The sequence below is a fragment of the Paenibacillus sp. FSL R7-277 genome, from assembly GCF_000517965.1.
Lineage (GTDB): Bacteria > Bacillota > Bacilli > Paenibacillales > Paenibacillaceae > Paenibacillus_AQ > Paenibacillus_AQ silagei.
Genome location: NZ_ASPX01000009.1, coordinates 173015 through 229697 on the forward strand (window position 1 = coordinate 173015; position 56683 = coordinate 229697).

A 56683-nucleotide genomic window follows, 5' to 3' on the forward strand; every position below is an offset into this window, starting at 1 on the left:
ATCGCGCTGTTCACCGCGGCCACGGTCATCTCCAGTGCCCCGGCGGTCTCGGCTGCCGACCACCGGAACACCTCCTGCAGAATCAGCACGGCACGCTGCCGGGGCGGCAGCAGCTGCAGCAGCGCAATGAAGGACAGCCGGAGGGTCTCTCTGCTAACCAGAATATTACCAGGATCATCCACATAGCCCGGAGCGGGCCAGATCCAGGAATGCTGAGGCAGGCTCTCCCGAGGCTCCGTAACGGCAGCGGCCGGTTCCGAGAGATCCATCGGCAGCGCCCGCCGCTTGGCGCTTCTCAGCCGGTCAAGACAGACATTGGTGGCAATCCGGTACATCCAGGCTCGGAGAGAGTCCTGCTGCCTCATCTGCTCCTGATGCTTCCAGGCCCGGATCATAGTATCCTGGACGGCATCCTCCGCCTCGAAGATAGAACCCATCATCCGGTAACAGTACCCGGTCAGCTCGGAGCGCATGTCCTCCAGCCCGTCCAGGGTCTCAGGGGTCTCAGGGGTCTCGTAGGTCTCATGGTTATGATTCACTTTAGACAGTCTCTCCTTCATGACCCGTCCAGCTCTCCCTCCATGAACTGTATGAGGTAGCGTTCAGGCTGGGCAACAAATTCCGGGAAGCTGCACAGATCCGCATACGTCTGATGCTCCAGATCATAGCAGCCGAGCTGCCCCTTCTTCTGCGGATTCCAGACCAGCACCAGACCGGAGTAATTATCGATATCGGCAGACAGCCGCAACAGCTTGCGCCGGCCGGCCTTCATCTGAAGGGTGTCGGTGAAGCTGAAGAAGTCGATGTACCCGATCTTATATTCATTAGGGGCCAGCGTCAGGCGCAGCTCGTCCCCTGTAAGGAAGCGGATAAGTTCATCCGGCAGTTTGTATTTGGCCAGCTCGTATTTCTTGTTCTCCACATCATGAACATCCGGCGGATCCAACGCTTTCAGGTATTCCGCCATAGCGGTATGCTTGCTGCTGACCGCAATCGTATACGGCCGCTCGCCGTCCTTCTCCGTCATCATAAGGTCCGCACCGCGTTCCACCAGGAAGCGGACCATGTTCAGATTGCCCAGCCGGGCAGCGACTGTCAGCGGCGTCGCCCCGTAAGGATAGACCATATCCGGCTTGTTGTAGTTGATATCCACTCCCTGATCCAGCAGATAGGTAAGCGTCTTCAGATCATGGTCCGAGGCGGCTTGCCGCAGCACGGCACCGGCATGTTGCCGGATGTCCAGACCCAGCTCATGGATCAGCGGGATATTCTTCTTGTTGCCGTAGTAGGCCTGTGAATAAGCGCCCGATCCCGTCCGGTTAAGCAGGTCCAGCTTCGCGCCCTGTGCAGCAAGGTAGCAGATGATGTCCTCCTTGCCATAACGGACCGCCCGCAGGAAGGCCGGATTCTGAGGTACATTCAGCTTCGCGCCATGCTCCACCAGCAGCTTCACCACCTCGGTCTGCTGCGTGATAATCGCCAGGTCGAGCGGGCTGACTGTGGTATGCTTGCTAAGCTCTAATCCCGCTTCAATATCCCAGCCCGCAGCAATGGCAGCCTGCAAGGCAGGAACATCCCCCTGATAGATCTGCATCGCCCGCTCCGGCAGCACCTCGAATTTCCCTATGTCCTTCAGGACAATCATCCGCACTCCTCCTTATTCTTCACTCCCATGAATACTGCTCGCATCCCTTCGACAGAAGCCACTCTTTCATCTTGGCCGATGCCTGCCCGGCAGCCTGTTCATAGAAGACGGCTACCTCCTGCCCACCCGCCAGATTCAGGCGGATATAGCCGCCCAGATTCCGGTAGAACAGGTAGCAGACGTAAGGATTCTCAATGAAGAGATCCGGTGGAGCCTCCGCCCGGCACAGGTCAGCCAGCTCCGTGAGCGCCAGCGGGCCCTCTCCCGGCGGCATCCGCAGGAAAAGATGCTCGCGGGTTCCCGTCCATGGCTCATAATAGACGCTCTCCTCTTGGCTCCGCCCATACATCCGGCGGTAGATGCCGTCCAGGATCATGGCATAGCTCTCATCCTTCTCCTGTCCCCCGGCTGGCAGAGGGATCGCTTGAATCTGTTCCGCATGACGAGGCAGCCATAGCAGCCCGTCCACCTTGGGATGAACCGCCAGGAAATCACCGTCCACAGTGGTCCCAATAGCGGTACACTCGCCGATCTGCTGCTCCGTTATAGGGCTATCCTGATCATGCTCCCATAATCCGTATTCGGCAAACGGCCGCAGCACCTCTGTGTCAGGGGTCTGCACATTCATCCAGCCCCGATACGTTCCTTCGCCGTACTGCTGCAAGAACCGGATATAGGCTGGAGGATACAGACCTGCGTTCTCCGCTTCAAGCATGTGCCTGTGATGCTCTGACAGCCCCTTGGGCTCAGATACGATATACATTCATCATTCCCCCGGTTTCCTGCGTGAGTTATTCACAATAACCTTATTCTGCCGCTTCCTCAAGCCAGGCCCGCATCGCCGGAGCTTCCGCCCGGTTCAGCCGCAGGGCAATGTCCGTATTCCCCTCATCCGGCGGCATCACTTCGGCAAGCACACATACGTCCTCCCTGGGCTGATTGAGCGCGAACAGCCCCTCAGCATCCATCATCCGCATCGCCAGCTCCATGGCCCCCAGTCTCATAATGAACTCATCGTTCCATGCCTCATCCTCAAGCTCCGTAATAGACGGACGTGCCTGGAATAACCGCTTGACCTCATCGAAATACTCATCTCCGAAGCAGCAATACGGCGAATCGGCATAAGACCATTTAATCAGCTCGGCGATCTCTGCTGCCGGTGTGCTGCCGCCCTCTGCCTGTCTGGCCGCCTCCTGCTCCAGGGCCTCCCGTGACCAGGCGGAGAGGCTTGGTGCATGTCCCTCACCCGTTGTATATAACGTACAGTAATAATAATGCTCGCCATTCGCAAAAAGCGCGCGGAACGACCTCCGGGCCGCCTCCGCAATCTCCGCCGCCAGCCGCTCCACTTCCTTCTGTGCCGCATTCATGGCTACTTCCTCTCGTCGATCAGCTGTTCCAGGAATCCGGCGAACGTTGGGGCATACTCCTCAATCAGATCATTCATGAGGTCATAACGTATGACCGGGAATTCCCCCCGTTCATCGGGGGCAGAGGTGTCAAAGTTCAGACGCTCATACATAGTTGTACTCCCCTTTCCCTACTAAGGGTAGATTATAGATTGTCAGGATGAACAGCAGCTGGCGCATCATTATTCATGCGCAGCAGGATATACTCAATCTCCTCCAGCGGCAGCTTCAAGGTCCGGCTAACCTCATGGAGTCCCATCTCCCGGGAGAGGAGGAGGCGTGCCTGATGGATTTTCCCTTCCAGCCAGTTATTGGCCAGCATCCAGCATTTCACCCGTTTCAGCAGCTCTGCCTGGGCAGTCTTACCGGCATGCTTGGTATACTTGGCAATAGATTCTGCCAGATAGCTGTACAGGTGAATGCCCAGAGCCTCGCGCTGTTCATTCTTGGACATACGTTGGTACTGCTCATAGCTGAGGCTGATATCCAAATAGAGGGTATGATCCCCGCTGTCAAAGCGTCTGAACGTTCTCCGCCCGTAGCTATCAGGTAACACCCGGAACACAACGAAGATATCGTAGGGGAACTCCAATGTATTCGCCAGCTCCTCTAACGGCAGCAATTCATCTCTGAGTACACCCACACATGTTCCATGGGTATCCAGCGTAAAACCCAGTTGCATATTAGCACCCCTCCCCGCTTAAGACACGCTTGAACTATTTCCCCCTTCTATAGGCATCTGCCAGCTGCACCAGATACCAGACGGCCGCACCGGTCAGGGCTGCGAACAGCAGATTAATACAGCCGAATACAAGAAATAACTTGGCTTTGCCCGGCCCGATCCGTACAGCAGCAACGAGCTGGAGAATCGCAGGGAGCAGGAATATCAGCCAGGAGACGGTGATCAGCTTTTCGGTCTTGAAGCTCCACCATACCGCACAGCATGATAGAGCTAGCACTCCCCAGGTACAGATCAACTTCAGCGCCATCTGCTCCCCTCCCTTTCATGGATAACCCAATACATCAGTCAGGCCCTGATTGCCCATGGATTACGAGTCCATATTGTCTGACCATCCAGGAGTTGCTTAAATCTTCAGCCGCAGCACGGCTTATGCGTACAGAGGGCTTCTGTTCCTCCATCGCCTCCGGGTCTTGCGCTGAGAAGCGGAGAGGCTTGGTCATTTTTTGAATAGAGCCGGTAATTTCCTTGTACAGGGCATAGCTCAGCGGCTTGTGCTCCCGGACATCCTCATACAGATAATACTCCCCTTGCTCATCCTGAGCATTGACGCGGTGCCCCTTAGGGCAGGAGATCAGAATACAGGGCAGCTCATTCTCTGCCCATTGCCCGTGATAGGGAATAGAAACCCCCTCATTTCTCGCAAAAAAACCAAAGCTCTCCGTATCCGGCAGAACCGACATCGAATAGATGAAGAAGGGGCGCACCCCGCTCTCTTTTTCCGTAGCTGTATAATATTGATAGAAGGCGCGATACGCCTCCACCACCTGATTCTGATCATGCTCTGTATGGGTATAATTGGTTAAATAGTACCGCACTTGCGTAGGCTCCAGAAGCTCTACGACTCTTTTGAGCTCCTCGGGTGTGATGAAGAAGCGCTGCTTGTAGAATCCGCTGTTTTTTAGCATCTTCTTCTACCACTCATAGGTAACAAAACGTGCTCTGAGCGTCTCTTCATACGGCAGCCATTCCGCATCGCTCCATAGAGACATTCCAGTAATTTCGGACAGCCGCTCCACCGCTTGCCCGGGGCTGGTAAGGCTGATGAATGCGCCGAAGTTCTCCTCCTCAGCTTGCATCCCGAGCACCCGCTGCATATATTCGTCAGCTGTACGCTCTTCCCGCAGGTGTTCGTATTCCTCCCGGGTCCACGGCTCACAGAAGATTCGTTCGGCCTGGATCTCCCCCTGCTCAAAGAAAGACAGCTCGAAGATCTCCTCATTCATGTATCCCACCGTCATCACCGGCTCCTCCAGCAGCCCGGACAACGTCCTGCCAACCTTTTTCACCGTACCCCATACGAAATAATCGTGAAGCACGCTGATCCAACCCTCATTGCTTTGGCTTACATAGATAACGGCCTTACGCTCCGGTGTCTCAGGATAACCCAGTACTTTGCCATGCTTGCTGGTCAGCTCCTGTAAGGCTTGCAGGGTCTTGTCCAGGTCACCTGACTTAATATGCAGATTTGCAAACGATCTTCCCACGGGTGGATGGCCTCCTTTAATGGCTTGTCTATAGTTACTTGGCATACTAACATATAAACTAGATTCCATTCATTTTACCAAATTAATGTAAGGAGGGGCTACCTTGAATAAGAAATTCCTCTTGGCCAGATGGCAGGACGACCAGCTCTCTGAAGTGAACCGGCGTCTGGCCGCTATTTCAGGCAAACATAATCTCCATCAAAAGGACCGCTCCTTTCCCATCTCCCCTTATGGACAGACGGAGGCAGGACTGAAGGATTACCGGGGAGTTACCCTGACTGAGAGCATACAGTACCTCACTCTGCAGGATATTGATTTCTCTTATTCACGCTTCGAGGATTCGGCAAGCTTGAACACCTCTACATTTACCAATTGTTTCCTGGACGGGGTCAGACTGGACAAGAGATTCGTGACCCATACCTTTAATCACTGTTCCTTCCGGGGAGCGAAGCTGAATGGTGCCAGAATGAGCAAGGCGTTCCATGATTGTGATTTCACCGGCTGCAACTTAAGCAAAGTGATTGCAAATGATGTGTCTTTCACCCGCTGCCGCTTTGATGGGGCCAACTTTCGGGGCGCCTTACTCTTGTATTGCCGGTTCGAGGAATGCAGCTTTGAGGGTGCGCTGTTTCAAGATGGCTCCATAGCTGGAAGCCGCTTTGCGGGAGAGGCCCGCTTGCTCCCTGAGTGGGGGAATACGATATTGGATCATGTCAAGTTTCAGGAGTGATGTGAGCGCCCTCAACAATAACCCGGATCATGGCCGGACTGCTGAAGGCATTGTGAAACAGTTCCCGGAGAAATTCCAGAGGAAATAGGATACGTGATCCGTAACAACACAACAAAACAGGCTTTTCACCTTCCCCAAGGGATCGTGAAAAGCCTGTTCCTGCATTTAATCTCTGCGCGCTTTAGTAGATCTTCCCCAGCAGTGCGATCACTTCATCAAGCGTAAGGCCGAAGGACTTGTAATACGCAATGTCGCCCTCCATCTGCTTCAAGACCATCTCGTTACGAATCCGCAGCATCTCATCCGGTGAGAATTCGGCGACAAAGCAGCCTTTGCCGGTTACCGTGTGGATCAAGCCGCTCCGCTCCAGCTCCTCCCAGGCCTTCTTCACCGTGATGACACTGACATGCAGCTCCAGGGCAGCCTGCCGGATGGGGGGCAGACAATAGCCGCTTTCCAGCTCGCCACCAAGAATCTGTGCGCTGATCTGTTCGTGCAGCTGCTGGTAGATCGGCTTGTCGGAGGTGCTGGAGATCGTTACGTTCATAAGATCTCCACTTTCAGGAATCTCCGTACCGCAATCCGGTAGGCAAGTAGGGTGAAGGCTGCGAAAATGAGGATGCCCCCGATCAGAATCGAGAACTGAAGCGCCGTATTGCCGGTCCCGGAGCCGTAGAAAATGCCGTGCATCCAGCTATTCTGAATTCCGGCCCATTGGACCAGGCCCGCGAACAGGATCGCCGCAGCCGTCGATGCAGTCGTAGCAGCGCCATACTTATATGCCGTCTTGTAGTACATAGTGATAAATATAAGATTGAACACCGCCAGCATAATGAAGCACAAGCCCCAGAAGCCCATATAAGGCGGAAAGAAAATGTAAGTCATCTGCGGATACAGGCGGAACGTAAAGATACTGAAGATCATGGCAATGAGCAGATGCATAAGCTCAAGAATAACAATCACAGCTATTCTGGACTTCACGATGTCCGGTTTGGTCACAGGCATCATCGTGCTGAATATGAGATCATTCTGGCTCTTAAATCCGCCGAACATGTTCGGTACGGTGATGAAGCAGAAATACAGCGGAACCAGGAAGTAGACCCAGCCCGGAATGAGCATCAGACCGCCTAAAATTAAAGGTAATACGAAGAACCAGGGATTAACGCCTAGCTTCAAATCCTTCAGCACCAGATTATACATATACACCCTCCTTTTTCGCAAAGTAGATCATGATGTCGTCGAGAGTCGGGATGGCCGTGTTAAGCGCCCAAGCGGGATCGATATCTCGGGCATGAATCAATCCGGTGAAGCCGAAGGAGTTGATTTTGCAGGAGATCAGCTTCCCCTTCACTTCGTTAAGCTGCGACTCGCTGCCGCTAAGTAACCGGTATGACTCCTTGAACTCGTTCTTCTCGCTACTTGCCACAATCTGCCCTTGCTCAATGAAGGTGATATAATCCGCACAGCGCTCGAGGTCAGAGGTAATATGTGTGGAGAACAGAATGCTGATCTCGCCGCCCATGATAAGCTCCTGGAAAATATCCAGCAGATCGTCTCTGGAGACCGGATCGAGTCCGCTGGTCGGCTCATCCAGAATCAGCAGCCTGGCGCCATGCGATAAGGCCAGAGTCAGGCTGTACTTCACCTTCATCCCGGTGGACAGCTCCGCTATTTTTTTATTCTCATCCAGCTTGAACCGGTTCAGATAGCTGTAATACGTCTCGTCACTCCAGTTCTTATAGAACTTCTTCGTAATACCCGTCAGCGTCTTAAGCCTGCTGCGTGTATAGAAATCGATATCGCCGAAGGCGCAGCCGATGTCCTGCTTCAATTCTGTTTCATGTTCAGCGATGTTCTTGCCCAGAATGCTGATCTCGCCGCTGTCGGCCTGAACCATATTCAGGATCGATTTGATCGTGGTGGTCTTGCCCGCACCATTGACCCCGATGAAGCCCATGATATAACCCTGCTCCAATTGAAAAGAGACGTCTTTGATCTGAAAATTAGGATATTTTTTATTTAAATTCCGGATATCTAAAGCCAGCATAACTAACCCCCTCAACAAATTGTGTATTCCGTGTATACACAATGTATCACGGGAGTTATGAAAAAGTCAATTCTATGCGGCTGTAGAGGGTGAGGACTCCTTCGGCTTGCGCCAGAAGAACGGCTTGCCTTTGGACCAGTTGATGAACGGCTGTTCTATGGCGTAATACGAAATAGTGGCCGCTGCGTAAGAGATGACCACAACAGACATACTGATGCCCAGCCAGCGCCACACATCCCTAACCCCGGAGTAATGGAAATCCTGAATGCCGTACTTCTCGATTAAGGTAATGAACAGATAGTGCCATATGTAGAGGCCGAAGGACACTTTGGCCGTATACCGGAACAAGCGGTTATCCAGCGCACGCCCGGCGAACCGGCTGAACGGTGCCGAGAACAGCACGATTCCGAACAATAGGGCATAGACCGGGAATAGATACTGCTGCTGCTGGAGACTGAAGTCGAATTCGCCCGCGTGGCGCATCCGCCAGATCAGGAGACCGGCAAGACCCAGAGCAAGTACTGCGGCGGCATCGAACACGCCGAGCCTGCTGAGCCGTTCCACTCTGGAGCGGCGCTGCAGCAAGGCATTCGTGATCCCCGCCGCCAGAATCCCGATGGTGAAGTGGCCGAAGAAGCCGACCGGATTGTATCTCGGCATCCAGAATTTCGCGCCGCCGACCTGGCCATAGTCCCAGCCCCGGCCCTGCTCGCTTGGAGTAAACCAATGATGAATGAGGGCATTGGCGGCAAGCACCAACCCAAATACGGCGACCCAGAACAGGATCGCCTTACTGAAGGAATGCCGCTTGCCGAGCAGGAATAACACCGCCATGAAGAGTGGCATCAGCAGGTAGCAGAATACCTCGAAGCTGATCGACCAGAGCGGCCCGTTCAAGTCGGAGGGGAAGAACGTGGTGTAGTGGAAGCCCGATGTGAAGGTGAAGGCTGTGACAATACGCCGCCCTAAGTACTCCATCGGAATATCCAGCCTCCAGGTCAGGAACAGACACACCAGCAGGGACACATAGAAGCCGGGCATGATTCTCGCGGCACGGCGCAGCGTGTACGTCCGCAGGCTTGGATATGGATCGTTATTCAGATACGCACTCCAGAAGGGGAACGACAGCAGGAAGCCGCTTAGCAGAAAAAACAAGCTGACCCCGCTGTTCCCCAGAAGCAGCACGGATTGCAGCTCCTGGAGCCAGGGTTTTTGTGCGGGCATGATCAGCTTTTGCGACAAGTGATGCAGGATGACTGACAGGCAGGCGATCGCACGAACGCCATCCGCTCCAGATAACCGGGTATTGCTCAGACGAAGGTTTGACATCAGCTCAACTTCCTCTTTTCATGAGTGATTCCTGAACGGATGGCCGCCAGCAACACAACCACCACAGCTGTAAAATCACTACGCTTATTCGCTTAGGCGATATACACCGGTATCAGGTACTCCTATCTTTCAATGCATGATGGATAAATCCTTCCACTCTTCCGCATTCTGCCAAAATATTTCAGAGCTTGCCCCGGCTGGCCAGCACATTATCAAGGAATTGCACGGCATCACTGTTGAACTTCCACCCAATGCCGAACTTATCCACGATCATCCCGAAGCATGAAGACCATGGTGTGCTGGAGAGCGGCATGATAACTGTTCCTCCCTGGGACAGCTGATTATAGTACTCTTCGAGCTTCTGCTTGTCCTCAATGACGAGACTGATCATGAGGTTGTTCCCCTTCACCAGTTCGCCTGTAACCTGCTGCATAGAAGGTAACAGGTCGGACATCATAATTGTCCCGCCCTCGAATGCTAGAGAAGACTCCATAATCATCGCTAACTCATTGGCCGGCAGGGGATAGTTCGGGTCCTGCGGAATATCTCCGAATGTAACCTTCTTCACTGTAGTGGCCTGCAAAGCCTCCGCATAGAATTCAATCGCTTCTCCGGCAACACCATCGAAATTAATATAGGCAATAGCTGACATAAAGCATAACCTCCTCCTTAAGATAAATGTAGTATAATACACGATAGGTGACGGCTGTATGTCACCGTTTCACACTTCACTTAAGAAAGAGGGAACCGGATGGACAAGGTGGAGCGGCTGATTACCATCATCATGATTCTGCTCAAAAAAGATATTGTGCCCAGCTCAGAGTTCGCACAATTATTCGGCGTGTCCAAACGGACGATTCTCCGCGATATGGAAGCGCTCAGCCTGGCGCACATTCCTATATACGCCACACCCGGCGTGCAGGGCGGCTACGGCATTATGGAAGAATACAAGATGGACAAGCGGCTGCTGAGCAGCTCCGATCTGGAGAATATACTGGCTGCGCTCGGCGGGCTGGAGCAAATTCTGATCAGCGAAGACGTTGCCATGACGCTACGAAAAATAGAAGCGATGGTTAGCCCGCTCGCTTCTAAGGGATCGGTTCAGCTGTCCTTCTATGGCTGGGAGGGACGCGCGGAGCTTGCCGGAGCCATGAAGCTCTGTCAGGAGGCCATCGCCGGGAGCCGGCTGCTCTCTTTTGACTATACCGATAGAACAGGTACTCCCACGACACGGACAGTGGAGCCGTATCAGCTTCATTTCAGTGAATCGAGCTGGTATCTGAAGGGCTTCTGCCTGGAGCGGATGGGCGCGCGGATGTTCAAGCTCTCCCGGATGGAGCAGCTGGAGCGGATGAAACAGACCTTCAGCCCCAGAGCGGATATGCTGAATCAGGCACGGGAGGCTGAAGTTCCGCCGCAGTTAACCGAAGTGAAGGCGCTGATCTCGCCGGGGATTAAGGATCAATTCATTGAACGTTATGGCCGCAAGAGCATCGAAGCCTATAACGCGGAACAACTGCTGGCTACGTTCTATATTCCGCAGCACCCGATCGGATATCAATTCCTGGCCGGCTTCGGCACCCATCTGGAGATTATGGAGCCGAAGGCCTACCGTGAAGAATTCCGTAAGTATCTGCTTGAAATGATGAGCCGGTATACGTAGTAATTACGGTGCTAAGGGAGCGGGCTGCTACTCCAGCTCCTTAAGAAATTCCCCAATCCGATCCATATAGCCCGGAACTGTAATGTGGCGTGGGGCGAAGAGGCTGATCATGAGCGCTCTGAAGCTGGAATCCGCCGTCTTCTTGCTCAGCATCGAATGCTCAGCCTCCGGGAAGACCGCCACGCTCAGCAGCTCCGGCCGGACGAGCTTGCGGTACACCTGCTCTGTCTCCTGCCAGTCTACATGAATATCCTGCTGGCCCAGCAGCAACAGCACCGGGGAATGGAATTGCTTAAGATCCTCCCCTGCATCCGACAGGTAATTCTTACTGACAAAGGTCCACCGCTCCCGCGTCATCGGGTCATCTTCCTTCACTACAGCCAGATAGTCTTCATAGCTCGCCTTCTGCGCCAAAAGCTCCAAAACCTCGTTGTTAGATGCCACTTCCGCTTGAATCTCCGCTTCCGATTTCCCTTCCTGCAGCATTTGCTGCCGGGTATGATAGGCACCCTGGCGCAGCCAGTTAATAGCCGGGGAGACCAGGATGCTGAAGGCGAGCGGCTCCTTGCCCGCCAGCTTGGGAATCACCCAGCCTGCCTGACTGGCGCCCCACACCCCGATCCGGTCCGGATCGATATCCGGCTGCTTCCGGGCCCATGCAATAGCCTCGCGGGCTTCTTCCACCCGGTCATCTATACTCTGATCCAGCCAATCGCCTGCGGAACCGCCGATCCCTCTTTTATCAAGAGACAAGGAGGCATACCCCAGACTGGCTAACCGCTCCCATAGCGGCTTATATCCATCATCATGCGAGGCATTAATCGGCCCGTCCCCATGAATGAAGAGGACCAGTCCCAGCTTGCCGGAAGCTGCTGAAGACCCCTTGGGCAGCACCAGCGTACCCGTCAGCTCGCCCTCAGGCGACGCAATCCGGATGGCCTGCTCCGTCATCTCAAAGCGGTTCTGCTGCACAATATACAGCCCCGCACCGCTAAGGAGCAGCACTATAGTTAGCAGAGATATCCATAGCTTCTTCGTTGTCTTCATTTCTGTATCCGCCTCTCTTCTGAACCATGTATTCCCAGCGCAGTTCATTGAACAATAAATACAGGGTATAACGTGTCTCCCGGGCTTCCGTATGGAAGGACCACTTCCCGTATAGCTGACGGGCATGCGGATTACCGGCTGATACATGCAGGCTGAGACGATTCAGTCCCGGGTCTTGATCCACAAGCTTCTGCGCCCACTCTATAAGCAACCTTCCTACCCCTTTGTTCTGATGCTCCGGGTGGACCGCAAGGTCGGTAATATAACACTCGCCTGCTGCCGGGGTATGGTCTAGTACATAGAGGCCGATCAGCATTCTGATCATGCCCCGTTTGCCTAATAGCTGTGAGGTTCCCGGTAACGGAGGCGTCTGCCTTTTCCCCAAAAGGCGGGCTTCAGGTGTACACTTAATCGCGATGCTGCCAATCACCTCACCCTGCTGCACAGCTACCATCCTGTGTGTATAGGGATCAGCAGGAGCATACTGAAGCAGCATTTCGAAGCACCCTGCCAGCTCTCCCTCCTTCAGCCTGATCCGGTTCTGGAATTTCCCCTGAAAAGCTTGAGCCAGCAGCCCCCCCACCGCACGATTATACCTCGCCTCCATAGGTTCGATAGTTACTGGCGCTGTGCTTATTGACGTTGTACCTGTTGACATCGTTCTCATACGGAACCTCTCCCTTCCACGGGTGCAGCCGGGCCGATGCAGGCCCTCAGCTCATAATGCAGCTTGTCTTGAACGAAAAGGGAGAGATAAGAACGTTCAATGACCACCAGCGGTCCCGCGAGAGGAATCGCTTGTGCAGCAGCATGCTCCAGCAGCCGGCCGGTCCACTGCTCCAGCTCCTCCTCCCGGGCCACACATTGCAGAGTCAGATACTCCCCTTCCGGTAAAATAACTCCGCCCGCCTCCGGCTGCTCCAGACACAAGGTCACAGCGCCCGGCTCCTCCAGCACATAATACATATCCGATTCGAACAGATCCGGTATCCCTGCCGCCTGCTCCGCAAGCAGCGCTGCACTCAGCTTCCTGTGTGAATCCAGCTTCATCACCTGCATAAGTCTTGTAGCCTTACACTTCTTAATCTGAAAGGTCTCAGGGGAGGTGCTGTAGCTCTGCTGTTCCTCCAGCATTTTACGGATAAACTGCCGAAGCTCCCGGAGGCGGCGCAGCTCTTGCTCAATCCCCTCCAGAGAATGCTCCAGCAGCCCGCGATGCTGCTCCGGACTATAGCCCATACATTCATTAATCGACTGAACAGGCACTTCAAGCTTGCGGAGCAGCAGGATATGCGCGAGCTGATACACTTGATCCATACTGTACATTCTGTACTGATTCTCACCGGTATAAGCAGGCTGCAGAACACCCTTCTCTTCAAAATACCGGATCTGGTGAACCGATACATTCATCAGCTTGGCCAGTTCACTAATTGTTATTTCATTTCTCATCTAATCACTCCCCGGACTGCGGCTTGGAATATCCCTACGATACACCCTGGGTCAGACCTAAGGTCAAGGGGAGGATTCGAGATCCCGGGCCAGACGGAGAAAAGCCTCAATTGCCGGGGAGAGCCACTTCTCCTCATGCCAGAACATCTGGGTGGCAAAAGATACTGCGGTCAAATCCCACGGCAGGGAGATCAGCTCCCCCCGCTTCAATTCTTCGCTTACAGCCATTTCAGGCAGGATGGCGATGCCCATGCCCAGCTTCGCACATTGTTTGATGGCTTCTGCGCTGTGAAACTCAAGTTCCGTAATGCCTGCCATCCCCTTCTGCGACAGGCTGCGCTCGAAGAAGCTGCGGTAGGAGCACCCTTGCTCCGTCAGTAAGAACGTTTCACCGTGGAAATCCTCGATAGCAAGCGCCGGACGCGACGCCAGCGGATGATCGGGAGCAGCCAGGAGACAGAAGCGTTCCTCCCTTATTTTTTCTCCGCAAAATCCGCTCTCTCCCTTCACTTCATCCAGCATGAAGATAACATCAACATCCCCGTCCCGCAGACTCTGTCTGAGGCTTGGACTCACGAGCGGCAGGAAGATCAAGCGGACTCCGGGATGAAGCTGCCGGAACTTCTGCAACACAGCGGGGAGCCGGTAGGTGCATAATGTCTCATCTGCGCTAATCACGATGGTGCCTGTCAGCTCGCCGGGCTGCTTAAGGGCATGCTGCGCCTCCTCCACCATACACAGGATGTTATCCGCATAACGCAGGAACGTTTTTCCGGTATCGGTTAACGTCACATTTTTACCGAGCCGGTCCACCAGCTTCACTCCTAATTCCTCCTCCAGGGCCTTCATTTGCATCGTAACCGTTGAGGGAACATAGTTCTGCGCTTCGGCGGCGCGGGCGAAATTGAGCGTGGAAGCCAGCGTATAAAAGGTTTTAAGTTGGCGCAATTCCATCTGATGTCACTCCTTCATTCAAAAAAAATGAACGTTCCATTCAGAAACGTTTCTTTGACTTAACCTTAGCAGCATCGTAGAGTGATGACAAGAACGGCGGCCGATTCCGTTATGAATGTACAAGGATATGAAACCACAAGGAGCGAATGAATTTGAATAACCGATTGACGATATATATTCTGGCACTTGCCGTTTTTCTGATCGGGACGATTGAATATATTATTACCGGCGTCATTGAGATGATGGCGGCAGATCTTAGCGTATCCACCTCCGAAGTGGGTCTGATGGTGACTGTCTTCGCGCTGTCCGCAGCGATTATTGCACCGGTTCTCATTGCACTCACCCTCAATATGGACCGAAAAAAGCTGTTGATGACCGCCCTCGGCGTGTTCATTGCCAGCAACGGGCTGATGCTTCTGAACCTGCCTTATGAAGCTATGCTGGGGGTACGGGTTATCCAAGGGGCAAGCGGGGGCATAGCTACCGTAGTCGCTATGGCTGTAGCTACACGGCTCGTGGAGAAGGAGCGCAGAGGCAATGCGATTGGCATTATTCTGATGGGACTGAGCAGCTCGCTGGTTCTGGGCGTTCCGGCCGGCACTTTTTTCAGTGAACACTTTGGGTGGAGGGCTCTGTTCATCATCGTCGGGGGGCTGAGCCTTGTTCCGCTGTTCATCATCTCTGCCAAGGTCCCTGCCATCAAAGAAAAAGAAGCCGTCACCCTCAGGATGCAGCTGTCTGTGCTGAAGGATTCCAGAATTGTTACTGCTCTGGCGATCACCTTACTATATGTAGGGGGTTACGCTACACTCTTCACTTATATTACCCCTTACCTGCAGGCCGCATCCTCACTGTCTGTGACCGAAATCAGCGGGGTGCTCTTCCTGGCGGGGGTCTGCAGCTTCATGGGCTCCAAGTTAGGCGGGCAATTGGCTGATTCCAAAGGATCGAAGTTCACCATAATTACGGGACTTCTGTTACAGGCAGCCACGCTCCTCCTGTTCGCAATGGCAGGCGTTCATGTGATCGTCCTCCTCCTGATCCTGATGATCTTCATGCTGGGGACCTGGAGCATCTCCCCCGCGCAACAGCTCCTGCTGGTCACCCTGGTTCCCCGGAACCCGGATATGGCCCTGAGCGTCAATACCTCCTTCATCCAGTTCGGCTTCGCGCTGGGATCGGGCCTAGGCGGCTATGTGATCAGCCGTACCTCTGTGCTCCACCTGAACTGGGCGGGTCTCGCGGCTGTAGCGGTGGCTCTGATTCTGGCCATCCGGCTGTTCAAGACTCATAAGGCTTGATCGCCCTTGAAGTACTCAGAGATGGACACAGGAAGACAAAGAGGCTATCCCAAGGGATGGCCTCTTTGCATGTATATAAGAGCTGACAGGCTGGTGGTCAGCCGTACGCTCTCTATTGCCTACAGATGGTTGACCGCGGCTGGCGGCTCATGCCCATCTGTTCCATTCGTCAGGCCCAGCGTGTGCGCTGCGGAAGCATGAATGTCGTTCAATAGCTTCGGGTTAGCCGACAGGGACATGCCGTAGGCAGGAATCATCTGCTTGATCTTCGGCTCCCAGGCCTTGATCTGCTGCGGGAAGCACTTGGTGATTACCTCCAGCATGACAGAGACGGCCGTTGACGCCCCTGGAGAGGCTCCCAGCAATGCGGCGATGGAGCCGTCCGCGCTGCTGATCACTTCCGTTCCGAATTGAAGCATGCCTTTACCGGCTGCTGTATCCTTAATAATCTGCACCCGCTGGCCCGCCACCACCAGCTCCCAATCCTCGCTGCTGGCATCCGGGATGAACTCCCGCAGCGCTTCCATGCGCTGTTCTTTGGACAGCATGACCTGCCCGATCAGATACTTGGTCAATGACAGGTTCTTCGCTCCTGCTGCAAGCATCGTAACCAGATTATCCGGCTTGACCGAGGTAATCAGATCGAACATGGAGCCGTATTTCAGGAACTTGGGCGAGAAGCCGGCAAACGGCCCGAAGAACAGGGATTCCTGCTTATCGATCACCCGGGTATCCAGATGCGGAACAGACATCGGAGGCGCACCTACAGCAGCCTTACCGTACACCTTGGCATGATGCTGGGCTACAATCTCCGGCTTCTTGCAGACCATGAACAGTCCGCTTACCGGGAATCCGCCAATCTTCTTACCTTCCGGGATGCCGGATTTCTGCAGCAGATGCAGGCTTCCTCCCCCGCCGCCGATGAAGACGAACTTGGCGTTATGACGCTCTGTTACGCCGCTGGCGAGATTCTTCACCTTCAGCTCCCAGGAGCCGTCCTTCGCGCGCTTCAGGTCATCCACCTGATGATTATACCTAATATCGGTGTTATTGCTCTGCAAGTGGTTGAACAGCATACGGGTCAGAGCGCCGAAGTTCACATCCGTTCCCGAATCGATTTTGGTAGCCGCTATCGGCTGGTCCAGCTTCCGGTTCTTCATCATCAGCGGAATCCATTCCATCAGCTGCCTTGGGTCATCGGAGAATTCCATGCCTTGAAATAGCGGACTATTTGAAAGCGCTTCATATCGTTTTTGTAAAAATGCAACGTCCTTCTGTCCTTCCACAAAGCTCATATGTGGCACAGGTACAATGAAATCCTGCGGATTGTGTATTCGTTTCTGGCTCACCAGATAGGACCAAAATTGCTTGGAGAACTGAAATTCCTCGTTCACCTTAATCGCCTTGCTGATGTCGATCGATCCGTCCGGCTGCTCTGTAGTATAGTTAAGCTCGCAGAGTGAAGAATGCCCCGTTCCCGCATTGTTCCATTCCCCCGAACTTTCCTCCCCGGCACCCGCACGCCGCTCAAACACGGTTATTTGCCAATCCGGTACTAATTCCTTTAACAGTGAACCAAGTGTTGCACTCATGATTCCAGCACCAATTAAAATAACGTCTGTTTTTGTTTGTTGGTTGCTCATATTATACCGTCCTTCTACCCTACGATTTGCAGGAAGGATGCAGGCACTCCTGCTTAGGCGCCATAGCAAGCCAGCGCGGACCAAGTCACACACCGTTTGGATCAATCCTGATCCTAGTTTATCACTAATGAAACTAAATTTTAAGATTTATCTTAATTTTTATAAACTTTTTAATTAATAATCACGGGCCGCATCGAACCAGCCCTGCGCCGCTTCCTCTGTTATAGGCTGCCCGATCTGGTGCTCTGACTGGCTGAGCTGCCATACGGCTTCGCCAAGGTCTTCCCTCTCGGTAGTCTCGATACCCTTCAGTGAATTGAAGCGCAGGGTGAAGGCGGTAATGGCTGCTTCCGCCTCTTCAAGATTGCGGGCCTCCGCCATAGCTGCTTGTGCAGCATCGTAGGCTTCGTTCGCCAGCTTGGCCAGACGCTTCGGCCAGGCGGAGAACGGGCGGCCGTATTCGCTCTGCCACCACTCCGGCTTCCTGAGCTGGCTTATGGAGGCATAATCATCCCAGGGGCGGACCTTGGCGCGCGCCTTCATCTGCTGCCGCAGACGTTTGCCTACGGCCTCCTCGACATTGTAGGCGATGAACCGGTCCAGCAGCGGCCACGTATCCAGCGAAGGCAGACCGTCAAGCTCCGGCATGAAGCGCAGCTCCAGGCTGGTCAGCCCGGTAAGGCGGGCAAGCGCTTCCAGATCGCAGAAGCTTCCCCACAGGCTGAGGGATTCAAGGTTCGGGAACCGCTCCAGGCCATCCAGCGAGATCGGCTGGCCCAGCGGCGGGCTATTCAGCGCCAGGTGAGTCACACCCTGCAGCTCCCCCAGATCCGGCAGCCGGTACGGCGCATCACTGCTGCGCCGGCTCATATCCGGTACTAAGGCCAGAGTAGTGGGCAGATGGCCGGAAGCCGAGAAGCGGGTCAGATCACCAGACAAGCTCAGGTTGTACAGCTTGTCCGGCAGGACCAGGCTAAGTTGTCCTGCTGCCTTAGGCCCCAGCTTAATACCCAGGTTATAGATATCCGCCCGGCTACCGTCCAACGATACAGCCTCCGGCAGCACCGGGGTCCAGCTTATACTCTCAATCGGCCGCCGTTCCGCCCACTCCAGGAAGCCCGTGTCACCGCCGGTATAGCTTATATATCGCGGCCATGGCGAGCCGGCCGGGGTGGCGAAGGGCTCGAAGACAGACCAGGTGATGCGCTCATCCGCAGCGACCAGCAACTCCGCTGGTTGCTTCGATTCCCTGGGGCCGATCGATAAGCTGCCCATACCGGGCTTGCGGTCAAGCGTGTGGCTGCCGGGCCCCGTCAGATCAAGGACATACCGTCCGGGTTCTGTAATCGGAGCCGGGGGAAGAGCTTGGTTATCTGTGGACATTTGCTTCATCCTTTCTGCTTGATCCTACCTGTATTCTCGATCCTACTAATATTCTCTATACTACCTTTGTTTGCTATATTAACTCAACCATACGATATCCTGGCGGTCACAGCAACTTTGCCCTATAACGCGAACAAGCCCGGGCCGTTACCGGCCCGAGCGCTCATCTCTATTTAGTTTGGAGTGCAGCTATTCCACGCTCTGCCCTTCATTCGTCCCTGCCTTGTACATACTCTCTGCTTCAACCGGATTCTCTTTGGCTGTCAGATGCTGCGGAGTGATCCGGTACACTTGTACGGGCCCGCCGTACACAGCCGACCGGTATTTCTCGACATGCTGCTTGGACAGAGGCCGGTTATAGTATCCGGGCACATACTTGTTCATCATCTCCTGCAGGACCTGCGTAGCCTCATCCAGATCCGTCACCGGCTCTGCCTGCCCGAAGACCATCACGCTCATATAGGCGGTATCCGTCTTGGCGGGCACGGGATTCGTGATTGTCCCATACTCCTCACAGACTGTGAAGCATACCTCTGAGTTCTCACTCATCACCTGATTGCGTCTTCCATCCCCGGCCCCGTGGATATACAGCTTCCCGTCCATCCATACATAGTTAAGCGGCACAACATACGGGAGATTACCATCCGCTAATCCCAGAAACCCAATTCTCGCCTGCTTCAAAAACTGTTCAATCCTCGCCTCATCCTTACATTCCCTGACCTTGTAACGAACCGGATTCATATCGAACCCTCTCCTTCCCGCGTCCTCCGCGTATACGTTATTCGGTAGTATATCAGCTATTGGATTGTGCTAAAATATCCAAAGAACATAGTTTCGACCAATCCATAATTTAGGCACTGCACCGAAACAACAAACGGGAGGGGACTTCTCACAATGTTCGTCAACCGCAACGACCCAAGTCCGATCTGGCAGCAACTGCTGAATCAGGCCATTCACAATATTACACAAGGCATCTGGACCCCGGGTGAGCTGCTGCTCCCTTCCCGTGAACTCGCCGAGCAGCTTGGAGTCTCCCGCTCCACGGTGCAGCTCGTCTATGAGGAACTGCTGAGCAGAGGGTATACCATAACCTCCCGGCGGGGCGGAACACGGGTAAGCCAATGGAACCCTGTCACCCAGACAACCCGGGAGACCATACCGGAAGGCCCCGTTCCTCCCTCGCTTCCCCTGCTGAACTCAGCGGTAGATCAGTTACAAGACTGGTTCGGAGGCCATCTGCCTCGGGAGGTGGAGATCGATTTCACCCCCCACGAGCCTTATGTGGACAGGACCTTCCAGAACCACTGGCGGCAATCGCTGCTTCACGCCTCTGCCGCAATGGACGTATCCGATTGGTCCTACGGCAATCCCTATGGTCTCCTGCCGCTCAGGGAACAGATTCAGCGTTACTTGCTGCTTGAGCGGGGCATACGGATTGAGCCCGATCAGATTCTGTTGACCTCAGGAGCGCAGCACAGCCTTGACCTGATTGCCCAATCCCTGCTCACGGAGGGAGATACCGTCTCTGTGGAAGATCCCGGCTTCCCTGCGGCCTGGATGGCGATGAATTACCGGCGGATGCACGTAGCCCCTGTCCCGGTAGACGGACATGGCCTTGTGGTTGACCAGCTTCACCCGGAATCGCGTCTGGTCTTCGTAACTCCATCGCACCAGTGCGCCATAGGCTCCGTGATGTCAGAGCCGCGCAGGCAGCAGTTGCTGCATCAGGCCGTGCAGGAGCAGCTATGGATTATAGAAGACGGCTATGACAGTGAATTCCGCTACCGTGGCGACCCGCTGCCCACGCTCTATAGCCAGGCGCCGAATAATACCCTGTATATGATGAGCTTCTCTAAAATGATCGCCCCGGCCATCCGTATCTCGGCGATTGTCGGCCCGGCGCGGGCCATTGCCCAGCTGGCCCGCGTACAGGAGCTGACCTACCGCCACCTTCCGGTGATGGACCAGCTCACCTTGACCCATTTTATTCAAAAAGGGCACTTCATGCGCCATATGCGCAGAGTCCGCAATGTGTACCGCCGCAGACATGAGGCCATCACCAAGGCGATAACCGCAAGCGGTCTAGCCGAGCGGTTCACCCTGAGCGGAGCAGAGACGGGACTGCATGTCTTCCTTGAGGCAGAATCAGACTACGATGAGGAAGCCGTGACCCGGTTAGCCCTGGAGCAGGGAATCCGGGTATATCCGCTTGCACACTACTGTCTGGAGAGCCGCAGGAAGGGTTGGGTGCTGGGGTTCGCCAAGGTGGATGAGACCTTGATTGAGCAGGGGATTCACCGGCTGGCCGGGCTAGTATTATAAGCCCCTGCTTATGGTCCCGGATGATCTGCTCTCCTTGCGCCCAAACTGCACATAATAAACCATGCTCACCGCAATAACCAGAACAGCAAGCACCGCAAAAATATTACTAAACACAAAGGAAGCCTCATTTCCAGGTATAGGATTGAACGCCGCTTCCGGGGCACCGGAGTCGAGCACCTTGCCCAGGACCGCCGTCGATGTAGCGGCTGAGATGAAGGTGAGCATGGAGAACAGCCCCATCCCCACTCCTGTCTGCTCTGGGGTCAACGTCCGCGAAACCGTATTTGACATAGCAATCTGCATGAACGACTGGCCCAGCACACAGAACACCAGCGAGATCGAGACCAGGACCGCTGAGCCTCCAGCTACGGAAGACAGGCACAGGAAGCCTATGCCCAGAAGCGAGGCTGCCGTATACACGAGCCGAGGATTCCCGTGCTCATCTGCCAGCTTGCCGCCCTTACGGCCCAGAACCGTGGTAACGATAGCTGCCGGCAGCATGATGATCCCGACATAGGCGGGAGACAGACCGTTTACAAGTGTCAGCAGCTGCGGGATGAGATATGGAGAGCTGAAGCTGATTCCTGTAATGCAGAAGGTAATCATCAGGATGATCGAATACTGCCTGTTGCGGAAAATATCGGGATGGATAAACGGAGCCGCAGCGGAGCGGATACGCAGAATAAACAGGAGGAGCATCAGAACCGCTGCCAGCGCAAACGGGAAGCTCCCGCTCGTTAATGCCAATAAAGTTGCCGTTACCGCCCCAGCCAGCAATATGCCGCCAAGCCAGTCCATCGGACCCGCCTTTCCTGATTCATCACCCTGCAGATATTTGCGGTAGACCGGCAGTGTCAGCAGCGACAGCAACGGAATGAGGAACAGAATCCGCCAGCTCCAGGCGCTGATGACCATACCGGCAATAATCGGCCCCAGCGCGGTACCCAAGGCTATCCCAATGGCAGACGTACCCAGCGCACGGCCTCTTTTCTCGGGAGAAAAGTAACGGATCGGGATGATCATAGCCATAGCAGGGATCACGGAAGCCCCGGCTGCCTGAATTATACGACCCGCAATAATCATCCAGTATTCGGTGGCGGCAACGCCAGCCATAGACCCCAGGACAAAGAGCAGTAATCCATAGGTCAGCAGGTTCTTCAGCCGGTACTTCTCCGTCAATTTGCCAAAAGTAACCGCACCGACAGCATATACAATCATATAACTGGTAATGACCCAGCTTACCTGGGATGGAGATAATTCAAATTGCTTACTGATCGTAGGCAGCACAATATTGAACATATTCGCATTCATTGATGAAATCACCAGGATAAAAACGAGCGCGCGCATTAACACATTCCCTTTGATGTCAGGGGTTACAGCATGGTTCTTCATAGGTGGTGCTCCTCTCTCCATATATCAATTCGATTAAGGTCAGTCAGTACTCACTGTCATTTCATTCAAAAAAACAACTAGGGCGTGAAAGCCCTAGTAAAGGTCTGGACACTTGCCGTAATGAATTCCTCCAGCGACACCGAAGTGAAATTCCCCTCATCGTCCAGATTGTTCAGGAATGCGCCATAATTCATCACCATAAATTGCACAGCCTGCACTCTGGGATTCCCGGGAATCAGCTTCCCCCGCTCGGTCATGGCCTTGAAATAATCCGTCAGATTCCGCATCAGCTGCTCGGGGGCGGTTCTGCTATACTCCTTAAGACCGGGGAGTTGATCCCCTTCCTTGATAAATATCATATTCATCTTCCGGTTGCGGTTCATAATCTCATGATACGTCCGGCTGACCAGCAGCAGATCGGTATGAAGATCCCATATAATGCTCTCCTTGAACAGCCTGGCCATATCTTCGGTATAATGAAACCGGTCGAAGGCCCGCTCCAGCAGGTTCAGCTTGGTTCCGAACTGGCGGAACAGCGTCTTCTCGCTTAAGCCTGCCGCCGCCGCAATCTCCTGGGTGGTCACACTCTTGTAGCCCTTCTCTGCGAACAGATCAATGGCAGCGGTCAGGAGTTTATCACTGGTACTTAGCGATTTGCTCTCCATCATCATATTCCTCATTTCAAAAAGTTGACTGTCAGTACTAACTGACATATTAGACTAAGAATACACCCTGCTCCCGAATTTAGCAAGGTGTATCGTACTGCCCGCTATCGCTTAAGTCGTTTCCAGCTCAATACGCTTGTCCTATTCTAACAGCGAGGTAACGCCCAATGCAGCAAATAGGAGCAAGCCCAGCCCCAGCAGAATGCCTCCCATCAGCGAATACCGTACCTCCCGCTGAAACGATGCGGTGCCTGGGCCTCCAGGTGCCGGCGGGCCGGGCTGGGCTACCGCGCCTTCCAGACGGGTACGCCTGCCCGTGCGCCGCCGTTGATAGCCAATAATGAGTAATACAATCCCCAGCAGACTCAAGAAGCTGCCGGGGTAGACGAATGCCATCCACAGGTTGTCCATAGTACACCTCCCTGTCCGTGATCTTGATCTATACTTAACCAAGTCACGGTACGCCAAACAGGGAGATGCCGCCAGGCTAGAAGCAGGTGAACGAGCTAACCCGGTTCAAATCAACGCCGTAGTATCCCCAGAAGAAGCCATTCCATCTGAAGCCTGCGACCGAACTTCTGCCCACGAATACCGGGTAGAACCAGAACTGCTCACCATTATTCAGCCAGATATAAGTGTTGCGGAACAGGCATCCTCTGATGCCTCCGGGGTCAACCGCATAAGCAGTAACCGCCGGTGCTTGCGGTACGAATTGCGGCGGTGGCGCCGTCGGTGCGGCTACTCCTCCCGGTGCACCCCCGGGCGTCCCCGGAAATCCCCCAGGCCCTCCGCCTGGTATCCCTGGAATCCCCGGCCCTCCCGGCAAGCCTGGTCCACCCGGAAATCCCGGTATCCCCGGAAATCCTCCGCCGCCTCCCGGCACTGGTATAAATCCCATATCTATCGCTCCTCTTTCGTTTCATTAGGCATAATCATCATATGCATTCGCGGAGAAGATGCCTGGGCGGATGCCCAGGTGCAATGGGCTTTTAACAGCATCCCCCGCCTAGCGGAGGGTAATCGGTGTTACAGCTCCTTTTGTACGCGGCCCTAATAATCCCGGACAATGCTTATAGATGGTGTACATCCCTGTCCTCCTCCTCCTCATGGATCATCAGACTATATCGTAAGAGCGGAACTCATCAATGAACTCCTCGAGCCAGTCTTCCGTATAATCCAGCGCCCCGCTATCACTGATGAACTCGACATCAAGTCCCATCACCCACAACCGGCGGGCAATCATAAACAGATCAATTACTGATTCATCTTGTTCGGAGAAGTCTCTGACCGAGCGGTAGCCCGACATTAACGCCTGCCACAGCGGTTCCTTCTTCTCCTGAGGCAAGCGTTTTCTATGCCGGACCTGGGCCAAGTCGTAGGCGCGCCAACCTTGTGCCGCCCATTCAAAATCATAATGCGTGAACGCATCGCCCTCCTGGAAGGCATTGTTATTCCCGTGCAAATCTCCGTGGCAGATGCCCCAGTCCAGGCCCGGACTAGCAGCGTTGATCCGTTCCGTTAATGCACCGGCGAACTCGCGCAGGTACACAGCAGAGCGGTGTCCCTCACCGAGATAATCCACAATACGGTCCAGCGGCTGGGAGATCAGAGCGCGGGTATCCAGATCCGGTCTAGGCAAATCTAAGGAGACCCTGTCCATGGCAGCATGCAATTCAGCAGCCGATTTTCCGAAGGAAGCACATGATTCCTCATCATGCAGCACGTTCTCAGTGCCTGTCAGATAGCTGTAAATCACGGCAACTCTCGGGCCCTCCGGCGCATCGATGACCGTATATAAGCTGCTGTTCTTTTGAGGGAGGGGAACGGAAACCTTTGTATTTACTGCGCTTAATTGGTGTTCCAGCTGTGTCAGGAGGGACAATTCATAGACAACATCACTTTCAGCTATCGATTGGCGGTAGATCCGAAGAATATAAGTGCCTCTGCCGGTACGGATTCTGTAAGTATCGTTCAAGCCGCGTAACCAGAACAAGCTATCTCGCCAATCTCCAATGTCGTACAGAGGACTAAGGCAATATTCCAAATACTTTGGATCTAGAACGGAACGCATGGCCGTCGGTTTTTTATACATTTTGCTCTCCCCTAGCTTGTTGCTCCAGCCGGACAACGGTCTCCTCGAACGTTTTGACCGGGCTGTAGCCGAGCTCGTTTTTTATTTTGTCGCAGCTATACGCCGTTCTTATAGGGTCTCCGCCCGGTATAACGAACTTCTTGTTCAGGGCAAGACCGATACGCATCGTAAAATCTTTTTCCGGATAATTTCCGTCAATTGCGTTATAGCACTGGTTCCCAGCCGCAGGCTGCGCCGCTGCCAGTACACACATCTCAGCCAGGTTGTCCGCATGCACCCAGGGCGTTAAGTCCTCCGGATGAATCCAGTCCACTTCCCCGGAATCAGCAAGCTTAGTGATCAGTCGGTCGCCCCAGTGCGAGTTGGATTCGGAGCAGATCACTCCAGGACGCAGGATCACACTTGTCAAACCGTTAGCCCTTGCAGCTTGTACAATCCGTTCCGATTCACATTTGGTTGAAATGTATACCTCCCCGTGGCCGAAGGCAAGGCTGCTAGCTTCATCCAGCTCCACCTCTCCATCAAAATGACCATAGACCGATACCGTAGAAATATGCACGAAGCGCTCCACTCCCGCAGATACAGCACCGTCAACCAGACTCTGGACCCCCTGAACATTGGACGCCTCGGCAGTTGCCCGATCCTCCCCCAGATACGCCGCAGCGTGAATAATAATATTCACATTCCGAAGCGCTTCCGCGATAACAGCTCTATCTGTCAAGTCTCCGATGACGGGTGTAATGCCGAGCTCTTGACATAGCGCAATCTGGTCCGCATTTCGGATAAGTCCTTTGACCTCTGCTCCCTCACTAACGCATCTTTTTGCAATTTTATCTCCTGCCGTGCCCGTAACGCCTGTTACGAGAACGACTTTATCTCGAAGTCTCATGGAGAACCTCCTTTAGTAAATACTATCTTTTATCGCCTTCTTATCTATTTTACCTACGGATGTTCTGGCAAGTGACTGAGTAATCACTAAGCGGGTAGGCAACTTATATTCGGCTATCGATTGACCGCAGAATTGTTGCAAATCCTCTAGAGCGAGTGTCTGCTTATCCTTAAGTATAACTACCGCTGTGACTTCTTCACCTTCATCCGGCAAGGGCATTCCTACCACAGCAGCCTCAAGGATGGAGGGATGTGCGCTGATTGCCACAGATTTTAGCGGGGAACATCCGCTCAGCCCAAATAATCATCCGGCAGGTGCAGCTCCCGCAGGCAAGCGGCGAACTTTTCCCTGAAATTAGGATTCCTTTTGTATTCCGGCCAGACCGCCTTATAGTAAGGCAGCAGCTTCTCGTGCGGAATAACGTCCCAATGTAAAATGGTGCTGCGCAACACCTCTGTTCCTCCAGTGCGGAACATTTGTTCAATGATCTCCCAGTTCTCCTGCTTGTTCCGGCAATCTCTCACGGCATAGACCGCAGTCGTCTTTATATCCAGGCTGGCATGGCACAGGAAGGGTGCAAAGTCGCGGAAGTCCATAGCATCGCAGTCTTTTAGAATATAACCGGCATAACGCAGAGTTTCCGCATCATTAATCCCTTCAAGCCTCTGCCGGATCAGCGGAATGAATTCGGTCCGGTCCTCATTCTTGCCGTAAGTATGCAGAATGGTTAAGGCGTGGAGCGCTCCCTCAGCGTCATCCGACTGCAGCAGCTTCAGCAGATAGGGGCTGCCCGCCGCAAAGGACGTTTTGCAGAGCAGCGAGATGGCTGTATTGGAATCCCGTGAACCCTGCCCGGCCACATTGCTTAGGAATTCCAAGGTGGACGGGGCGATTCGCTTGAACTTGAACATGGCCTCCAGCGCCTTGACCTGCAGCTTCCCGTCAGGGGTGTTCCGATACAACTGAATGAGCGTATTCTCGTCACCCGGAAGCCGGCTGCCAAACCATGCGTTGTCATAATCCAGAATAATCTCATCCAGCCAGCGCTCGTACCAGTCCAGGAAGTTATCTTCATAGACGAAGAAGAACGGGCGGTCAGGGAAAAATTCCGAGGTATACACAATCCTCCCCCGGTGCTCCCCTTCCAGCACGAGATACATCTCATATTCGCAGCCCTGGGTGCCGATACACAGCATTCCGCCAAGCGCCTTGTTTCTCGCTTCCTCGTACTCTTCATCCGAGATGTCCCGCTCCCCCGTCAGAGGCTCCGTCAATAGATTCCATTCCTCTGCGGTCATTCCGGGATGAAGCGCCGCCCGGCCCTGGAGTGCCGGAAGCTCGGTATAGGAGGTAGCCTGTGCAAGCGGATAAATCCCGTAATACGGTCCGGCCCCGCCGTTCCCGATCTCTGTCAGGAACCGGGCAAAAGGCTCTGGAAGCTTGACCCCGTAACGGGCCTCCCAGTCCGCCAGCTTGCCTGCCGTAAGCTTCTCATCCAGCTTGTATTGATGCGATGAGGCACCGAATTCCGCGAACTCCGCATCCTTGCGCAGGGCCTGCCCCAGCTTCGTCCTGATCCGCGCAAGCTGCGCAGCCTGCTTTTCTAATTCCATGATGATCCCTCCTGCATATTCAAAGAATGTCACATAATGGCCTGGGCGATTGTCTTCCATCATATCACACCCTGCATATGTTCCAGGCTCCTCGTTATTAGACAAGAATAAGCCCGCCGCCACGGTGAAGTGGCAGGCGGGCTTATGGCCATGAAAGGTCTATTGGACAGCGTTAGACAGCTCTGTGAAAATAACCCCCAGGGCAAATGCGCCCGCATCCGGGTGGCCGATGCTGCGCTCACCTACTGTCCCGGCCCGGCCCATCCGCGCAACGATGGATTTCGTACGCTCCGCCCCCGTGACAGCGGCTTCAGCCCCCCTGGCGAAGGCCTCCTTCAAGGACAGCTGCTGCTGCGCGCTGCTCTTCCAGGCTTCGGCACAAGGAATCAGCGCATCGATCAGCGTCTTATCACCCACGACTGCTCCCCGTCCGAAGGAGCGTTCACCGGTAGCCTGGATGCCCTGAGCCGCCGCGTCCAGCATCCCGGCCATCTCCAGCGTATTCAGCGAGGTCCGGCCTGTAGCATATTTGCCTGCTGAGCGGAAGGCTGAGCCCCAGATTGGACCGGAAGCTCCGCCGCAATGCTCCATAATGATCAGGGAGCAGGCCTGAAGGAAGCTTCCGATATCCGTAGCGTGATCCTGCACAAGCTCCTTCCATTCCCGCTTCAATTGCTTGAAGCCCTTGGCGACACTCATCCCGAAGTCTCCATCACCCGCATGAGCATCCAGCTCACAGAAGGGAGCCTCATTCGCGATAATAATCTCGCTCATCTTATCCACCAGATAGATGATATTATCCAGCTGCAGCCGTTCGTCACGGAGGACAGCGAAGCCCGGATCGGTCTCGGCCGTCAGGCTCACCTCAGCCTGAGCCTCATGCTGTGGAAGTGGGCTGACGTATTGCACCGGCGCAAGCTCACCCGTTAACCGGAGCGCCGGAGTATCGCAAGGCTCAGCAAGCCATCTGCGCAGCTCATCATCCAGCTTCATCAGGCTGATGGAAGCGCCGGCCATATCAATGCTGGTCATATAGTTGCCCACCAGAGATTGGCGGATGATGATCCCCCGTTCTCCCAGACTACGGATCACGGAGTGATTGAGCAGGTACAGCTCCTGCAGAGGCGTTGCGCCGAAGCCGTTGACGAGCACCACCACCTCTCCGCCGTCCGGCTGATCCAGGTTCAGACTGGCCAGCAGGGCAGAGATCATACGTTCCGCCAGCTCATCGGCGGTCAGCAGCTTTTCTCTGCGGATGCCCGGTTCACCATGAATGCCGACCCCATACTCCATCTCATCCTCCTGAAGCTGGAAGGTAGGCGTACCCTTGGCCGGAACGGTACAGGAGGTAAAAGCAAAACCAAGACTGCGCACATGCTCTGCCGCATGCTGCGCGGCCTGCTTCACCTCGGCCAGCGGCAGTCCGGCCTCGGCAGCCGCCCCGGCAACCTTATGCACCAGAATCGTGCCAGCAACCCCTCGGCGTCCCACCGTATACAGGCTGTCTTCTACTGCAATATCATCATCAACCTTCACATAGTCCACAGAGAGGCCGTCCTCAGCCGCCAGACAAGCCGCATTCTGGAAGTTCATCATATCGCCGCTGTAATTCTTGATGATCAGCAGAGCGCCCTTATGGCCGGTATGGTTGCGGATCGCCTGGTAGACCTGAATCTGTGACGGGGAGGCGAAGACATCCCCGCAGACTGCGGCATCCAGCATTCCCGGTCCGACCAGCCCGGCATGCGCCGGCTCATGGCCGCTGCCCCCGCCGCTGATCAACGTTACCTTGTCAGGATTCGGCGCAGACCTGGAGACAATTTTGTATTTGCTGTCGAATGTCAGCTGCGGATGAGCCATCACCAGTCCACTGCACATCTCACGGACGAGATTGGCCGGATCGTTGATTATCTTTTTCATACGCGCTGCTCCTTACTCTTCTTGAAGGCTTCGCCCAGCTTGTCAGCGACAGCAATGGCAGCGGCAACCGCTTCAGCGGTAACCGGGAACGGCATCGAATGAATCGACTCTTCCGGGATACACGCCTTGCGGGCCACTTCCAGCAGCTCCCCATGGGAGATGGAAGCGACACCAATATCGGCCAGGCATACGGGAAGGCCCACGGAGTGGCAGAAGGACAACACCTGATCGATCTCTGACTGCTGCGCATTCTCCAGAACGAGCTGTGCAATCGTGCTGAAGGCCACCTTCTCGCCATGGTAATAATGATGGGTGCCTTCAAGCGCCGTCAGGCCGTTATGGATGGCATGTGCGGCAGCCAGACCGCTGCTCTCGAAGCCAAGTCCCGACAGCAGGATGTTCGTTTCGATAATATTCTCCAGCGCCGGTGTCACCACGTTCTGATCACAAGCCAGCTTGGCTAAGACACCATCCTCCAGCAGTGTATCGTAGCATAAGCGGGCAAGGGCCAGCGCGGCTTTGGTGCCTTTGGCCTCCGTAATCACGCCTGCATGCACTCCGCAAGGAAGCCCCGCATTGACATTGGAATAGGATGCCGCAGTAGCTCTGGCCTCGAAGTAGGTGGAGAGGGCATCGCCCATCCCGGATACCAGGAAGCGGGTAGGAGCCTGCGCAATAACAGTCGTATCAATCAGCACAACCGAAGGACTGGCTTTGAAGTAAGCATAATCCTCGAAAGCGCCTTCAGAAGTGTAAATCACAGCGGAATGGCTGGTGGGTGCATCGGTGGCCGCAATGGTAGGAACGATAATCAGCGCATCGCCTTCTGCCACACATTTGGCCGTGTCGATCGCCTTGCCGCCGCCAAGACCGATTGTGCAAGCACACTTGTGCTCACGGGCCAGCTCCTGTAGTCTGGAAATCTCCTGCCGGGAGCATTCGCCCTGGAAATCCCCCTTCACGAGAGTAATGCCGAATTGACTGCTGGTGGCATCGAGCTTGGCCTGCACACGCTTCACATCATCCGGATGCGCAATCAGCAGAGCCGATGTGCCGAAAGTACTGACGAAGTATCCCAATTGAAGCAGCTCATCCTCACCTTGTGTGTACTTAGCCGGGCTGATAAAGGTTCTTCTCATTCTTTCATTCCTCCTCGAGTCGTATGTCCCCATTATAGACAAGTGGATGGAGGGGCGCATGGGACAAAGCAAACGAATTAATATGCTGCAAAATAGTATTATTATGTTGTCAGCATCTGAATTATAATTATCTTGTTCCCACTTGTGACTGTAGATGGAAAGGGTGAGCCGGATGCAATCCAAATTCGATTTGAAATATATCATTGATATGGATGAATGGGGCAAGCTTCAGGAATCATTGTCCCTGGTGACGCGCATGGCCATCATTATGGTCGATTATAAAGGCGTGCCGGTTACAGCACATAGCCGCTGCCAAGCCTTCTGCCAGACCGTGCGCAGCGACAAGGAATTCTCAGCCTATTGTCAAAAATGTGACGCGCGCGGAGGTCTGGAGGCTGTGCGGCTGAGCCGGCCCTATATCTACCGCTGCCACTTCGATATTCTCGACATTGCTATCCCTATCATTGTCGATAATCAGTACATCGGTGCGCTGATGGCCGGACAGATCCGGCTGGCGGAGGGAAGCGGCCTGAATCTGGAGCAGATTGTATCCCGTCCGCAGCAGGACGCCATGACGGAGGATCGGGCCCGTAAGTACGAACTGCTGCCCGTCATGACGTATGAGGAGGTTGTGGCCACCGCCGATATGCTCTATCATTTGTGCAACTATGTGGTCAAGGAATCGATCCTGAAGCATGAGCTGCTGGAGCGAAGCCGGCAGCATGAGGCCTTGAACCCGCAGGAGTCCAAGCTCCAGCTTGAGCTGCCGCATCAGCCCGTAGAGCCGCCCTCGGCTCCTAAGACTCCGGTCTCTTTGGGAAGCGCATACAAGACGGAATGTACCAATTCTACGCTGCAGCCCGCTTTGGACTACATGCTAAGCCACCGGGAGGAGAATTTCTCGCTGAAAATGCTGGCACAGCTATGCCATATCAGCCCTAGCTACTTCAGCCGCTTGTTCACCAGGGAGATGGGAGAGCATTTCTCCCTATATGTTGCTCGCATGAAGATCGGGTGGGCGAAGGAGCTGTTGGCAACAACGGATTGGTCAGTCAACGAGATCAGCAATCACTTGAATTTTTGCGATGCCGGCTATTTCATTAAGATCTTCAAGAAATACGAGTCGGCAACTCCCCTGTCCTACCGTGCTGCACTTAAGGACAGACATTGAGGGGAAGATGAATGGGATAGCTGGCTTGAATCATTCTCAGCCTCCGCCCGATCCGGTATAATAGATACAACACTATTCGAGCAGGGGGTTAGCCGCATGAAGCTGAACGAACAAGGTGTGCTCATCATTGAAGAGGATGATATACACGACCTGTACTTTTTTCTGGCCCATGACGGGTTGACATTCAAGGATTCTTTCGAGATTGGGATAGAAAAGCATAAGATTGAGCTGTACCCCGGCAGCGTATCTGCTATTGTTCACCCGCAGGCCATGCCCGAGGACTATGGCTACCCGGAAGAAGACCTTCCCCGTATAGTGGAGGCGATTTATTCGGCCGTCCGGGAGTATGATCCGGGCTTCGGAGTGTGGTAACATCCCTGCTGCCTGTCTACAGCATCAAGGGATAACCAGGCCGTTCTTGAACGCCAGCTTCACATCATTCTCACGGACATAGGCGGAATAGTCCCATGATTCTCCCTCCTGCAGCCGCTTGTAGGTCTGATGAATATTCCGGCGCCAAGGCGACGGCCGGCTGTTGAAATAATTCGTAAAGAAGCGCTGCGCCTGCTCTTGTGTGCCGAAACACAGCAGATAGGCCAGCGGACTGGATTCAGCATCGCAGATGCCGGGGAATCCTGCGCCGCAGGCGGCAAGCTGCTCCAGTGCGCGGGGACGGTCTGCGAACAGCTCGAACAGCGGCAGGACACGTTCCCCAATCAGCTGACCGATCTCCTGCCGGGAGGAATCCAGTTGTGAGCCGGCGACCTGCCAGACGATAGCGCTTGACGATTTCTGCGGCCTGCGCAGCGAGCCGAACAGAACGGTATCGTCCCCTCTGCCGGTTTGTCCGGCAAGCCATTTTTTGACGGACTTGCTGGCAATCCGCAGGTTCACGGTCATCCGTACATCGGTGCGGGTGTTGTAAGACTGCGGTTGGAAAGAGAGCTCGAATACGGTATCTTTGTCGGCCGCTGTTTTTTTCCATACCGTACCCGCCTTATTGGATTTGAAGCCCTCTTCCTGGAGGAACTGCTGCCCGGTCTGCTGGCAGGCCTGAAGGAATTGAGCTTTGGGATCAAGCTTACGGTTAGAAGGGCCTTCAGACCAGACCTCCCACTGGGCAAAACGGTCATCCAGCATGGGCTTCAGGCGGTCGTAATTCTCCCAGCTGTTCTCTACATGATAGATGCTTGGATATTCACGGCCTTGTTCAGCCGCCAGGCGGTTGAACACCTCACAGTAATCATTGAGATACCTTCCATACTGTGCGGCGAACGCCGATTGACCGTCATAATAATCGGCGGCGAAGGCATTGCCGCGCTCGTCCAGATCCTCATCCCAGAACTTCCCGTCACAGTACTCCAGCAGGTATTCCAGCCCTGTGAGCTCACGGCGTTTCAGCCGCTTCAGCGCCTCCGCCGACTCCTCAAGGTGAATTTCCCCCGCCATACCGCGGCCCAAGGCCCAGGCCAGGAACATCCCGATATGAATCCCGCCATTCTCTTCCGGCAGATCTGCAGGATAATCTCCCCCGGAATGCCAATCGATCCGGTCATATGCCATATAGGTCTCCTTTCGGCCAGCAGGCTCTAGCTCCCGGCTTCCCTTTTTAATAAAAATTGATACACTTCATCACCCGCTAAATCCCACTCTACTTTGCTTTCTGGAATCTGAGCAAGCGGGGTGGTTAGCAGTGGATGGTCTACTGAAACGTTATTGAGTCCCTCGGCCTGTCTCATATTTTGGATGAGCCGGATTTCATAAGGGATGTAATTCAAGCATAGAATTTCTGCGAATTTATGGGGAAGATCCAGTGAGCTGTGGATATGGTAATCGCTGATTTCACTCATCAGGCTGCTCAGCAGCTCTTCATCGGTGGTGTAGCAATGGTCGAGAACTCTCCGGTACACATGCTGCTCCGGCAGCACCGAATACAGCTTCTGATTGATCTGCTCCGTGACGAATAAGTCATGTAACAACGCCATGAACAAATGATGTGTCTCGTTGCGGGTATAGCGCTGCGCATCCTCTTCAAAAATCATCTGGAAATAATCCCTGGCCAATTGTGCCAGCTCCTTCATATCCCATAGCAAGGCCAGCCCTATAATACTGCCTATCGTTCTTGAAGAGACCTCTTTATATTTGAACAGCCTCCGCAGAATATGCTTCTCCCAATACAGAAACCGGGTAACATACTTCCATCCTTCCTGTTCCCCGTTCAGAATCAGGCTTTTCGGATAATCTCCGCCATGTACACCAATTCCAAGCGTCAGGTTTCTGGCGATGGTCTCTTTGTATCCGTCTTTGATATCGTCCTGGATACTTTCCTTAATTAACGTATACCATTCTCTGAGTTCATCTTCGGATACGGTTCTCTTCTGGAGGGTACGAATCTCTTTGTTGAACGCATTTATTAATTTGCTGTGCTCCATCTGCTCACTCCCTGTAAAAGATCGTTAATCCAGGCGGCCCTTACGGGTGCCGGATTTGTCATCAAGGATGGAATTCAGTACAATGATCAGCATCGGAAGGTACTACCATAGATTATGATATACAGAAGGTGACACCGCAATGGAAAGTGGAGATTTGAGGATTTTTCAGGCTGTGGCCCGGGAGGGTACGATTACGAAGGCTGCGCAAGCCTTGAACTATGTTCAGTCCAATGTGACCAGCCGGATTCAGTTCCTGGAGGCCGAGCTGAAGGTCCCGCTGTTCCACCGGTCCAACCGGGGAATGAAGCTAACGCCTGCGGGTGAGAACCTGCTGGAATACGCGAATGCCATACTGATGCTAATGGACGAGGCTGTCCAATCAACACAATACTCTGAGCACCCGGCCGGCCCGCTGCGGATTGGCTCCATTGAGACGACAGCGGTTATTCATCTGACGACGATGATCGCCGATTACCATTCCCGCTACCCCGATGTCCATCTGTCGCTCATCACGGGTGAAACGCATGACCTGCTGCACAAGGTGCTTGATCATAAATTAGATGGTGCTTTCGTCTATGGACCCATAGACCAGCCGGATATCGGGCATGTTGCGGCTTACGAGGAGGAGCTGGTGCTCATTGCTGAACCGGGGACAACTGAGTTGCATGAGTTGCTGCACAAGCCCATGCTGTTCTTCGACGTTGGCTGCACGCACCGGGTCAAAGCGGAGCGCTTCCTGCGCGAGAGCGGGATGCACTCGGTTCAGATCCGGGAATTCGGCACGCTTGAAATGATTCTGAACGGAGTATCTGCCGGACTCGGCGTATCGCTGCTGCCGAAGTCCTCGATCCGCAAGGCAGAAGAGCCCGGACGAATTATCTCCCACCACCTCCCCGAAGAATACCGGAAGCTAGAGGTATGGTTGATATACCGCTGCAACTCGGTGCTTTCCAGTGCAATGTCCAGGTTTGTGGAGATGGTGGGGCAGAGATAGATAATGATAAAAACCATATCCGGCCCACACGCCTCCGCCGCACCGAATGGGGTCGGTTTTTCGACCATATCCAATCAACACGCCTCTGCCGCACCGAATGTGATCGGTTTTTCGACCATATCCCCACACGCCTCTGCCGCACCGAATGTGGTCGGTTTTTCGACCATATCCGGCCCACACGCCTCTGCCGCACCTAATGTGGTCGGTTTTTCGACCATATCCGGCCCACACGCCTCCGCCGCACCGAATGGGGTCGGTTTTTCGACCATATCCGGCCCACGCGCCTCTGACGCACCGAATGTGGTCGGTTTTTCGACCATATCCAACCAACACGCCTCTGACGCACCTAATGTGATCGGTTTTTCGACCATATCCAACCAACACGCCTCTGCCGCACCGAATGTGGTCGGTTTTTCGACCATATCCGGCCCACATGCCTCTGCCGCACCGAATGTGATCGGTTTTTCGACCATATCCGGCCCACACGCCTCTGCCGCACCGAATGTGGTCGGTTTTTCGACCATATCCGGCCCACACGCCTCTGCCGCACCGAATGTGATCGGTTTTTCGACCATATCCGGCTGTTCGGTGAAATCAGCGAAGTCATTCCTATTACTGAACCAGAATATAGTCATCCTGCCGATGCTCCAAGACACTTACCCCCAACTTTATGCACAACTTATCCACATCGGACGAAAATCATAATCTCCTAATCAATAAAAAAGATCAGAACCTATTCCCTCAGGTTCTGATCTTCTCGCATCTTAGAGTCTATCTACTCGAATCCGATATCATCCAGGCCAGAAACTCCCCAAATGAATCGGCTACCTTCTCAACCTCTTCAAATTCAGGCTCAACTCCACGGACAATAGCCCCGCTGTCTGTCGTTAAGTCGATGGCGTAGAAGGAATATCCGTCCTTCACAGACATTACGATCGGCAAGTGATGATCCCACCAGGACGTAATCTCTGACTGCCAAGCTGGATCACCCGCTGCTGCCTCCACACTAAGCATTTCAAATTCATTCCACCGGAATTCGGTTTCCGCGCTATGATTAAACTCAGCCTCACAATTAAACCAGGTTTGCTCATCCGGTGCAACGCAGGTCTCAACTATCTTTAGAAATTCTAAATACTCATCGGGTAGTCCTTGATATCGGGAAGTAATCCCGCTATCTAAATGTAGCTGAGAACCGGATTTCCTCTTTATCTCCCAGCCCTGCTCCTCCGCCCAAGTCATAAATTCCCTGATAAGAGCTTTTCCTTTTCCACTATTCGTGTCCAAAAGATACACCTGCCCATCCGCTTAAGAAATGGAAACTCCTACACTAATATACCATTTCCGCAGGTCACTTATTTCAAAAATCCGCTAGAATCATTCCTTTACCTTGATCTGCTCCGTTGCATCCCTTCCCTCCCACTGCTTACCGTTAGCCACATGGTATTCTCTTTCCGTGGAACCGTCTGTTTTAGTAAGGCTGATGGCAAATACCTGACCTTCTTCGATCAGCATCGGATATTGATCATATGGAAGAACATTACCCGTCTGTGTCAGCTTGCTGGCATCTTCGTAAGCATCTTCTAATCGCCAAAACTCCCAGTAAACATAATCCCTGAATCCACTCATGTCCTGCTTCCCGTAATACGATGCTGCATACTTCTTACCCTGCATAGTGATTTCTTCTACTCTGAGCGGTTCAATATCCTTCACCATCCAGCTAATATCCTCGGAGTGCAGGTTGCCTCCATAGTGCTTATGTAATTGATTGGCCATGCAAGGAACAGACTTGGTAAAAAGATCCATTTCATTGACTCCGGTATGCGCTGCCCCGTAAATGCCCATGATGCTCTCGTTGCCCAGCTTTTCAAATTCTCGGATGAAATTCTCCGTCATCTTATTTTCCCGGTATACACCATCATAACTGCTGTAATATCTCTGCCCTTGTTGAATCGCCTCGGCAGTTAAGGTGTACATCTCCGATCCGGTCAAATCGTTGGCCTTAAGATAAGACAAGAACCGCTCGCCGGTAGTATCAGGTCCATGCCCAATATCTGTTCCGTGGAAAATAGTATCAGGACATCCGCTTTTTATTGTTCGAAAAAAAGTCTTCGTATAAGGAACGTGACCCTGAGTCCCTTCCCAATCCTGATAAAGCTCCTCCAAAATGTCGTCATTGTCCGCCTTCATCCACAGATTCAAGAATTCCGCAGCGAAATAGGACTGTTCCACGAACAAGTGTCTCATACCCTTATTGTGGTAATAGTCAGACCAGGCTTCATATTCCTTGTCCATAATCTTGGCAACCCCATGGGATTCGCCATACAGATAAATCTGGCCAGTCGCTTTGGTCGTTAGCGGGGTTGCAGCAGGCGTTGCCTGGGCCAATTGGGCAGGAGGTGCCGATGGACTGGCTGGTTGTGCAGACGGACTTGCTGTTTCACCCGCAGAAGAGTTGCCGCTGCAGGCTGCCAGGCTGCTGATCAGAAGGATAGACATTAGGGCAAGCAGCAGAGGACGAGCATACCTCATTCGCGCCTGAGCCGCTACGCCGCCATATGTATTGGAACTTTTTACATCCATAAGGAATATCACCCTTTCATCATCAACTTCTACAAGTTAATCACAAATTATGGATGTCCTCAGTGCTGTATATCATGGGTAGAGTTACAATGCTCTTCTTCTATGGAAATCAGTAAAGCACCTACCCTATGAAGCAGCAGGTGCTTGGCAGCGATTAAGACTTCCGCACAGGCCGGACATACTTGAAGTACCGATCCGGGTTGAAATAGAAGTAGATGATCCGGCCGGGAGTGAGGTCGAAGCAGTAGCCAGTGCCTGTATAGTCAAAAGTGGCCATCGCCTGCTCCATCCGTTCCTCGACACTGCGATTCTCCTGCTCATAATCGAATGGCCCGTGCTCGAATACGATATACTCGGCCTCGGGGACATCCGCCATCAGCATCTGCGCGGGGACTTCACCTTCATACTCATAAGGGAGACGCACACCGTAACACTCTGTACGCGGAAATCCCCAATCGCAGAGCCTGCCGTCCGGGTCATTCATATACGCCATAATCTGGCCGTTGCCGCTGTTCGTATCGCTTCCGCCATCATCATCCAGTTTCCCCTTGATACTGTCCAGCAAGCCGCTGATGGTCTCGCAGTCCTGCCCTGGAATCAGGCTCTGCTTCTGCCAGAAATCCCAGTACCCGTTGCTCTCGTAGTTCTTAATGTGCAGGAATTTGTGCGCGGGAATGGTGACGAAATAAATCTTAACCTCTTCTGTAGATTTGATCATGCCAACCTCTCCTAGTCCGAAAAAGTAGCGGTCAAACGGGTTGATTTTGGTCCGCAGGACGACAGGGTACGGGTGCCTCCGGTACTCGCTTGGGGCCACACCATAGGTCACCTTGAACGCGCGCGTAAAAGCTTCATGGGAGGAGAATCCATAGTCGAGCGCAATATCCAGAATGCTTTTTCCGCTGTCCCGCACCTCCTTCAGTGCAAAAGCCAGCTTCCGGTGGCGAAGATAATCCCTAAGCTGCATCCCGGATATCTCTTTGAACTTCCTCGTCGTATGAAACTCCGAATAACCCAGCTTGTCAGCAAGAGATTGCAGCGTTATGGCCTCACTGTTATGCTGCTTAATGCTTTGGTCCATATCATCGACAATGGTCTGGATCTGCCTGTGCCACTCGTACACCGTCCGCTCACCCCCTCGTTCCAACCGCTCTATGTTCATTCTAGAATACTGGAAAAGGCATTTCTTGATTCTACTTGCGGCATGGGATCAGCCTCATCTCTGTAAGATGATCCAGATTGATCTCGATCCTCAGCTCATCATGCTCATTCATCGCGATTAATGTCCGGTCTTCAATACTTAATTGCTTGATAGGATTGGTGACATCCGAGAAAATAGCCCAAACCATATTGCCGTCCGCACCGGTGCAGGCAATGAAGCCCTCATTCCCCATCTGCCCGTCCCCGCCGTAGATTGTACCGCCCTCATAATCCAGACTCATCCATGCATCAACAATGGTCCAAGGATCATCGTTATACTTCACAATGCTCTCAATCGTTGTGTCACACAAGGGGGAACAGGTCATTGTACGCTGACGGGTATTGGGGTCGTAAAAGATCTCAATATTCAGAATCGTAATGCTGCCATCTGCCCAAGCAATACAATTGATCCCGGGCAGCTCACACTCCTCCGTCCAATGCTTCAGAATTAAGTTACTCATGGCTCTATCCTTCCGTTTCACTGATTTTCTGTCTCCTATACCATTTCTGTTAACCGCCCCGTTTTCCCTTCTCAAGGGTAAAAGACCATCCTAGTTAATCAAGTGATTTCAGTCCATAAATGCGGTAAGGGATGAGGCTGTATCTGTAGCGAAAAAACAGGGGTAAGTGTATTCTGTGCAACTAAAAACAGTGAAACGGAAGTCCATCTTCTTCTAATTGTAGTCTGTACAACTAAATTTGCCTGGATGGGCAAAAATCCAGAACTAGAGGCATTTTAATTGCACGAAATACATCTAAAAAGAGATTTGGCGGCACATCCGGCGATTTAGTTGTACAAATTGCAATTAGGACTACCCCTACTAGGTCCGATTTATGTACAAAAAAGCTGGAGGCGCTCAAGGGGCCTCCCAGCTTTTTTAGTTTCTATTTCGCTTTTGCCCCAAGAGTCTCCAGCATACGCTGCAGCCGCTCACTTGTCTCTGTTGAAGCTGTGTAGATCATCACCTTCAGGTCCGGATTACCCGGAGGCTGCAGGGTCACATGCTCAAACTCCATCTCGCCGATCCGGGGATCATATCTCTGTTTGTGGTGGTCTGCTATAGCCTGAACCTCATGAAGCGGCCAGATCTCGCGAAAGAGCTGACTGTTCTGCATGAACTCTTCGATGAGCTGCTTAAACCCCGCATCATCAGGGAAGCGCGCGTAATCCGCACGGAACTGGGCAATCAGGACTTTGGCTCCAGTTCCCCAACCCTCTACGGATGGCCCCAGCCCTGTCAAAAGATATCTGACCCAGTTGATTCTCTCCGGCACCGCATCCGCACACGAAGGTAACCGGAACACAAGCTCAGCCGCCTGATTCCACATCAGCATATCCCAATATCTCCCCAGCACAAATGCCGGATGCGGACCTAGCGCCTGGATCATCCGTTCAATGCCCGCAGGAATGTGCAGATCCGCTTCCCTGTCCTGTTGTACCGGTCTGGCAAGAAGATGCAGATGCTGGCGTTCATCCTCTGTTAACCGCAAGGCTCTGGCAATATTATTAAGCACTTCCTCCGATGGATTGACGTTCCGGCCTTGCTCCAGGGAGGTGTACCACGAGGTTCCGATATGGGCAAGCTGGGCCACTTCTTCCCGGCGCAGCCCTGTAATCCGCCGCCGCCCATAAGATTTCAGCCCCACATCCTCCGGCGTAAGGCGTTCCCGGCGCGTACGCAGAAATTCACCCAATGATATTTTGGAAGAAACGTTCTCCATAGAATAGAATCGCCTCCTTATCCTGACACTCCCAATCATACGATAAAGGCAGGAAGGATGCTATTCGCGCGTCCCATTATACTCCTCCTATGACTTAACAACTTAGGAGGATCTGAGGATGAAGATTTTTGTAACTGGAGCAACAGGTAAGGTAGGAAGCCGTCTGGTTCCGCGTCTGCTCCAGCGCGGCCATCAGGTTAAACTCTTGGTCAGGGATACTGCCAGGGTGGAGGAGCTTCGCCAGCAAGGGGCTGAATGCGTAGAAGGCGATCTTCTGCAGCCGGAAGGATATCTTGAGGCACTGCGGGACATTGGCGTTGTGGTTCACTTAGCCGCCCAGTTCCGCGGCGTGGATGAGCAGACCACCCGAATAGCCAATATTGACGGTGCTGTGGCTTTGGCCCGTGCAGCGCTGGATGCGGATGTGCCAAGGTACGTATTCGCAAGCACCAACCACGTCTACGGACCGGGAGGTCATTCGCGGCCCAGCCGGGAGGAGGATGGCCTCCGGCCTGCTTTTGCCTATCCCCAGAGTAAGGCGGAAGCTGAAGCGGCGCTGCTGGCACTTCACCGTGAACAGGGCTTAGGGCTGCGTATTGTACGTTTTCCCTTCGTCTACGGTGAGCGCGACCCCCATATCGCGGAGGTACTGCCTTATTTCAGCCAATGGAATCCGGCCAGACGCATCCATATGGCCCATCATGCGGATATCAGCCAGGCACTGATGCTCGCCGCCTTCACGCCGGGCATCGACGGACGCATCTATAATGTGGCTGATGATGCACCGATCTCCGTGGCCGAGATGCTTCAGCTTCATCAGGCCGAACCCGCGCCTGAAGCTCTGCAGCAGCCATATGATCCATGGGACATGATTGTCGATACCTCGCGGATCAGAGACGAACTGCATTACCGCCCGATCTATCCGACGTTCTATACGGCAAGAGATGCAGGAGCGTTATGATCTAACCCGCCTGCACCTCTGTTATTACCTGCCAGCAAACCGTTTCATTGCATCCTCCGTCACCGGCTGAAAAAGGTTCACCAGGTTGCCGTCGGGATCACGGAACAGCATCGAGCGGTTCCCCCACGGCATCGTGGTTGGCTCCTGTACCCAATCCTCAACAGCTGGCTTCAAGCGTGCATACTCCGCTTCAACATCGTCAACGCGGAACTCCATAATAACCGTGCGGTTACTTCCCGCCACTACAGCATCTGCGCCGAATAGCTGTGCTGTCTTGGAGTGGCCGATGGCCAGAGTACATGTGGGCATAACGAATTCCGCAAATACCGGAGCGGGCCGCTCTGCCGTCACCCCTGTCACTTGCTCATAGAACTCAACCAGACGATCGATGTCGTCAGTAATGATGCGTATCGAAGCGAAATTCATAAGTGTTCATCCTCTCTTGAATGTGTACATGTCTAATGATAAAAAAACGCTACTGACAACGTTATGTCAGTAGCGTTTTTAGTGTAGACGAAAAACCGATCACATTCAGCTGGCGCAAGGCAATCGGGCCGAATCAGTAGCGCCTGCATGTCCTGTCTCTGTACCCTTAGCCTATTCTAAGGGCAATATTCCCGAGCTGCTCCGCGCGTTCCATCCGCTGAAGTGCAAGCGGAGTCTCCGCTAAGGAATACACGCTATCCATGATAGGGTGTATCTGATGCTGCTCCATGAACCGAAGCATCGCGGTGAACTCTTCATGGCTGCCCATGGATGTTCCAAGCACCTGAAGCTGCGGGAAGAATATCGCTCTGGCCGGAATGGTGAGATCATCGCCTGAGCTTGCGCCGAACATGACGATTCTCCCGCCCGGCTTGATGACCTCGAAGTATTGCTCGAATGTCGCAGGACCCACGCTATCCAGGATCAGGTCTACAGGGTTGCTCTGAAGCTCCTCCCGCCAACGGCTGTTGCTGTCTATAACCCGTGTAACCGGTAATTGTAGAGCTTGCGCACGCTTCGCTTCACTTCTGGACGTGACCGTAACCTGCGCCCCAGCCGCTGCCGCCATTAGAGCAGCAAACGTAGCCACTCCGCCGCCAATGCCCGGAATCAGCACATGGTCGCCCCGCTTCAGGCCCCCTCTAGTGAATAACGCCCGATACGCAGTAAGTGCCGCTAGGGGTAACACACCCGCCTCTTCCCAGGACAGATACGCTGGCTTAGGCACAACATTCTGCTCAGGCACAATCACATATTCCGCAAAAGTCCCGTCTGCAGGGTAACCCAATATGTCAGGAACCACAGGTACCTCATCCGCCCGATTCCATCCGAGACATGGATTAATGATGACTTCCATTCCCTGAGATAATCCACTTACCCCTTCACCCGTCTCTTCAATAACGCCAGCCCCGTCTGAACCAAGCACGCAAGGATGAATCGGACCAGACGCACCTTCTGTAGCAGAAGCAGCAGCGATAATGAACAAATCCCGGTGATTGAGTCCTGCTGTCTGTAGCCTTACCTTGACCTGCCTCTGTTCAGGACGCTTGTCCGGATGATCCGTATATTTCAGACCCTGCGGTCCAAGTGTAATTGCCTTCATCTTCATATCCTCCTGTTACGCTGTAGTGGCTTCATACAAAGTGTAGGCTGTTACAGCGGTTAGGTAAAATGATTAGAAGAGAAGGTGAGTATCATTAATAATGATAGCTGTAGTAATCCATCCAGCGTGGTCAAGGGACGGGGCTTAACCTCCCTGCAACAGCCGGAATCGGCCGGCAGCAATGATGACCGCCAGTACTATAAAGATGATGTTGATCCACACATTCGGTTCGCCCCGCAATAGATGGAAGACCAGACCGGAGCCTGCGGCAGCAGCCAGACCCATAGCGGCGAGCGGGGTAAGCTGCGGCTGGATGCGAAGAGCCAGCGGCAAAATTAACCCTAAGACCCCCAGCAGCTCAGCGATGCCGATTCCCATAACCAGCCCCTGCGGCACATCATTCACCCAGCTCCAGGCCGCGCGGGCCGAGTCCAACTGAAATGCCTTCAGCCAACCCGAATACAAGAACCCCGCACCTAGAACAATCTGTAAGACCCATAACACGATATTCATATACAATGTCACTCCTTCTCATATGTTTACGCAAGCCGCATCCGGGTCCCCTCCACCCGGGCAGGCGGTTCTTCTTGCGCTACAGAAACCTTAGCTGCATAATAATATGAAGGGTTTCCCATGAGAAGTAGACACTTTAATTAAACCTAGTTACTTCAAAGATACCTTACGTGAATCAAGGGGGCAGCGATATGACCTACTGCAAATTCGAATCCGCATTAGAAATCTTCGTGGGGAAATGGAAGCCTGTCATTCTGCTGCGCCTGTTCAATAACGGAGCTATGAGATTCAGCGAATTACAGCGGGCCATTCCTGAGATCACCAAAAAAATGCTCACACAGCAGTTGCGTGAGCTGGAATACCATAATATTGTCCACCGTGAGATTTACCACCAAATCCCGCCGAAGGTGGAATACTCCATCACGGAATACGGGCGAAGCCTGTCAGGCATTATGCAGGCCATGAATGATTGGGGAGTCAACCACATCGAGCATCTGAACCAGTTATACAGCGCAGAACGTATCGGCGAACTGGAGTCTGACTAGCGCCGCGGATCAATAATGGAATGCTCGATCTCTTCGATGTAGGAATCAAAGGCCTCCACGCCTTCACTTAAGATTAATGCGGCCTCCTGCGCCGTGACTGGTAGCGCCCATAGGATCTCAACCCTCTCGCTCCCGACCTGAATCTCCTCCAGCTCTTCACTTTCTCCCCTCAGCTCATCCAGCAACAGGGCAGTAGTTGTCCAGTTAGCCGGGGCCAGCGGACTCTCTTCCATCACTCTAGGTATCCGTGAATCACCTGCACCCTCTATATGATGGGCGATAAGATCACAGAGATAGGTAAATATCCGGTCCACAGGCTCTCCGCCCAAGTCAGAGGTTAGAGCCATCATCCACTCCGTACCCACAGCTTGTCCATTCGGGCGGTGAGCCGCGGATAACCCAACTGTTGCGAACCTCGCCACCCTAGTCTCGTCCACAGCCGGAAAATAGTAAACCTCAACATGGACGGCTGTATCGGGCTTGCTTAAGATGATCCGGCATTCCGGCATCTGCCAATCCCGCATGTATGCACCTAAGATCACTGTTCTGCGGATATCGAAGGAGAACTCCCTCTCTTTGCTTGATTCCATAAAGATAGCAATCACCTACCTTCTTTTGATTAAGCTATGGCTACTAAAGTAAGTATCTGTTTCACAAAGTTATCAATCACTACCCTATCCGGACGGGACTTCAGGAACACCGTAAGTCCTATTAACGAAATGACCAGCGTCTGCGCCAGATTCTTGGCATTTATCCCTGCATCCAGCTCCCCTGACTGTATACCCCGTTCAAGCGTTTCCTGGAAAATCACCGAGAGATACATCTGATGTTCCCTGGTCAGGATCTCAAATTTCTCATCATGGGGAGCCAGTTCCACCATTGAATTAATACAGAAGCACCCCGTGCTCGGGCTTTTCTCATATTCTTTGGACACCACATCTTCAAAAAAAATACGGAATGCCTCTTTCACCGAAGAATGCTTGTGCAGACTGCCCCGGACATAGGCGGCATGGGAACTCGTATATTTTCGCAGGGCAGCTTCAAATAATCCCTTTTTATCTCCAAAGGCAGAGTATAGGCTTGGACGCTGAATGCCCATTCTTGCGGTTAAGTCGCTTAAGGAGGCCGCTTCGAACCCTTTTTCCCAAAATACATGCATAGCTGCCTCTAGCGCCCTATCCTGATCAAATTCACGCGGTCGGGCCATAGAACTCCCTCATTTCATATCGAATGGTATATTACGATTGTATTTGCCGCAGATCCTCCTGTCAATCAGAGTGAACATACACAGTTACTCCTTGACAATTAATTTTGGTTAGCGGTATATTTATCAGGAATTATTTCATACCGATCAGTATGTTATTATATCCATATATCGAAGGAGGCGTTATGTTTGGCGGGCTTTGTGAAAGAACCGAAATTTAATGACGTAGCAGCAGAACCAGTATCTGCATCTTTAATGACCCGTAAGGTTGCGCTCTTATTTGCCATCACCTGCGGACTGGCGGTAGCCAACATTTATTACGCCCAGCCCTTACTGGACGCGATCTCCAGCGAATTCGGGATTACGCATTCTTCCGTCGGCATCGTGATTACAGTGACTCAGATTTGTTACGCCATCGGACTACTGTTGCTGGTGCCGCTGGGTGATCTGCTGGGTCGGCGCTGGCTGATTACCGGACAGATGCTGGTATCCGTGCTGGCTTTGGTTGTTGTGGGCACTGCCCCCACCAGCATGGTGTTATTCATAGGTATAGCTACGGTCGGACTGCTTGCAGTAGTGACACAGACGCTTGTTGCATTCGCAGCCACCTTGGCTGCCCCGGCTGAACGCGGGCGCACGGTCGGTGTGGTGACCAGCGGAATTGTCATTGGTATTCTACTGGCGCGGACATTCGCCGGCGCGTTAACGGATCTGGCCGGTTGGCGTTCGGTCTACCTTGTCTCCGCAGGACTCACGTTAATCATGGCAGGTGTATTGTTCAGGGTCCTGCCGCAGTCTGAGCCCCGGAGAGAATCCTTATCCTATCCGCAGCTTCTCCGTTCACTGTTCACGCTATTCGCACAAGAACGGCTGCTGCGAATCCGTGCTGTGTTATGCCTGCTGATTTTCGCCGCATTCAGTATCTTGTGGACTTCCCTGGTGCTGCCGCTCAGCGCTCCGCCGCTGTCCCTGTCACATACCGCGATTGGAGCGTTTGGTCTCGCCGGAGTTACCGGGGCGTTAGCAGCAGCGCGGGCAGGCCGTCTGGCCGATCGGGGTTTGGGGCAAAAGACCACCGGCGTGGCATTGACTCTGCTGCTTCTTTCATGGCTGCCAATCAGTTATACTCCGCATTCGCTGCTCGCGTTAATCATTGGGATTATCCTTCTTGACCTGGCCGTACAAGCCGTACACGTCACCAACCAGAGCATGATCCTTCATCTGCGCCCGGAAGCCCGCAGCAGGCTTACTGCCGGTTACATGGTCTTCTATTCGATTGGCAGCGCCACCGGATCGATTGCTTCGACCAGTATGTATGCATACTGGGGCTGGAACGGAGTGTGTCTGCTCGGTGCAATGGTCAGTGCTCTGGCTCTGATATTCTGGGCGTTAACCCGTCATATGAAATGAACAATCTAACGGCTTCATATTCCCTTAGTGAGGTTTGTCAAAATCTTAAATTTCCATTATTGTTATCCTTATCTTACATTTGACGTTATGGATGCAGAAATGGAGGCCCGAAATTTCTTGAGACCACGCTTGTTAACACGTTCCTTCTATTATCTCTGGACGACCCAGACGGCGGCGAATGCTGCCGATGTCTTGTATATTATGGCCCTGACAGTGCTGGTGCTGGACCGGACGGATTCCCTTGTCTCGGCGGCCCTGATGCCGCTGATGCGCAGCTCGGCCCAGATGGTGAGCGGCTTCATTGCGCCGCTGCTCATCAACCGGATCAAGCTGCCCTCACTGCTGCTGATCTCACAGACAGGCCAGTTCCTGCTGTTTGTGCTGCTGGCTCTGTATCTGCAGCTTAACGGCGCGGCTGCTTCACTCACACTTGTCTTTGCTCTGGTCTTCGTCATGTCCTTCCTCGATGGCTGGACCGTTCCAGCCCGTAATGCGCTGGTGCCGCGGCTTGTAACGCGGGAGGAAGGGCTGCTTCAAGCCAACGGTCTGATCAGCGTCAGCGATCAGGTCGTGCAGTTTGCGGGCTGGGGACTGAGCGGCCTATTGGTCGCATTCCTTGGGCCCAGCCCGGCGCTGCTGCTGACAGCGGCCATCTATGGGCTGGCGGCCGCATTTACGCTTGGCGTGAGAGAACCAGCAGAAGCAATGGCTCAGATGCAGGGGCAGCCGGCGGGCTTGGAGCCGGTACCCCCATCCGCTTCGAAGTGGAAGACCTTGACCGAAGGCTGGCAAGTCATCTGGCGTATGCCCCGCCTGCGGATGCTGACCTTCATGGACATCATCGACATGCTTGGAGGCTCGGTCTGGGTCGGTGCGTTCACGCTGGCCTTCGTCCAGGTGGCGCTGAAGCAAGGCGAAGAATGGTGGGGCTTCATTAACGCAGCCTATTTCGCAGGAACGGTCGGCGGCGGGCTGCTGGTCCTGTCGGCAGCGCGTCTCATCGGCAACCGTTATCTGGGGGCGATGCTCATCGGTATGGCGGGCTATGGCCTGCTCACCATGGTGTATGCTCTGAATACCCAGCCGTATATAGCACTGGTCCTTGTCCTGCTGATGGGACCGTTCGCGGAGCTGTCGGTGATTAACCGGCGTACCCTCATCCAGCGCAGCACCAGTAAGCAGATGCTGCCCAAGGTGCTGTCGGCGCAAGCCTCGCTGCTGCATCTGGTGTTCTGCATCTCGCTGCTGGTCATGGCGGGACTGGCCGAACGGTTCGGGATCGTCAACCTGTATCTGCTGGCGGCGGTTTTGACATCGCTGGCTTTGGTGGTCGGCTTGCTCGGCCGCCGGGCATTCAGGGACGAACCTGAGTCATCAGCAGCCAGCCGCTCAAGCCTTTAATTGTATATCTGTCTGGTATGAAATATCATACAATTAGGCTCATGGATGATTAGAAGGAGAGATTTGGGATGCAGCATAATGACTCTGTGGTAGATGAACAAGTATGAGCGAATTCCTGAAATTAATGAAGGATGCAAGGTTCAGAAGAACCATGCGGATGATTTTCAAGTTCGCCTGGGATTTCTGGTGGCTGGGCAAGCTGAAGGTTGTGATGTCAAGGCGGCGCTTTGCAGCGAAGCAACGGGCCTTATACCGCAAGCAGGCAGCGTATTTCACGACAACCGCCATGGATATGGGCGGGCTAATTATCAAGCTTGGGCAGCATGTGAGTGCGCAGGTGGATATGCTGCCGAAGGAAGTTATTGAAGAATTGTCCAAGCTGCAGGATTCTGTAGAATTCGTAGATTTCTCCGAGATCGAGCAGAAGGTAGAGCGTGAACTCGGGGTATCCATCAGCAAGATGTATGCTGAGTTCAACGAGACTCCTATTGCAGCAGCATCCTTCGGACAGGTCCACCGGGCCACCTTACGGACAGGTGAGCAAGTCGCCGTGAAGGTGATGCGGCCTGGGGTGGAGGACATTATCGCGATTGATTGGAAATCCATTCAGGTCGCTATTTCGTTATTGAAGCGCCAGAAGATGATTACAGACTTCATGGACCTTGATGCCGTGTATGATGAGTTTCATGACACCATTATGGAGGAGCTCGACTATCAGCAAGAAGGGCGTAATGCCGAAGAGTTCAAGCAGCAGCTAGCCCACCGGAAGGATGTCGTGATTCCGCACATCCATTGGTCCTGTACTACATCGCAGGTGCTGACCATGGAGTTTATGGAAGGTGTCAAAATCAATGATTTCGCCAAGCTCGAGGCTTGGGGGGTAGACCGGACCCAACTGGCAACATCGCTGATCGAAATGTTCGTGGAACAGATTTTATTGAATGGCTTGTTTCACGCAGACCCGCACCCGGGCAATGTGCTCGTGCAGCCTGACGGCACCATCGCCTTGATTGATTTTGGAATGGTCGGGCGGATCGCCCGTGATATGAAGACCCAGATGGTAGCCCTTCTGCTGGCCGTATATTTAAAAGACGCCCACGGTGCCATCGATGCCCTGAACCGGTTGAGATTTTTAAGACGCAATGTAGATCTGGAGGTCTTCTCCAGGAATCTTACGTTATTATTCGAACAAATCAACGGCGATACGTTCGATCTGAGTTTTGTGACATCAGGCGACAATGTGGAAGAACTGCGTAATTTCCTTTACTCCCAGCCTTTTCAATTACCTGCCAATACCACATTCCTGGGCAAAGCCATAGGCACCGTGTACGGACTCTGTACCGGACTGGACCCGGATCTTGATCTGGTCGGGACGGTTAAGCCTTATGTGGAACAGGTGGTGCGGAGGGATCTGCGGGGAAGTGTCATCTCCAAAGTTGTAGAGGATGGCAAGAATATGCTCAAAGACATCCTTCCAACGACCAAGAAGTTCATGTCTGCAATCGATAAAATGGATAGCGGAGGCTTAAGGGTCAAGCTGGCGAGCTCCCTCGAGCAAAAATTAATCGAGACGCAGAATAAAAATACACAGCGGTTGATTGCCACCATCATTGGCGCAGTATTACTTCTGGCCGGGGTCAACCTGTGGAATGAAGTGAATCCCATCGTCTCTTATGTACTCGGCACCCTGGGCCTGCTCGTTATGCTGAGCCAACTCCGAACGAGACAAGGCCGCCGGGACGAAAGACATGCCAGACAAATCAACGCTATGCGTGAACGTAGCCGCTTGGAGAAGCCGAAGTCTAAATCACGTGGATAACGAAATGTGGATAACATTAACGCTGCGTACGAAACTAAACTGTACAAGTGGAAACGGTACCGTCCTTTTAAAGGACGGTACCGTTTCGGCTTCATCCTTCCGGCCGATCTCATCATTTTTATTCATTACTGCTGAGCGGAACGTGAAAAGTTACCGTTGTCCCTGCATCCAGCGAGCTTGTGATATGAAGGCCTGTTCCGAAATGCCGCTTCAAGCGCTGATCCGTATTGATTAATCCAACGCCGGAACTACTGCTTTTACGCCTTTCCAATAATCGCTGCAATTGAACCTCATCCATTCCGACCCCATCATCTTTAACTGTGATCTCTGCCCGGGTCTCCACGAAAGAAATACGTATGACAATGCTGCCTCCACGCTTGCGCTTCATAATTCCATGTTTAATTGCATTCTCAACGAGAGGCTGAATCGTAAGAAACGGGACTTTGATGCACCTGTGATCATCAATCTCCCAAATCACCTGCAGCCTCTCTTCAAACCGCACCTGTTCAATATATAAATAAGAACGCACTAAACTCAGCTCTTCTGCAACCGGAACAAGACTTTCAATGTTCTGGAATTTAAATTTGTTTCGCAGATAATTAGTGAATTCATCAAGCAAATCACGCATCTTCTCCAGATTAATATCCGTTAACGCTGATATAGCATTCAAAGCATTAAACAAGAAATGAGGCTTAATTTGGGCTTGCAGCCATACAGTCTCTAATCGCAGCTGTTCCCGAATGGATTGCTTAATCGTCGTTAGCGCCTGTATCCGCAATTTAAGTTCTATGGCTTCTACCGGCTTCGTCACATAATCGTTAGCTCCCGCCAGGAAACCGCTATGTATATCCTGTGGCTGGCTTCTTGCAGTAAGAAGCAGAACAGGAAGCTCTGTGAAGGTAAATCGCTCACGAATCCTTCGTGTCAGTTCATATCCGGACATCATCGGCATCATGATATCAGAGATTACCACATCCCATTCCTTCGTGCCCAGAATAGCCAACGCCTGTCTGGCACTGGTTACCATGGTTGTATCATATTCGTCTGGTGGCAGTATGGCTTCAAGCACTTGAAGGTTAACAGGATCATCATCAATAATTAATAGAACCGGACGGTCGGAATCCATCTTGAAGAACGTTGCCGGTGTCTCATCACTCAGGGGGCTTGCGTTGTCCATGTTCATTGGAACAGGTTCTTGAATTGCCACAGCAGATATGGGTAACGGTTCAAAAGATTTGGCCGGCGCACTCTCCGCCTCCGCTTCCAAGCCTGCCAGTTGTAAAGAGAAGCTGAATTGCGAACCTTCTCCTTTAATGGAGGTTACATCCAATGTGCCCCCATGAAGCTCCGCCAGTTGTTTGCTTATACTCAGCCCTAACCCGAAGCCGCCTTCAATCATGGTCTCCGTTGTGTTGGCTTGCTCGTATGGATGGAATAGGCATTTAAGCATGTCCTCATCCATTCCAATTCCGGTGTCAGCAACAACGATATAAGCCCTCCCGTCGTTTACATAAGCCGAAATCAAAATAAATCCATCATTTGTGTATTTCACAGCATTATGAAGTAAATTAAAGAGGATCTGAATAATCCGGTTCTCATCTGCATGGACCAGAGGAAAATCTTTAGGAATTTGATTTGTAATTTGTATAGATTTCACCTCTGCATTCAATTGCAGCATATCAAGTACTCCCGTCACGATCGGCTGGATCGGTATAACCTTTTTGCTGATACGGGGATTGCCTTCCCGCAGGCTCATCACATCAATCAAATCGTTTAATATCAAGGTTAGCCGGTGCCCTACAGAAGAAACAGTTTCAAGCTCTTTGATGCTTCTTGCCTGCATTACATGCTGTTCCCGTTTCATAACAGATTGTGATAGGTTGAGCATGCTGTGCAGCGGATTTTTGAACTCATGTGAAACATTCGCCAGGAATTGATCCTTATGATCATTCATTCTTTGCAAGGTTGTTGCTAGCTCATTCGTGTTTTCGTACATTTTAAAATAATTCCTAAACCATACTGAGGCCAAACACCCCATTGAAATAATCAAATCAAACGGATAATAGAGAAGATTATAACCGCCCTCCCGCCAGAAGAGCATCCAGATCACATGATGGATCAACGCAAGGATGGAGAACAACAATAACAGATTCCCTCTCATATCCTTGACCACTGTTCTACAGATCGCAATCGTTGCAACGACTCCAGCAGTACCGCCTAGCAGATTATACACAGGGAAGATGCTGGTTAACTGATATGTATCCAACAATAGCGTAATCCCTGCGGTCCCCAAGATCAGTGCCCTAAATACAGGATATATTCTGTGCCAAAGAGCTAGTTCGCGATGATTCGTACACTCCAATAATGCATAGGCTCCAACTAAAAAAGCTACATTGGATAGCCGGAAATCCCATACGTTGCCGATATAAATGATTTGATGGAACAGCTTCTCATCACTGCTTAACGCACCGCTTAGTGTGAAAGAGAATGTCAGCAAAGAGAAATACAGCAACTTTGTCTGCTTGTTACCCAATACAAATAATATAAACGCATAGGCAGAATGGATCAGAAAGATAACCGTTGTCAGAACCTGCATAGATACCGAAAGTTTCATCTCCTGGGTAATTGCTTCTTCTGTCCCGAATTTAATAGACCGGACAATGCCACCGCTCCGGCTATCCACATAATTGGACGCTTGAATTACCAATTCGATTACACCATCTTTGTCGGCCCTAAAGGTTGTAGAATACGGAAGATTCTTAGCGATAGAGACTTCTTCTGAATCTGCTACCCGCCCGGATTTAGCCAGTAACCGGCCGTTTACGTATACTTCCGACGAAGTGCGTATACTTGGCACACGAATACTATAGTTGAGATCCTGCTGCGGATTCACATATATTCGTAAGCGGTACGAGCCGAATCCATATGGAGTAGAGGTCCCGGGATGCACAGCTTGGTTCCATCCCCCTGGAACTTGAATCATCCTTGGCTCACTCAAGGCCAAGCCCTGCTGCTTTTTGCCATCCTTGAACCAATATGAGGAATACAATTCCCATTCCCCGTCAAGCAAAACAATCTGCCCGTCTTCTGCATTCCAATTACGCAAATGGAGTTCCCCGTTTTTTATCGAATCCTGTTGTAAACCGCCAAACAACTCCATCCATAATAAGCGTGAGCCTGATAGAACAACTAATAGTAACCCCAGGAATAAAAAGATGTACTTCATTTTCATTTGGTGACCCCATGAAAAATTAGCCAAGAGTATCCCTCTCCTACTCATTTCTTCTTCTTTATCTATCGGCTTCATGTAGTTTTTTGCTAAGAAATTTTGTAGCACAAAAAACTCGCAAAAGCCCATTTACGCACCCTCCCGACCTACCCTGCTCTATGGTCAGTTTGCTGATAAATAAAGCTCCTGCGAGTTTTGGTTTATAATGACTGATTTTTAAGCCATGCTGAGAGAGTAAGGGTTAAGAGCTCGGTTTCATCATTGTGTCTATCTTATCAACGTAAGGAGTGAGCACCTCCAATAACTTCTCTTGCTTTTGTATTTCTTCTGTCGACAACCGATCCATATGAACACTTCCGTCTGCATCAGTTACCTTGGCATCATAGCTTTTCAACTCATTTATTATGGATTCAAGCTCCCTATACTCCTGTTTAGTGAGTCTCTGTTCAGCCTTCTCAAGCAAGCTATCCCAGAAAGCGCCACGATCTGTGCCAGATACCTTTGCCTTGGATTTATCCGTTTCGTTCATTTTCTTGAAATACGGTTCAAGCTCCACCAGTAATTTCTTGTAAGCCTTCTGATCTTCTGCATTAAGCCGTTCTATGTGAAAACTCCCCTTGGAATCTGCCGCAAGCAGATTGTAATCGCCTAATTCCTTCAATAAGGACATAACCTTGGCAGCTTCTTCCTCGCTAAAATTATGCTTCAACCTCTGCAGCTTGGCCTCTAACTCCTCATATTTCTGCTGGCTTAGGCCAATCGTAGCAGCTGCTTCTTTCGAACCATACATACTATCCGCCAGATAATGATATCCGGCAAACGCTCCAGTAGGAATTAATAAAGTAGCTGCCAAAACGCCTGCTACGATCCACTTCTTTTTCATTCGTTTTCCCCCTTGTCCGGTTACGGTCTGATTTAGTATTCTCTCCTTCAGTTCCGGTGTGGCATTTAAATTTCTGGCCTCTTCCTGCAGAACTGTTCGCAGCTTTTCATTGAAATTCATGCAGATCCTCCACCTTTCCCTTAAAAAGAGTCTGATTCTCTGGCTTCTGACGAAGCTTGCGCAGTGCAGCATGAATACGGGATTTCACGGTACCTAGAGGAATCCCGAGGATTACGGCACTTTCCTCCTGCGATAATTCATTTAAATAATGCAGAATAATCACCTGCTTCAGCTTATACGGAAGACTATCTACGCTAGCAAGCAAGGAGTGGTTAGAGATCTTGTCGACAATCTTACTTGTGAATTCAGGCTCCACCACCAAATTGACCTGCTCTGCCTTCTTAAGAATTCGGAGATGCGTCCATCTCTTTCTCCGGTAGGCATGAATTTGTCGCACTGTTATTCCCATAAGCCAGGGTCTAAAGGGACGACTGATGTCAAAATGGTCAAGAGATCTGCGCATTTGAATATAAATCTCCTGAACGATATCATCCACCTCAGTTGTTTCGCGAACGAGGAAATGAACGGTTTGATATACATCCCTAATCGTAGCTTCATATAGCTCACTAAATGCTTCACGACTGCCGGCTAGCGTAAGCGTAATGAGCTGAGAATATTCTTTTGGATGCTCCATTCATCACCCCTCCCTTCGGTCTTACACTATATATTGGGGAATAAAGAATATTTCGTTCGATTTTTCTTCGGAAAAATACGGAATAAACCGATCAAAGTCCACTAAGGATTTTGATCGGTTTAATGTTGTCTGCCTAATGTTCACATTCCCCGTTAGTTGAGCAACAAGCTCTCGAAATGTATTATCAGTGAATCCAACGGATTCCCGATTTTCACATTTAATTCTTGCTCAACTTTAACGGCTGATTCCACCATAGATAATTGTGCAACAGAAATTTTCTTGTTTTTTTCTGATGCAAGTATCCCCTTTATGTACTTTGATAATTCTTCAACGTATTGCTCATTTTTACCTTGCATGATTAGCTCAAATGTATTCTCTATGACACGTGCCTCAATATGAATTGGCTTATCCTGTATAGAAGCAAATTCATTAAGCCTGCTCATTGTCCCTGCGACGGTTGCTGGATTAGTGAATAATAGAACTTGTGGTTCTGTAATACTGCAGACCGAACTAAAGAAAGGCTCATCAATTTTTATTATGGGAATAGATGTATGAAGCCGGTTTTCTTCAAGAAGAGCAATATAATTAGTACATGTGATAAGAATAGCCTCAACATTTGCTTGTGATATCCATTCTATTTGTTCGATGACTTTATTTTTGGCTTGTCCTTCATCGAAATTTTTATCTGATGTAATTCTACTCATCAAACCAGGATCCACAAAATGAACCAATTCCAACTCATCAGAGGTAAGAGCGTTTTGAATATACTGGATATTTGAATAGTGGGCGTGTAAACAAGCAATCTTCTTTTTCTTCATGATTTTATCTCCTTAAACCCGTACTTTGAGCAGTCCCGCTCCTTAATGATATCATGTTTCTCCAAAAAACTGCCCGTTTGCTTAATGATTATTAACAAAGATACGACCCGATTTAGTGTACTACGCTCCAGCCGCATCTTTGTTGATTAGTTTTCTAAACTCACCGTGGAGAACATATTGTCATTTTCTGATCTGTTTACCGACTGGAATACTCTGAGCAAAACGAAACACATTATGAGGATCGTACTTTCGCTTCACCTGCTTCAATCGGCCAAAGTTCTCGCCATAGTACGCCTTGGGCCAGTTCTTAATCTGCAAATCGGGAAAATTCACATAATCCCCTTTAACAAAGGGACGCAACGCTCTGCGGAACCTTTCCACCCACTGAATATTCCGCTCCTGCTCCCTGCTGTTTCTCCACCGGGCTGACAGTTCGTAGATTGTCTCAGCCTTCCGGTGAGGATAGGCCGTTTCAGCAGGCGATACTCGACTCACCGCGCTTCCTGCACCACCTAAGCTCTGGCTCCACACGCTAGAGTGCCTGTTGGGTGCTTTAGATAAAAAGTCGCGTATAATTCGTACTCCTTCAGGCGGCAATGGTTGGAATCCGTAGGCCCCGGTTATTTTAAACTTTGGTTCCAAATTCAGGTCCGCTTCGGCA

General features: G+C 52.4%; 61 protein-coding genes (2 of these 61 cut by a window edge). 12 read left to right on the top strand and 49 right to left on the bottom strand.

Going from position 1 to position 56683, the window contains the following annotated elements; all coding sequences use genetic code 11:
• The 9 genes in view from C173_RS04790 to C173_RS04825 are tightly spaced (at most 43 nt apart) and all read right to left on the bottom strand, a layout consistent with a single transcriptional unit that may run on beyond the window.
• Positions 1-560: the 5' portion of a sigma-70 family RNA polymerase sigma factor gene (locus C173_RS04790; RefSeq protein WP_081751011.1), read on the bottom strand. It extends 439 nt beyond the left edge of the window; only the first 560 of its 999 coding nucleotides appear in the window; it begins with the start codon at positions 558-560; its stop codon lies off the left edge, out of view.
• Positions 557-1645: an ankyrin repeat domain-containing protein gene (locus C173_RS04795; protein ID WP_036722903.1), complete on the bottom strand. Its 1089-nt coding sequence runs from the start codon at positions 1643-1645 to the stop codon at positions 557-559. Before C173_RS04795 ends, C173_RS04790 begins: the two co-directional genes overlap by 4 nt.
• 19 nt (positions 1646-1664) lie before the next feature.
• Complete coding sequence (locus tag C173_RS04800) at positions 1665-2408, bottom strand: hypothetical protein (protein WP_036722904.1); 744 nt, start codon at positions 2406-2408, stop codon at positions 1665-1667.
• Between the two features lie 43 nt (positions 2409-2451).
• Positions 2452-3015, bottom strand: a complete 564-nt coding sequence (locus C173_RS04805) for a DUF4303 domain-containing protein (RefSeq protein WP_036722905.1) — start codon at positions 3013-3015, stop codon at positions 2452-2454.
• A 2-nt stretch (positions 3016-3017) separates the two neighbouring features.
• Entirely contained in the window at positions 3018-3167 is a 150-nt protein-coding gene (locus C173_RS34135; protein ID WP_235191775.1) for a hypothetical protein, read from the bottom strand.
• A gap of 32 nt (positions 3168-3199) precedes the next feature.
• Positions 3200-3736 carry a hypothetical protein gene (locus C173_RS04810; protein ID WP_036722906.1) on the bottom strand — a complete coding sequence of 179 codons (537 nt, stop codon included), beginning with the start codon at positions 3734-3736 and terminating at the stop codon, positions 3200-3202.
• A 34-nt stretch (positions 3737-3770) separates the two neighbouring features.
• Positions 3771-4043 (bottom strand): hypothetical protein, encoded by a 273-nt coding sequence (locus tag C173_RS04815; protein WP_036722908.1) that lies wholly within the window; start codon positions 4041-4043, stop codon positions 3771-3773.
• A 34-nt stretch (positions 4044-4077) separates the two neighbouring features.
• Positions 4078-4701 carry a hypothetical protein gene (locus C173_RS04820; protein WP_036722910.1) on the bottom strand — a complete coding sequence of 208 codons (624 nt, stop codon included), beginning with the start codon at positions 4699-4701 and terminating at the stop codon, positions 4078-4080.
• A 6-nt stretch (positions 4702-4707) separates the two neighbouring features.
• A complete protein-coding gene (locus tag C173_RS04825; RefSeq protein ID WP_036722911.1) occupies positions 4708-5280 on the bottom strand; it encodes a hypothetical protein in 573 nt (190 codons plus the stop codon).
• Positions 5281-5383: 103 nt separating this feature from the next.
• Here C173_RS04825 and C173_RS04830 point away from each other — a divergent pair, with 103 nt between their 5' ends.
• A complete protein-coding gene (locus tag C173_RS04830; protein WP_036722913.1) occupies positions 5384-6010 on the top strand; it encodes a pentapeptide repeat-containing protein in 627 nt (208 codons plus the stop codon).
• A gap of 181 nt (positions 6011-6191) precedes the next feature.
• On the opposite strand, the gene C173_RS04835 is transcribed toward C173_RS04830, so the two are convergent.
• From C173_RS04835 to C173_RS04855, 5 genes are all read right to left on the bottom strand, one after another.
• Positions 6192-6557 carry a GntR family transcriptional regulator gene (locus C173_RS04835; RefSeq protein ID WP_036722915.1) on the bottom strand — a complete coding sequence of 122 codons (366 nt, stop codon included), beginning with the start codon at positions 6555-6557 and terminating at the stop codon, positions 6192-6194.
• Positions 6554-7210 carry an ABC-2 transporter permease gene (locus C173_RS04840; RefSeq protein WP_036722916.1) on the bottom strand — a complete coding sequence of 219 codons (657 nt, stop codon included), beginning with the start codon at positions 7208-7210 and terminating at the stop codon, positions 6554-6556. Before C173_RS04840 ends, C173_RS04835 begins: the two co-directional genes overlap by 4 nt.
• The gene (locus C173_RS04845) at positions 7203-8057 is read right to left on the bottom strand and encodes an ABC transporter ATP-binding protein (protein ID WP_036722917.1); all 855 of its coding nucleotides are present in this window, start codon (positions 8055-8057) and stop codon (positions 7203-7205) included. The genes C173_RS04840 and C173_RS04845 overlap by 8 nt, the downstream gene beginning before the upstream one ends.
• Before the next feature lie 72 nt (positions 8058-8129).
• Positions 8130-9386 (bottom strand): acyltransferase family protein, encoded by a 1257-nt coding sequence (locus C173_RS04850; RefSeq protein WP_036722919.1) that lies wholly within the window; start codon positions 9384-9386, stop codon positions 8130-8132.
• 181 nt (positions 9387-9567) lie between these two features.
• Entirely contained in the window at positions 9568-10038 is a 471-nt protein-coding gene (locus C173_RS04855; RefSeq protein ID WP_036722922.1) for a VOC family protein, read from the bottom strand.
• A gap of 99 nt (positions 10039-10137) precedes the next feature.
• Here C173_RS04855 and C173_RS04860 point away from each other — a divergent pair, with 99 nt between their 5' ends.
• Entirely contained in the window at positions 10138-11049 is a 912-nt protein-coding gene (locus tag C173_RS04860; RefSeq protein ID WP_036722923.1) for a helix-turn-helix transcriptional regulator, read from the top strand.
• A gap of 27 nt (positions 11050-11076) precedes the next feature.
• On the opposite strand, the gene C173_RS04865 is transcribed toward C173_RS04860, so the two are convergent.
• The 4 genes from C173_RS04865 to C173_RS04880 form a co-directional block, all read right to left on the bottom strand.
• On the bottom strand, positions 11077-12096 hold the full coding sequence (locus tag C173_RS04865) for an alpha/beta hydrolase family protein (protein ID WP_036722924.1): 1020 nt from the start codon (positions 12094-12096) through the stop codon (positions 11077-11079).
• Positions 12041-12763, bottom strand: a complete 723-nt coding sequence (locus tag C173_RS04870; protein ID WP_081751012.1) for a GNAT family N-acetyltransferase — start codon at positions 12761-12763, stop codon at positions 12041-12043. The genes C173_RS04865 and C173_RS04870 overlap by 56 nt, the downstream gene beginning before the upstream one ends.
• Entirely contained in the window at positions 12760-13545 is a 786-nt protein-coding gene (locus tag C173_RS04875; RefSeq protein ID WP_036722926.1) for a MerR family transcriptional regulator, read from the bottom strand. The genes C173_RS04870 and C173_RS04875 overlap by 4 nt, the downstream gene beginning before the upstream one ends.
• Before the next feature lie 63 nt (positions 13546-13608).
• The gene (locus C173_RS04880) at positions 13609-14499 is read right to left on the bottom strand and encodes a LysR family transcriptional regulator (protein ID WP_036722928.1); all 891 of its coding nucleotides are present in this window, start codon (positions 14497-14499) and stop codon (positions 13609-13611) included.
• A gap of 146 nt (positions 14500-14645) precedes the next feature.
• Here C173_RS04880 and C173_RS04885 point away from each other — a divergent pair, with 146 nt between their 5' ends.
• Complete coding sequence (locus C173_RS04885) at positions 14646-15800, top strand: MFS transporter (protein ID WP_081751013.1); 1155 nt, start codon at positions 14646-14648, stop codon at positions 15798-15800.
• A gap of 119 nt (positions 15801-15919) precedes the next feature.
• On the opposite strand, the gene C173_RS04890 is transcribed toward C173_RS04885, so the two are convergent.
• The 3 genes from C173_RS04890 to C173_RS04900 all read right to left on the bottom strand — a co-directional run bounded on the left by C173_RS04890 (position 15920) and on the right by C173_RS04900 (position 19567).
• Positions 15920-17443: a malate:quinone oxidoreductase gene (locus C173_RS04890; RefSeq protein ID WP_036722930.1), complete on the bottom strand. Its 1524-nt coding sequence runs from the start codon at positions 17441-17443 to the stop codon at positions 15920-15922.
• A 174-nt stretch (positions 17444-17617) separates the two neighbouring features.
• Positions 17618-18826, bottom strand: coding sequence for a hypothetical protein (locus C173_RS04895; protein ID WP_036722932.1), 1209 nt, complete (start codon positions 18824-18826; stop codon positions 17618-17620).
• A 189-nt stretch (positions 18827-19015) separates the two neighbouring features.
• A complete protein-coding gene (locus C173_RS04900; protein ID WP_036722933.1) occupies positions 19016-19567 on the bottom strand; it encodes a pyridoxamine 5'-phosphate oxidase family protein in 552 nt (183 codons plus the stop codon).
• A 153-nt stretch (positions 19568-19720) separates the two neighbouring features.
• Between C173_RS04900 and pdxR the strand changes: the two genes are divergently transcribed.
• The gene (gene pdxR / locus C173_RS04905) at positions 19721-21148 is read left to right on the top strand and encodes a MocR-like pyridoxine biosynthesis transcription factor PdxR (RefSeq protein ID WP_036722934.1); all 1428 of its coding nucleotides are present in this window, start codon (positions 19721-19723) and stop codon (positions 21146-21148) included.
• On the opposite strand, the gene C173_RS04910 is transcribed toward pdxR, so the two are convergent.
• The 10 genes from C173_RS04910 to C173_RS04955 form a co-directional block, all read right to left on the bottom strand.
• Complete coding sequence (locus tag C173_RS04910; protein WP_036722936.1) at positions 21143-22540, bottom strand: MFS transporter; 1398 nt, start codon at positions 22538-22540, stop codon at positions 21143-21145. The genes pdxR and C173_RS04910 overlap by 6 nt on opposite strands.
• A gap of 77 nt (positions 22541-22617) precedes the next feature.
• Positions 22618-23208: a TetR/AcrR family transcriptional regulator gene (locus C173_RS04915; protein WP_155991240.1), complete on the bottom strand. Its 591-nt coding sequence runs from the start codon at positions 23206-23208 to the stop codon at positions 22618-22620.
• A 138-nt stretch (positions 23209-23346) separates the two neighbouring features.
• A complete protein-coding gene (locus C173_RS04920; RefSeq protein WP_036722938.1) occupies positions 23347-23616 on the bottom strand; it encodes a hypothetical protein in 270 nt (89 codons plus the stop codon).
• 76 nt (positions 23617-23692) lie between these two features.
• On the bottom strand, positions 23693-24103 hold the full coding sequence (locus tag C173_RS04925; protein WP_036722939.1) for a hypothetical protein: 411 nt from the start codon (positions 24101-24103) through the stop codon (positions 23693-23695).
• A gap of 216 nt (positions 24104-24319) precedes the next feature.
• On the bottom strand, positions 24320-25297 hold the full coding sequence (locus C173_RS04930) for a phosphotransferase (RefSeq protein WP_036722940.1): 978 nt from the start codon (positions 25295-25297) through the stop codon (positions 24320-24322).
• Entirely contained in the window at positions 25290-26186 is an 897-nt protein-coding gene (locus C173_RS04935; RefSeq protein WP_036722942.1) for an NAD-dependent epimerase/dehydratase family protein, read from the bottom strand. Before C173_RS04935 ends, C173_RS04930 begins: the two co-directional genes overlap by 8 nt.
• 12 nt (positions 26187-26198) lie before the next feature.
• Positions 26199-26453 (bottom strand): AMP-binding enzyme, encoded by a 255-nt coding sequence (locus tag C173_RS04940; protein WP_235191776.1) that lies wholly within the window; start codon positions 26451-26453, stop codon positions 26199-26201.
• A 23-nt stretch (positions 26454-26476) separates the two neighbouring features.
• Positions 26477-27799: an SMI1/KNR4 family protein gene (locus tag C173_RS04945; RefSeq protein WP_036722944.1), complete on the bottom strand. Its 1323-nt coding sequence runs from the start codon at positions 27797-27799 to the stop codon at positions 26477-26479.
• A gap of 159 nt (positions 27800-27958) precedes the next feature.
• The gene (dhaK, locus tag C173_RS33325) at positions 27959-29719 is read right to left on the bottom strand and encodes a dihydroxyacetone kinase subunit DhaK (protein WP_036722946.1); all 1761 of its coding nucleotides are present in this window, start codon (positions 29717-29719) and stop codon (positions 27959-27961) included.
• Entirely contained in the window at positions 29716-30858 is a 1143-nt protein-coding gene (locus tag C173_RS04955) for a glycerol dehydrogenase (RefSeq protein WP_036722947.1), read from the bottom strand. Before C173_RS04955 ends, dhaK begins: the two co-directional genes overlap by 4 nt.
• A gap of 172 nt (positions 30859-31030) precedes the next feature.
• On the opposite strand from C173_RS04955, the gene C173_RS04960 reads away from it, so the two are divergent.
• Positions 31031-32029: a PocR ligand-binding domain-containing protein gene (locus tag C173_RS04960; protein WP_036722948.1), complete on the top strand. Its 999-nt coding sequence runs from the start codon at positions 31031-31033 to the stop codon at positions 32027-32029.
• 96 nt (positions 32030-32125) lie between these two features.
• Positions 32126-32401 (top strand): hypothetical protein, encoded by a 276-nt coding sequence (locus C173_RS04965; protein ID WP_036722949.1) that lies wholly within the window; start codon positions 32126-32128, stop codon positions 32399-32401.
• 24 nt (positions 32402-32425) lie between these two features.
• Here C173_RS04965 and C173_RS04970 read toward each other — a convergent pair whose 3' ends face one another.
• Positions 32426-33592, bottom strand: coding sequence for a DUF7832 domain-containing protein (locus tag C173_RS04970; protein WP_036722950.1), 1167 nt, complete (start codon positions 33590-33592; stop codon positions 32426-32428).
• Positions 33593-33618: 26 nt separating this feature from the next.
• Positions 33619-34461: a hypothetical protein gene (locus C173_RS04975; RefSeq protein ID WP_036722951.1), complete on the bottom strand. Its 843-nt coding sequence runs from the start codon at positions 34459-34461 to the stop codon at positions 33619-33621.
• 139 nt (positions 34462-34600) lie between these two features.
• On the opposite strand from C173_RS04975, the gene C173_RS04980 reads away from it, so the two are divergent.
• Positions 34601-35455, top strand: a complete 855-nt coding sequence (locus tag C173_RS04980) for a LysR family transcriptional regulator (RefSeq protein ID WP_036722952.1) — start codon at positions 34601-34603, stop codon at positions 35453-35455.
• 74 nt (positions 35456-35529) lie between these two features.
• Here C173_RS04980 and C173_RS04985 read toward each other — a convergent pair whose 3' ends face one another.
• From C173_RS04985 to C173_RS05010, 6 genes are all read right to left on the bottom strand, one after another.
• On the bottom strand, positions 35530-36090 hold the full coding sequence (locus C173_RS04985) for a hypothetical protein (protein WP_036722953.1): 561 nt from the start codon (positions 36088-36090) through the stop codon (positions 35530-35532).
• Positions 36091-36226: 136 nt separating this feature from the next.
• Complete coding sequence (locus C173_RS04990; protein WP_036723089.1) at positions 36227-36694, bottom strand: SMI1/KNR4 family protein; 468 nt, start codon at positions 36692-36694, stop codon at positions 36227-36229.
• 135 nt (positions 36695-36829) lie between these two features.
• On the bottom strand, positions 36830-38035 hold the full coding sequence (locus C173_RS04995) for a hypothetical protein (protein WP_235191777.1): 1206 nt from the start codon (positions 38033-38035) through the stop codon (positions 36830-36832).
• A gap of 154 nt (positions 38036-38189) precedes the next feature.
• A complete protein-coding gene (locus tag C173_RS05000; RefSeq protein ID WP_235191778.1) occupies positions 38190-39197 on the bottom strand; it encodes a helix-turn-helix transcriptional regulator in 1008 nt (335 codons plus the stop codon).
• 31 nt (positions 39198-39228) lie between these two features.
• Positions 39229-39696, bottom strand: coding sequence for a hypothetical protein (locus tag C173_RS05005; protein ID WP_081751022.1), 468 nt, complete (start codon positions 39694-39696; stop codon positions 39229-39231).
• Between the two features lie 424 nt (positions 39697-40120).
• Positions 40121-40957, bottom strand: coding sequence for a helix-turn-helix transcriptional regulator (locus C173_RS05010; RefSeq protein ID WP_036722956.1), 837 nt, complete (start codon positions 40955-40957; stop codon positions 40121-40123).
• A 118-nt stretch (positions 40958-41075) separates the two neighbouring features.
• Here C173_RS05010 and C173_RS05015 point away from each other — a divergent pair, with 118 nt between their 5' ends.
• The gene (locus C173_RS05015) at positions 41076-41918 is read left to right on the top strand and encodes an NAD-dependent epimerase/dehydratase family protein (protein ID WP_036722958.1); all 843 of its coding nucleotides are present in this window, start codon (positions 41076-41078) and stop codon (positions 41916-41918) included.
• Positions 41919-41942: 24 nt separating this feature from the next.
• Here C173_RS05015 and C173_RS05020 read toward each other — a convergent pair whose 3' ends face one another.
• From C173_RS05020 to C173_RS05030, 3 genes are all read right to left on the bottom strand, one after another.
• Positions 41943-42344 (bottom strand): VOC family protein, encoded by a 402-nt coding sequence (locus C173_RS05020; RefSeq protein WP_036722960.1) that lies wholly within the window; start codon positions 42342-42344, stop codon positions 41943-41945.
• Between the two features lie 166 nt (positions 42345-42510).
• Entirely contained in the window at positions 42511-43506 is a 996-nt protein-coding gene (locus C173_RS05025; protein WP_036722962.1) for a zinc-binding dehydrogenase, read from the bottom strand.
• 144 nt (positions 43507-43650) lie between these two features.
• Positions 43651-44019, bottom strand: coding sequence for a DoxX family protein (locus C173_RS05030; RefSeq protein WP_036722963.1), 369 nt, complete (start codon positions 44017-44019; stop codon positions 43651-43653).
• A 191-nt stretch (positions 44020-44210) separates the two neighbouring features.
• On the opposite strand from C173_RS05030, the gene C173_RS05035 reads away from it, so the two are divergent.
• Complete coding sequence (locus C173_RS05035) at positions 44211-44564, top strand: winged helix-turn-helix transcriptional regulator (RefSeq protein WP_036722964.1); 354 nt, start codon at positions 44211-44213, stop codon at positions 44562-44564.
• On the opposite strand, the gene C173_RS05040 is transcribed toward C173_RS05035, so the two are convergent.
• Together C173_RS05040 and C173_RS05045 are read right to left on the bottom strand one after the other, a co-directional pair.
• Positions 44561-45154, bottom strand: a complete 594-nt coding sequence (locus C173_RS05040; RefSeq protein ID WP_235191779.1) for a suppressor of fused domain protein — start codon at positions 45152-45154, stop codon at positions 44561-44563. The two genes, C173_RS05035 and C173_RS05040, sit on opposite strands and share 4 nt — an antisense overlap.
• A 29-nt stretch (positions 45155-45183) precedes the next feature.
• Positions 45184-45771: a TetR/AcrR family transcriptional regulator gene (locus C173_RS05045; protein WP_036722965.1), complete on the bottom strand. Its 588-nt coding sequence runs from the start codon at positions 45769-45771 to the stop codon at positions 45184-45186.
• Between the two features lie 252 nt (positions 45772-46023).
• On the opposite strand from C173_RS05045, the gene C173_RS05050 reads away from it, so the two are divergent.
• The 3 genes from C173_RS05050 to C173_RS05060 all read left to right on the top strand — a co-directional run bounded on the left by C173_RS05050 (position 46024) and on the right by C173_RS05060 (position 50398).
• On the top strand, positions 46024-47178 hold the full coding sequence (locus C173_RS05050) for an MFS transporter (protein ID WP_081751023.1): 1155 nt from the start codon (positions 46024-46026) through the stop codon (positions 47176-47178).
• Between the two features lie 117 nt (positions 47179-47295).
• The gene (locus tag C173_RS05055) at positions 47296-48579 is read left to right on the top strand and encodes an MFS transporter (RefSeq protein WP_235191780.1); all 1284 of its coding nucleotides are present in this window, start codon (positions 47296-47298) and stop codon (positions 48577-48579) included.
• 103 nt (positions 48580-48682) lie between these two features.
• Complete coding sequence (locus tag C173_RS05060) at positions 48683-50398, top strand: ABC1 kinase family protein (protein ID WP_036722970.1); 1716 nt, start codon at positions 48683-48685, stop codon at positions 50396-50398.
• Positions 50399-50516: 118 nt separating this feature from the next.
• Here C173_RS05060 and C173_RS05065 read toward each other — a convergent pair whose 3' ends face one another.
• The 5 genes from C173_RS05065 to C173_RS05085 all read right to left on the bottom strand — a co-directional run.
• A complete protein-coding gene (locus C173_RS05065) occupies positions 50517-53630 on the bottom strand; it encodes an ATP-binding response regulator (protein WP_200869512.1) in 3114 nt (1037 codons plus the stop codon).
• A 238-nt stretch (positions 53631-53868) separates the two neighbouring features.
• Complete coding sequence (locus C173_RS05070) at positions 53869-54630, bottom strand: DUF3600 domain-containing protein (RefSeq protein ID WP_036722971.1); 762 nt, start codon at positions 54628-54630, stop codon at positions 53869-53871.
• Positions 54617-55204 carry a sigma-70 family RNA polymerase sigma factor gene (locus tag C173_RS05075; protein WP_036722972.1) on the bottom strand — a complete coding sequence of 196 codons (588 nt, stop codon included), beginning with the start codon at positions 55202-55204 and terminating at the stop codon, positions 54617-54619. The genes C173_RS05070 and C173_RS05075 overlap by 14 nt, the downstream gene beginning before the upstream one ends.
• A gap of 152 nt (positions 55205-55356) precedes the next feature.
• Positions 55357-56025, bottom strand: a complete 669-nt coding sequence (locus tag C173_RS05080) for a hypothetical protein (RefSeq protein WP_155991243.1) — start codon at positions 56023-56025, stop codon at positions 55357-55359.
• Between the two features lie 177 nt (positions 56026-56202).
• Positions 56203-56683: the 3' end of an FAD-binding oxidoreductase gene (locus tag C173_RS05085; RefSeq protein ID WP_036722975.1), read on the bottom strand. 899 nt of this gene lie beyond the right edge of the window; only the last 481 of its 1380 coding nucleotides appear in the window; its start codon lies beyond the right edge, outside the window — the gene reads right to left on this strand; it ends in the stop codon at positions 56203-56205.

Excerpts from the sequence above, each read along its gene's own strand:
- C173_RS05010 (WP_036722956.1), bottom strand. The coding sequence starts at position 40,957 with ATGGAGAACGTTTCTTCCAAAATATCATTGGGTGAATTTCTGCGTACG.
- C173_RS05070 (WP_036722971.1), bottom strand. The coding sequence starts at position 54,630 with ATGAATTTCAATGAAAAGCTGCGAACAGTTCTGCAGGAAGAGGCCAGA.
- C173_RS04955 (WP_036722947.1), bottom strand. The coding sequence starts at position 30,858 with ATGAGAAGAACCTTTATCAGCCCGGCTAAGTACACACAAGGTGAGGAT.
- C173_RS04865 (WP_036722924.1), bottom strand. The coding sequence starts at position 12,096 with ATGAAGACAACGAAGAAGCTATGGATATCTCTGCTAACTATAGTGCTG.
- C173_RS05015 (WP_036722958.1), top strand. The coding sequence starts at position 41,076 with ATGAAGATTTTTGTAACTGGAGCAACAGGTAAGGTAGGAAGCCGTCTG.
- C173_RS04815 (WP_036722908.1), bottom strand. The coding sequence starts at position 4,043 with ATGGCGCTGAAGTTGATCTGTACCTGGGGAGTGCTAGCTCTATCATGC.
- C173_RS04920 (WP_036722938.1), bottom strand. The coding sequence starts at position 23,616 with ATGGACAACCTGTGGATGGCATTCGTCTACCCCGGCAGCTTCTTGAGT.
- C173_RS05040 (WP_235191779.1), bottom strand. The coding sequence starts at position 45,154 with ATGGAATCAAGCAAAGAGAGGGAGTTCTCCTTCGATATCCGCAGAACA.
- C173_RS04890 (WP_036722930.1), bottom strand. The coding sequence starts at position 17,443 with ATGAGCAACCAACAAACAAAAACAGACGTTATTTTAATTGGTGCTGGA.
- C173_RS05005 (WP_081751022.1), bottom strand. The coding sequence starts at position 39,696 with ATGAGTAACTTAATTCTGAAGCATTGGACGGAGGAGTGTGAGCTGCCC.
- C173_RS04945 (WP_036722944.1), bottom strand. The coding sequence starts at position 27,799 with ATGGAATTAGAAAAGCAGGCTGCGCAGCTTGCGCGGATCAGGACGAAG.
- C173_RS04800 (WP_036722904.1), bottom strand. The coding sequence starts at position 2,408 with ATGTATATCGTATCTGAGCCCAAGGGGCTGTCAGAGCATCACAGGCAC.
- C173_RS04990 (WP_036723089.1), bottom strand. The coding sequence starts at position 36,694 with ATGACTTGGGCGGAGGAGCAGGGCTGGGAGATAAAGAGGAAATCCGGT.
- C173_RS04845 (WP_036722917.1), bottom strand. The coding sequence starts at position 8,057 with ATGCTGGCTTTAGATATCCGGAATTTAAATAAAAAATATCCTAATTTT.
- C173_RS04895 (WP_036722932.1), bottom strand. The coding sequence starts at position 18,826 with ATGTCCACAGATAACCAAGCTCTTCCCCCGGCTCCGATTACAGAACCC.
- C173_RS04840 (WP_036722916.1), bottom strand. The coding sequence starts at position 7,210 with ATGTATAATCTGGTGCTGAAGGATTTGAAGCTAGGCGTTAATCCCTGG.
- C173_RS04805 (WP_036722905.1), bottom strand. The coding sequence starts at position 3,015 with ATGAATGCGGCACAGAAGGAAGTGGAGCGGCTGGCGGCGGAGATTGCG.
- C173_RS04880 (WP_036722928.1), bottom strand. The coding sequence starts at position 14,499 with ATGGAATTGCGCCAACTTAAAACCTTTTATACGCTGGCTTCCACGCTC.
- C173_RS04885 (WP_081751013.1), top strand. The coding sequence starts at position 14,646 with ATGAATTTGAATAACCGATTGACGATATATATTCTGGCACTTGCCGTT.
- C173_RS04960 (WP_036722948.1), top strand. The coding sequence starts at position 31,031 with ATGCAATCCAAATTCGATTTGAAATATATCATTGATATGGATGAATGG.
- C173_RS05020 (WP_036722960.1), bottom strand. The coding sequence starts at position 42,344 with ATGAATTTCGCTTCGATACGCATCATTACTGACGACATCGATCGTCTG.
- C173_RS34135 (WP_235191775.1), bottom strand. The coding sequence starts at position 3,167 with ATGTATGAGCGTCTGAACTTTGACACCTCTGCCCCCGATGAACGGGGG.
- C173_RS04820 (WP_036722910.1), bottom strand. The coding sequence starts at position 4,701 with ATGCTAAAAAACAGCGGATTCTACAAGCAGCGCTTCTTCATCACACCC.
- C173_RS04915 (WP_155991240.1), bottom strand. The coding sequence starts at position 23,208 with ATGATGGAGAGCAAATCGCTAAGTACCAGTGATAAACTCCTGACCGCT.
- C173_RS05075 (WP_036722972.1), bottom strand. The coding sequence starts at position 55,204 with ATGGAGCATCCAAAAGAATATTCTCAGCTCATTACGCTTACGCTAGCC.
- C173_RS05065 (WP_200869512.1), bottom strand. The coding sequence starts at position 53,630 with ATGAAAATGAAGTACATCTTTTTATTCCTGGGGTTACTATTAGTTGTT.
- C173_RS04810 (WP_036722906.1), bottom strand. The coding sequence starts at position 3,736 with ATGCAACTGGGTTTTACGCTGGATACCCATGGAACATGTGTGGGTGTA.
- C173_RS04935 (WP_036722942.1), bottom strand. The coding sequence starts at position 26,186 with ATGAGACTTCGAGATAAAGTCGTTCTCGTAACAGGCGTTACGGGCACG.
- C173_RS05045 (WP_036722965.1), bottom strand. The coding sequence starts at position 45,771 with ATGGCCCGACCGCGTGAATTTGATCAGGATAGGGCGCTAGAGGCAGCT.
- C173_RS04855 (WP_036722922.1), bottom strand. The coding sequence starts at position 10,038 with ATGTCAGCTATTGCCTATATTAATTTCGATGGTGTTGCCGGAGAAGCG.
- C173_RS04985 (WP_036722953.1), bottom strand. The coding sequence starts at position 36,090 with ATGACTATATTCTGGTTCAGTAATAGGAATGACTTCGCTGATTTCACC.
- C173_RS04975 (WP_036722951.1), bottom strand. The coding sequence starts at position 34,461 with ATGGAGCACAGCAAATTAATAAATGCGTTCAACAAAGAGATTCGTACC.
- dhaK (WP_036722946.1), bottom strand. The coding sequence starts at position 29,719 with ATGAAAAAGATAATCAACGATCCGGCCAATCTCGTCCGTGAGATGTGC.
- C173_RS05025 (WP_036722962.1), bottom strand. The coding sequence starts at position 43,506 with ATGAAGGCAATTACACTTGGACCGCAGGGTCTGAAATATACGGATCAT.
- C173_RS04795 (WP_036722903.1), bottom strand. The coding sequence starts at position 1,645 with ATGATTGTCCTGAAGGACATAGGGAAATTCGAGGTGCTGCCGGAGCGG.
- C173_RS04870 (WP_081751012.1), bottom strand. The coding sequence starts at position 12,763 with ATGAGAACGATGTCAACAGGTACAACGTCAATAAGCACAGCGCCAGTA.
- C173_RS05060 (WP_036722970.1), top strand. The coding sequence starts at position 48,683 with ATGAGCGAATTCCTGAAATTAATGAAGGATGCAAGGTTCAGAAGAACC.
- C173_RS05050 (WP_081751023.1), top strand. The coding sequence starts at position 46,024 with ATGACCCGTAAGGTTGCGCTCTTATTTGCCATCACCTGCGGACTGGCG.
- C173_RS05000 (WP_235191778.1), bottom strand. The coding sequence starts at position 39,197 with ATGAACATAGAGCGGTTGGAACGAGGGGGTGAGCGGACGGTGTACGAG.
- C173_RS04980 (WP_036722952.1), top strand. The coding sequence starts at position 34,601 with ATGGAAAGTGGAGATTTGAGGATTTTTCAGGCTGTGGCCCGGGAGGGT.
- C173_RS04965 (WP_036722949.1), top strand. The coding sequence starts at position 32,126 with ATGAAGCTGAACGAACAAGGTGTGCTCATCATTGAAGAGGATGATATA.
- C173_RS04910 (WP_036722936.1), bottom strand. The coding sequence starts at position 22,540 with ATGAAGAACCATGCTGTAACCCCTGACATCAAAGGGAATGTGTTAATG.
- C173_RS04970 (WP_036722950.1), bottom strand. The coding sequence starts at position 33,592 with ATGGCATATGACCGGATCGATTGGCATTCCGGGGGAGATTATCCTGCA.
- C173_RS05030 (WP_036722963.1), bottom strand. The coding sequence starts at position 44,019 with ATGAATATCGTGTTATGGGTCTTACAGATTGTTCTAGGTGCGGGGTTC.
- C173_RS04835 (WP_036722915.1), bottom strand. The coding sequence starts at position 6,557 with ATGAACGTAACGATCTCCAGCACCTCCGACAAGCCGATCTACCAGCAG.
- C173_RS04925 (WP_036722939.1), bottom strand. The coding sequence starts at position 24,103 with ATGGGATTTATACCAGTGCCGGGAGGCGGCGGAGGATTTCCGGGGATA.
- C173_RS04995 (WP_235191777.1), bottom strand. The coding sequence starts at position 38,035 with ATGGATGTAAAAAGTTCCAATACATATGGCGGCGTAGCGGCTCAGGCG.
- C173_RS04850 (WP_036722919.1), bottom strand. The coding sequence starts at position 9,386 with ATGTCAAACCTTCGTCTGAGCAATACCCGGTTATCTGGAGCGGATGGC.
- C173_RS04875 (WP_036722926.1), bottom strand. The coding sequence starts at position 13,545 with ATGAGAAATGAAATAACAATTAGTGAACTGGCCAAGCTGATGAATGTA.
- C173_RS04930 (WP_036722940.1), bottom strand. The coding sequence starts at position 25,297 with ATGTATAAAAAACCGACGGCCATGCGTTCCGTTCTAGATCCAAAGTAT.
- pdxR (WP_036722934.1), top strand. The coding sequence starts at position 19,721 with ATGTTCGTCAACCGCAACGACCCAAGTCCGATCTGGCAGCAACTGCTG.
- C173_RS04900 (WP_036722933.1), bottom strand. The coding sequence starts at position 19,567 with ATGAATCCGGTTCGTTACAAGGTCAGGGAATGTAAGGATGAGGCGAGG.
- C173_RS05035 (WP_036722964.1), top strand. The coding sequence starts at position 44,211 with ATGACCTACTGCAAATTCGAATCCGCATTAGAAATCTTCGTGGGGAAA.
- C173_RS04860 (WP_036722923.1), top strand. The coding sequence starts at position 10,138 with ATGGACAAGGTGGAGCGGCTGATTACCATCATCATGATTCTGCTCAAA.